This window comes from Nocardioides sp. (assembly GCF_030150155.1).
In the GTDB taxonomy this organism is placed as follows: domain Bacteria; phylum Actinomycetota; class Actinomycetes; order Propionibacteriales; family Nocardioidaceae; genus Nocardioides.
Genome location: NZ_JASLGR010000059.1, coordinates 56238 through 112682, shown reverse-complemented (window position 1 = coordinate 112682; position 56445 = coordinate 56238). Strand labels below are relative to the sequence as shown.

At 70.6% G+C, this 56445-nt stretch carries 55 protein-coding genes and 1 tRNA gene (2 of these 56 running past the window's edge); 35 read left to right on the top strand and 21 right to left on the bottom strand.

Translation table 11 applies throughout. From position 1 onward, the window contains the following. The 6 genes from der to Q1V88_RS17965 all read left to right on the top strand — a co-directional run. Nucleotides 1-428 carry the 3' portion of a ribosome biogenesis GTPase Der gene (gene der / locus Q1V88_RS17990; RefSeq protein ID WP_300682976.1) on the top strand. It extends 961 nt beyond the left edge of the window, so 428 of the gene's 1389 nt are visible here — the last part of the coding sequence; the start codon falls outside the window, past its left edge; the stop codon is at nt 426-428. Nucleotides 429-516: 88 nt separating this feature from the next. Further along, a tRNA-Pro gene (locus Q1V88_RS17985) sits at nt 517-590 on the top strand. A gap of 138 nt (nt 591-728) precedes the next feature. Continuing rightward, nucleotides 729-2657, top strand: a complete 1929-nt coding sequence (locus Q1V88_RS17980; RefSeq protein WP_300682974.1) for a methyl-accepting chemotaxis protein — start codon at nt 729-731, stop codon at nt 2655-2657. A 93-nt stretch (nt 2658-2750) separates the two neighbouring features. Then, on the top strand, nt 2751-3221 hold the full coding sequence (locus Q1V88_RS17975) for a SigE family RNA polymerase sigma factor (protein WP_300682972.1): 471 nt from the start codon (nt 2751-2753) through the stop codon (nt 3219-3221). Continuing rightward, on the top strand, nt 3211-3924 hold the full coding sequence (locus tag Q1V88_RS17970; protein ID WP_300682970.1) for a hypothetical protein: 714 nt from the start codon (nt 3211-3213) through the stop codon (nt 3922-3924). Before Q1V88_RS17975 ends, Q1V88_RS17970 begins: the two co-directional genes overlap by 11 nt. Before the next feature lie 56 nt (nt 3925-3980). Continuing rightward, nucleotides 3981-5252 carry an HNH endonuclease signature motif containing protein gene (locus Q1V88_RS17965; RefSeq protein WP_300682968.1) on the top strand — a complete coding sequence of 424 codons (1272 nt, stop codon included), beginning with the start codon at nt 3981-3983 and terminating at the stop codon, nt 5250-5252. A gap of 35 nt (nt 5253-5287) precedes the next feature. Here the strand turns inward: Q1V88_RS17965 and Q1V88_RS17960 are convergent, their stop codons facing one another. Continuing rightward, nucleotides 5288-6793: a hypothetical protein gene (locus Q1V88_RS17960; RefSeq protein ID WP_300682966.1), complete on the bottom strand. Its 1506-nt coding sequence runs from the start codon at nt 6791-6793 to the stop codon at nt 5288-5290. Nucleotides 6794-6861: 68 nt separating this feature from the next. Between Q1V88_RS17960 and Q1V88_RS17955 the strand changes: the two genes are divergently transcribed. Next, nucleotides 6862-7437 carry a GNAT family N-acetyltransferase gene (locus tag Q1V88_RS17955; RefSeq protein ID WP_300682964.1) on the top strand — a complete coding sequence of 192 codons (576 nt, stop codon included), beginning with the start codon at nt 6862-6864 and terminating at the stop codon, nt 7435-7437. Here the strand turns inward: Q1V88_RS17955 and Q1V88_RS17950 are convergent. Both Q1V88_RS17950 and Q1V88_RS17945 read right to left on the bottom strand, forming a co-directional pair. Beyond that, nucleotides 7434-8321 (bottom strand): MaoC family dehydratase N-terminal domain-containing protein, encoded by an 888-nt coding sequence (locus Q1V88_RS17950; RefSeq protein WP_300682963.1) that lies wholly within the window; start codon nt 8319-8321, stop codon nt 7434-7436. The two genes, Q1V88_RS17955 and Q1V88_RS17950, sit on opposite strands and share 4 nt — an antisense overlap. 48 nt (nt 8322-8369) lie before the next feature. Then, nucleotides 8370-9644 carry a hypothetical protein gene (locus Q1V88_RS17945; RefSeq protein WP_300682960.1) on the bottom strand — a complete coding sequence of 425 codons (1275 nt, stop codon included), beginning with the start codon at nt 9642-9644 and terminating at the stop codon, nt 8370-8372. A gap of 133 nt (nt 9645-9777) precedes the next feature. Here Q1V88_RS17945 and Q1V88_RS17940 point away from each other — a divergent pair, with 133 nt between their 5' ends. Further along, nucleotides 9778-11094 carry a nicotinate phosphoribosyltransferase gene (locus tag Q1V88_RS17940; RefSeq protein WP_300682958.1) on the top strand — a complete coding sequence of 439 codons (1317 nt, stop codon included), beginning with the start codon at nt 9778-9780 and terminating at the stop codon, nt 11092-11094. On the opposite strand, the gene Q1V88_RS17935 is transcribed toward Q1V88_RS17940, so the two are convergent. After that, nucleotides 11075-11776 carry a hypothetical protein gene (locus tag Q1V88_RS17935; RefSeq protein WP_300682955.1) on the bottom strand — a complete coding sequence of 234 codons (702 nt, stop codon included), beginning with the start codon at nt 11774-11776 and terminating at the stop codon, nt 11075-11077. The two genes, Q1V88_RS17940 and Q1V88_RS17935, sit on opposite strands and share 20 nt — an antisense overlap. Before the next feature lie 155 nt (nt 11777-11931). Between Q1V88_RS17935 and Q1V88_RS17930 the strand changes: the two genes are divergently transcribed. The 8 genes from Q1V88_RS17930 (at nt 11932) to Q1V88_RS17895 (ending at nt 18142) form a co-directional block, all read left to right on the top strand. Then, entirely contained in the window at nt 11932-12735 is an 804-nt protein-coding gene (locus Q1V88_RS17930) for an AIM24 family protein (protein WP_300682952.1), read from the top strand. Nucleotides 12736-12839: 104 nt separating this feature from the next. Beyond that, a complete protein-coding gene (locus tag Q1V88_RS17925; protein ID WP_300682949.1) occupies nt 12840-14111 on the top strand; it encodes a GAF domain-containing SpoIIE family protein phosphatase in 1272 nt (423 codons plus the stop codon). A 64-nt stretch (nt 14112-14175) separates the two neighbouring features. Then, nucleotides 14176-14571, top strand: coding sequence for an ATP-binding protein (locus tag Q1V88_RS17920; protein WP_300682946.1), 396 nt, complete (start codon nt 14176-14178; stop codon nt 14569-14571). After that, nucleotides 14562-14873 carry an STAS domain-containing protein gene (locus tag Q1V88_RS17915; protein WP_300682944.1) on the top strand — a complete coding sequence of 104 codons (312 nt, stop codon included), beginning with the start codon at nt 14562-14564 and terminating at the stop codon, nt 14871-14873. The genes Q1V88_RS17920 and Q1V88_RS17915 overlap by 10 nt, the downstream gene beginning before the upstream one ends. 47 nt (nt 14874-14920) lie before the next feature. Next, nucleotides 14921-15250: an STAS domain-containing protein gene (locus Q1V88_RS17910; protein WP_300682942.1), complete on the top strand. Its 330-nt coding sequence runs from the start codon at nt 14921-14923 to the stop codon at nt 15248-15250. Then, complete coding sequence (locus Q1V88_RS17905) at nt 15247-15666, top strand: hypothetical protein (RefSeq protein WP_300682939.1); 420 nt, start codon at nt 15247-15249, stop codon at nt 15664-15666. Before Q1V88_RS17910 ends, Q1V88_RS17905 begins: the two co-directional genes overlap by 4 nt. Nucleotides 15667-15673: 7 nt before the next feature. After that, a complete protein-coding gene (locus tag Q1V88_RS17900; protein ID WP_300682937.1) occupies nt 15674-16489 on the top strand; it encodes a sigma-70 family RNA polymerase sigma factor in 816 nt (271 codons plus the stop codon). 102 nt (nt 16490-16591) lie between these two features. After that, entirely contained in the window at nt 16592-18142 is a 1551-nt protein-coding gene (locus Q1V88_RS17895) for an FAD-binding protein (RefSeq protein ID WP_300682935.1), read from the top strand. Nucleotides 18143-18212: 70 nt separating this feature from the next. On the opposite strand, the gene Q1V88_RS17890 is transcribed toward Q1V88_RS17895, so the two are convergent. Both Q1V88_RS17890 and Q1V88_RS17885 read right to left on the bottom strand, forming a co-directional pair. Beyond that, the gene (locus Q1V88_RS17890) at nt 18213-19364 is read right to left on the bottom strand and encodes a Rieske 2Fe-2S domain-containing protein (protein ID WP_300682932.1); all 1152 of its coding nucleotides are present in this window, start codon (nt 19362-19364) and stop codon (nt 18213-18215) included. Between the two features lie 119 nt (nt 19365-19483). Beyond that, nucleotides 19484-20254, bottom strand: coding sequence for an IclR family transcriptional regulator (locus Q1V88_RS17885; RefSeq protein ID WP_300682929.1), 771 nt, complete (start codon nt 20252-20254; stop codon nt 19484-19486). A 146-nt stretch (nt 20255-20400) separates the two neighbouring features. Here Q1V88_RS17885 and Q1V88_RS17880 point away from each other — a divergent pair, with 146 nt between their 5' ends. Beyond that, entirely contained in the window at nt 20401-21162 is a 762-nt protein-coding gene (locus Q1V88_RS17880; RefSeq protein ID WP_300682926.1) for a CoA transferase subunit A, read from the top strand. Then, nucleotides 21159-21830: a 3-oxoacid CoA-transferase subunit B gene (locus Q1V88_RS17875; protein ID WP_300682924.1), complete on the top strand. Its 672-nt coding sequence runs from the start codon at nt 21159-21161 to the stop codon at nt 21828-21830. The genes Q1V88_RS17880 and Q1V88_RS17875 overlap by 4 nt, the downstream gene beginning before the upstream one ends. Here the strand turns inward: Q1V88_RS17875 and Q1V88_RS17870 are convergent. Next, complete coding sequence (locus Q1V88_RS17870; RefSeq protein ID WP_300682920.1) at nt 21792-23027, bottom strand: MFS transporter; 1236 nt, start codon at nt 23025-23027, stop codon at nt 21792-21794. The two genes, Q1V88_RS17875 and Q1V88_RS17870, sit on opposite strands and share 39 nt — an antisense overlap. 81 nt (nt 23028-23108) lie before the next feature. Here Q1V88_RS17870 and Q1V88_RS17865 point away from each other — a divergent pair, with 81 nt between their 5' ends. After that, complete coding sequence (locus tag Q1V88_RS17865; protein ID WP_300682918.1) at nt 23109-24029, top strand: LysR family transcriptional regulator; 921 nt, start codon at nt 23109-23111, stop codon at nt 24027-24029. On the opposite strand, the gene Q1V88_RS17860 is transcribed toward Q1V88_RS17865, so the two are convergent. Together Q1V88_RS17860 and Q1V88_RS17855 are read right to left on the bottom strand one after the other, a co-directional pair. Beyond that, the gene (locus Q1V88_RS17860; protein WP_300682915.1) at nt 24009-24794 is read right to left on the bottom strand and encodes a DNA-formamidopyrimidine glycosylase family protein; all 786 of its coding nucleotides are present in this window, start codon (nt 24792-24794) and stop codon (nt 24009-24011) included. The genes Q1V88_RS17865 and Q1V88_RS17860 overlap by 21 nt on opposite strands. Then, nucleotides 24787-29337 (bottom strand): DEAD/DEAH box helicase, encoded by a 4551-nt coding sequence (locus Q1V88_RS17855; RefSeq protein ID WP_300682913.1) that lies wholly within the window; start codon nt 29335-29337, stop codon nt 24787-24789. Before Q1V88_RS17855 ends, Q1V88_RS17860 begins: the two co-directional genes overlap by 8 nt. 70 nt (nt 29338-29407) lie before the next feature. On the opposite strand from Q1V88_RS17855, the gene Q1V88_RS17850 reads away from it, so the two are divergent. Then, nucleotides 29408-30223 (top strand): class I SAM-dependent methyltransferase, encoded by an 816-nt coding sequence (locus Q1V88_RS17850; RefSeq protein ID WP_300682911.1) that lies wholly within the window; start codon nt 29408-29410, stop codon nt 30221-30223. Between the two features lie 9 nt (nt 30224-30232). On the opposite strand, the gene Q1V88_RS17845 is transcribed toward Q1V88_RS17850, so the two are convergent. Next, nucleotides 30233-31756 carry an acetyl-CoA hydrolase/transferase family protein gene (locus Q1V88_RS17845; RefSeq protein ID WP_300682909.1) on the bottom strand — a complete coding sequence of 508 codons (1524 nt, stop codon included), beginning with the start codon at nt 31754-31756 and terminating at the stop codon, nt 30233-30235. A gap of 193 nt (nt 31757-31949) precedes the next feature. Between Q1V88_RS17845 and Q1V88_RS17840 the strand changes: the two genes are divergently transcribed. The 3 genes from Q1V88_RS17840 (at nt 31950) to Q1V88_RS17830 (ending at nt 33889) form a co-directional block, all read left to right on the top strand. Then, a complete protein-coding gene (locus Q1V88_RS17840) occupies nt 31950-32141 on the top strand; it encodes a CsbD family protein (protein WP_300682907.1) in 192 nt (63 codons plus the stop codon). 52 nt (nt 32142-32193) lie between these two features. Then, nucleotides 32194-32718 (top strand): GNAT family N-acetyltransferase, encoded by a 525-nt coding sequence (locus Q1V88_RS17835; RefSeq protein ID WP_300683037.1) that lies wholly within the window; start codon nt 32194-32196, stop codon nt 32716-32718. A gap of 520 nt (nt 32719-33238) precedes the next feature. Continuing rightward, nucleotides 33239-33889: a hypothetical protein gene (locus Q1V88_RS17830; protein WP_300682905.1), complete on the top strand. Its 651-nt coding sequence runs from the start codon at nt 33239-33241 to the stop codon at nt 33887-33889. Here Q1V88_RS17830 and Q1V88_RS17825 read toward each other — a convergent pair whose 3' ends face one another. Both Q1V88_RS17825 and Q1V88_RS17820 read right to left on the bottom strand, forming a co-directional pair. After that, nucleotides 33890-35122, bottom strand: a complete 1233-nt coding sequence (locus Q1V88_RS17825) for a divalent metal cation transporter (RefSeq protein ID WP_300682903.1) — start codon at nt 35120-35122, stop codon at nt 33890-33892. A gap of 2 nt (nt 35123-35124) precedes the next feature. Next, the gene (locus tag Q1V88_RS17820) at nt 35125-35598 is read right to left on the bottom strand and encodes a hypothetical protein (RefSeq protein WP_300682901.1); all 474 of its coding nucleotides are present in this window, start codon (nt 35596-35598) and stop codon (nt 35125-35127) included. Nucleotides 35599-35841: 243 nt separating this feature from the next. On the opposite strand from Q1V88_RS17820, the gene Q1V88_RS17815 reads away from it, so the two are divergent. Then, the gene (locus tag Q1V88_RS17815; protein ID WP_300682899.1) at nt 35842-36582 is read left to right on the top strand and encodes a sigma-70 family RNA polymerase sigma factor; all 741 of its coding nucleotides are present in this window, start codon (nt 35842-35844) and stop codon (nt 36580-36582) included. A gap of 4 nt (nt 36583-36586) precedes the next feature. On the opposite strand, the gene Q1V88_RS17810 is transcribed toward Q1V88_RS17815, so the two are convergent. From Q1V88_RS17810 to Q1V88_RS17790, 5 genes are all read right to left on the bottom strand, one after another. Next, nucleotides 36587-38044, bottom strand: coding sequence for a PP2C family protein-serine/threonine phosphatase (locus tag Q1V88_RS17810; protein ID WP_300682898.1), 1458 nt, complete (start codon nt 38042-38044; stop codon nt 36587-36589). Between the two features lie 51 nt (nt 38045-38095). Then, nucleotides 38096-38422: a plasmid stabilization protein gene (locus Q1V88_RS17805; protein WP_300682896.1), complete on the bottom strand. Its 327-nt coding sequence runs from the start codon at nt 38420-38422 to the stop codon at nt 38096-38098. A gap of 216 nt (nt 38423-38638) precedes the next feature. Next, nucleotides 38639-38800, bottom strand: a complete 162-nt coding sequence (locus tag Q1V88_RS17800) for a hypothetical protein (protein ID WP_300682894.1) — start codon at nt 38798-38800, stop codon at nt 38639-38641. A gap of 9 nt (nt 38801-38809) precedes the next feature. Beyond that, nucleotides 38810-39241, bottom strand: a complete 432-nt coding sequence (locus Q1V88_RS17795; protein ID WP_300682893.1) for a CBS domain-containing protein — start codon at nt 39239-39241, stop codon at nt 38810-38812. A gap of 41 nt (nt 39242-39282) precedes the next feature. Then, a complete protein-coding gene (locus Q1V88_RS17790; RefSeq protein WP_300682890.1) occupies nt 39283-41379 on the bottom strand; it encodes a catalase in 2097 nt (698 codons plus the stop codon). Nucleotides 41380-41493: 114 nt separating this feature from the next. On the opposite strand from Q1V88_RS17790, the gene Q1V88_RS17785 reads away from it, so the two are divergent. Together Q1V88_RS17785 and Q1V88_RS17780 are read left to right on the top strand one after the other, a co-directional pair. Next, nucleotides 41494-42678: a glycosyltransferase gene (locus Q1V88_RS17785; protein ID WP_300682887.1), complete on the top strand. Its 1185-nt coding sequence runs from the start codon at nt 41494-41496 to the stop codon at nt 42676-42678. A 71-nt stretch (nt 42679-42749) separates the two neighbouring features. Then, nucleotides 42750-43610 carry an SDR family oxidoreductase gene (locus tag Q1V88_RS17780; protein WP_300682883.1) on the top strand — a complete coding sequence of 287 codons (861 nt, stop codon included), beginning with the start codon at nt 42750-42752 and terminating at the stop codon, nt 43608-43610. Nucleotides 43611-43625: 15 nt separating this feature from the next. Here Q1V88_RS17780 and Q1V88_RS17775 read toward each other — a convergent pair whose 3' ends face one another. Continuing rightward, entirely contained in the window at nt 43626-44372 is a 747-nt protein-coding gene (locus Q1V88_RS17775; protein WP_300682882.1) for an SDR family oxidoreductase, read from the bottom strand. 136 nt (nt 44373-44508) lie between these two features. On the opposite strand from Q1V88_RS17775, the gene Q1V88_RS17770 reads away from it, so the two are divergent. The 3 genes from Q1V88_RS17770 (at nt 44509) to Q1V88_RS17760 (ending at nt 46545) form a co-directional block, all read left to right on the top strand. Then, a complete protein-coding gene (locus tag Q1V88_RS17770; protein ID WP_300682880.1) occupies nt 44509-45273 on the top strand; it encodes an SDR family oxidoreductase in 765 nt (254 codons plus the stop codon). A gap of 70 nt (nt 45274-45343) precedes the next feature. Continuing rightward, nucleotides 45344-45946 (top strand): phosphoribosylanthranilate isomerase, encoded by a 603-nt coding sequence (locus tag Q1V88_RS17765; protein ID WP_300682877.1) that lies wholly within the window; start codon nt 45344-45346, stop codon nt 45944-45946. An 89-nt stretch (nt 45947-46035) separates the two neighbouring features. Further along, nucleotides 46036-46545, top strand: coding sequence for a hypothetical protein (locus Q1V88_RS17760; RefSeq protein WP_300682874.1), 510 nt, complete (start codon nt 46036-46038; stop codon nt 46543-46545). A 108-nt stretch (nt 46546-46653) separates the two neighbouring features. On the opposite strand, the gene Q1V88_RS17755 is transcribed toward Q1V88_RS17760, so the two are convergent. The 3 genes from Q1V88_RS17755 to Q1V88_RS17745 form a co-directional block, all read right to left on the bottom strand. Then, nucleotides 46654-47694, bottom strand: a complete 1041-nt coding sequence (locus tag Q1V88_RS17755) for an SIS domain-containing protein (RefSeq protein WP_300682872.1) — start codon at nt 47692-47694, stop codon at nt 46654-46656. Nucleotides 47695-47756: 62 nt separating this feature from the next. Continuing rightward, nucleotides 47757-48734 (bottom strand): alpha/beta fold hydrolase, encoded by a 978-nt coding sequence (locus Q1V88_RS17750; protein ID WP_300682870.1) that lies wholly within the window; start codon nt 48732-48734, stop codon nt 47757-47759. A 3-nt stretch (nt 48735-48737) separates the two neighbouring features. Then, nucleotides 48738-49418, bottom strand: a complete 681-nt coding sequence (locus Q1V88_RS17745) for a FadR/GntR family transcriptional regulator (protein WP_300682869.1) — start codon at nt 49416-49418, stop codon at nt 48738-48740. 165 nt (nt 49419-49583) lie between these two features. Here Q1V88_RS17745 and Q1V88_RS17740 point away from each other — a divergent pair, with 165 nt between their 5' ends. The 6 genes from Q1V88_RS17740 to Q1V88_RS17715 form a co-directional block, all read left to right on the top strand. Then, complete coding sequence (locus Q1V88_RS17740; RefSeq protein ID WP_300682868.1) at nt 49584-51191, top strand: ABC transporter substrate-binding protein; 1608 nt, start codon at nt 49584-49586, stop codon at nt 51189-51191. Between the two features lie 157 nt (nt 51192-51348). Next, nucleotides 51349-52287, top strand: coding sequence for an ABC transporter permease (locus tag Q1V88_RS17735; protein WP_300682867.1), 939 nt, complete (start codon nt 51349-51351; stop codon nt 52285-52287). After that, a complete protein-coding gene (locus tag Q1V88_RS17730; RefSeq protein WP_300682863.1) occupies nt 52287-54260 on the top strand; it encodes a dipeptide/oligopeptide/nickel ABC transporter permease/ATP-binding protein in 1974 nt (657 codons plus the stop codon). Before Q1V88_RS17735 ends, Q1V88_RS17730 begins: the two co-directional genes overlap by 1 nt. After that, nucleotides 54257-55336, top strand: coding sequence for an ABC transporter ATP-binding protein (locus tag Q1V88_RS17725; RefSeq protein ID WP_300682861.1), 1080 nt, complete (start codon nt 54257-54259; stop codon nt 55334-55336). The genes Q1V88_RS17730 and Q1V88_RS17725 overlap by 4 nt, the downstream gene beginning before the upstream one ends. Next, entirely contained in the window at nt 55333-56262 is a 930-nt protein-coding gene (locus Q1V88_RS17720) for a dihydrodipicolinate synthase family protein (protein ID WP_300682859.1), read from the top strand. Before Q1V88_RS17725 ends, Q1V88_RS17720 begins: the two co-directional genes overlap by 4 nt. A 17-nt stretch (nt 56263-56279) precedes the next feature. Beyond that, on the top strand, nt 56280-56445 hold the 5' portion of the coding sequence (locus Q1V88_RS17715) for an ROK family protein (RefSeq protein ID WP_300682857.1). Its footprint extends 812 nt past the window's final position; the window shows 166 of its 978 coding nt (coding positions 1-166); it begins with the start codon at nt 56280-56282; the stop codon falls past the right edge of the window.

Sequence of the window (56445 nt, the reverse complement as noted above, 5' to 3'; positions counted from 1 at the left end):
AGTGGGACCTCGTCGACGACGAGCGTCGCTACTACCTCGAGCGTGAGATCGAGCGTGACCTGGTGCAGGTCCAGTGGGCACCGCGGATCAACATCACCGCGCGCACCGGCTGGCACATCGACCGTCTGGTCCCGGCCCTGGAGAAGGCGCTGGAGGGCTGGGAGACCCGGATCGGCACCGGCGCGCTCAACACGTTCCTGGGCCGCCTCGTCGCCGAGCACCCGCACCCGGTGCGCAGCGGCAAGCAGCCCAAGGTGCTCTTCGGCACCCAGGTCTCCACCGCTCCGCCGACGTTCGTGCTGTTCACGTCGGGCAAGCTGGATGCGTCGTACGAGCGCTACATCGAGCGTCGCCTGCGTGAGGACTTCGGCTTCGTCGGCACCCCGATCGTGCTCCAGCAGCGCATCCGGGAGAAGCGGAAGCGGTGACACCGCCGTGTGACACGCGAAAGGCCCCCGATTCCTCGGGAAACCGGCTCTTACGATAGTGTTCACACGTTCGCTTCGGCGGGCGGATCGGGCTGTAGCGCAGTTTGGTAGCGCACTTGACTGGGGGTCAAGGGGTCGCAGGTTCAAATCCTGTCAGCCCGACAGAAAACAGGCTCTGACCAGCGGAAACGCGGGTCAGAGCCTGTTGTCGTTGGTGCGCCTGGTGCTGTCGTGACGGTCCCGGGACGGTTGGGGATGGTTTTCCATCAGATCCGATCCGGGGCTGCCGTTGGAACCTGCGTGACTGCCCTCCCCGCCGAGATCTCCGCCGACATCCCCGCTCAGCGCACCGCCTCCGAGTCCGACATGACCGTCAGCGAGGGCGGTCTGGCCGCGCTCGACTTCGGTGCGTTGGACTACCTCAGCCATGCGGTGTACGTCGTCGATCCGGCGTACCGGATGCAGCACTTCAACCAGGCCGGCCTGGAGCGGGTGGCGTTCATGCTGGACCGGCGGGATCTGCGCCTGGAGGAGGCCCGCGGGTTCGACATGGCGCGGCTGTACCTGCACCCCGAGCACGGCCGGGATCTGCTGCGCGATGACTCGCTGCTGCCCTTCACGACGGAGTACGAGTTCCGTGGTGCGTGGCGTCAGCTCGAGATCGACCCGATCCACGAGCCGAGCACGGGCCGCTTCCTGGGCTCCGTGGTGGCGGTGCACGACATCACGGCGCAGAAGCGCTCGGAGGTGCTGGCGCGCCAGACCGCCCGCAACGCCGAGGCGATCAGCGCGCTGCTGCGTTCGCTGGCCGACGTCAAGCACGAGGACGAGGTCGTCGGGGCCGTGATCGGCAACGTCCTGGAGTACTTCGGCGCCGACCATGCTGTGGGGCACAAGATCTTCGGTGACGAGGCCCGCTTCTTCGGCCAGTCCAGCGAGGTCGGCGCGATGGCCGGCGCCGCTGCGCGCAGCTCCTACGGGCGTGGGGATCGAGTCGGCCTGATCGGTCGGGCCTGGAGCGCCGACACCCTGATCGAGGCCCCGGACCTGCGGGAGGTCGCCGACGACCAGCACCTGCGTCTGGCGTTGGAGGAGGGGTACGTCGCCGGGTTCGCGCTGCCCCTGGGGCCGCGTTCGGGGACCGCGGGCATGATCGAGTTCCTCGCCAAGGAGCCGCTCGACTTCGAGGCGATCCGCGCCACCCTGCGCGACATCATCACCGCCAGCCGGGAAGCGTTCACCCGTGCTCTCGAGGACGCTGCTCGCACTGAGGCCGCTGCCGAGAACGCCCGCCGGGTCGAGGTGTTGCTCAACGCCACCCGCCGGGTGCGCGAGGGCGACCTGACCGTCGAGGTCCTCGCCGACGGGGACGACAACATTGGGCAGATGGCGGCCGCACTCCAGGAGCTGGTGGCCTCTTTCCGGGTCTCGATGGCTCAGATCGGCGACTCTGCGACCGGCCTGCAAGCCGCCTCGACGCACCTCAACGGGCTGGCGACCGGCCTCGGTTCCGGCGCCGCCACGACCTCGGCGCGGGCCGAGTCGGCCTCGGCTGCCGCGGTCCAGACCTCGGTCGCCATCCAGACCGTCGCCTCCGCCGCCGAGGAGATGTCGGCCTCGATCCGCGAGATCGCCCAGAACGCCAGCGAGGCTGCCTCGGTAGCGGGCGAGGCGGTCGGGATGGCCGGGGGAGCGTCGACCACGATCGCCGCGCTCGGTGACGCCAGCAACGAGATCAGCCAGGTGATCAAGCTGATCACCTCGATCGCCCAGCAGACCAACCTGCTCGCCCTGAACGCCACCATCGAGGCTGCCCGCGCCGGTGAGCACGGCAAGGGCTTCGCCGTCGTAGCGAGCGAGGTCAAGGAGCTCGCCGGTCAGACCGCCAAGGCCACCACCGACATCGCCGACCGGATCAGCGCGATCCAGGCCCGCACCACGGAGGCGGTCGGTGCGATCGAGCGGATCGGCGACGTGATCGTCAGGATCAGCGACATCCAGACCACGATCGCTTCGGCCGTCGAGGAGCAGACCGCCACCACCAACGAGATCGCCCGCTCGGTCACCGAGGCTGCGCGTGGCGCCGACGGCATCGCCGCCGACGTCAGCGAGGTCGCCACCGCAGCGGTCGATGCCAGTACGTCGGCCGCGCAGACCCTCCAGGCCTCCGTCGACGTCGACACCACCGCCGCACAGCTGCGGGAGCTGGTCAGCCAGTTCTCGCTCTGAGCGGAGCATCCGACCGTAGGGTGCCACGGCAGGGAACCGATCTGACGGTTCGCCAGTCTGAGAGGGAGAGGGCACCCACGGAAGGCAGGGCCGATGGACTACAGCGAGTACGTCGCCACGCGGCGCACCGCGTTGGTGCGGACCGTGGTCCTGCTGGGATGCCCGGTGCGCGACGCGGAGGACGTCGTCCAGACGGCCCTGCTGCGCTGCTACCGCCAGTGGCGGAAGGTGCAACGCGCCGAGCGGCCCGACGCCTATGTGCACACCATCGTGGTGAACACCTGGCGCGATGCGGTCGGGCGTCGCTGGAACGGGGAGGTCCCGACCGACGTACTGCCCGACACGGCTCAGCACGCCGACGAGACCACCGGGATCGCCGTTCGGCGCGCGTTGGCACGCCTCGACCCGCCCCAACGTGAGGTGCTGGTGCTGCGCTACTACGCGGGCATGTCGGAACGAGAGATCGCCGCGGCCCTCGGCATCGCGCCGGGCACCGTGAAGAGCCGAGCCGCCCGCGGGATCACGGGACTGGCCGCCGACCTGAGGAGTCCCGATGTCTTCTGACGCACCTCCCCTCACCCCGGACCAGGAGGACGAGGTCAGGGCCTTGTTGGCCGCCGCGGCGGCGACCATCGACGTTCCGAGCGGTGGTCGCGAGACGCGGCGGCTTCTCGGCCCGAAGGCGCGTGTCATGCTGCTGGCCGCAGTCGTCGTCGCCCTCTGTGCGCTCGGCATCCCGCTCCTGCGCTGGGGGCTCGCCCCGGCGACACCGGACGTGCCGGCCGTGACCTCGCCGACGCCGTCTCCGAGTGGGGTGGACACGGGGAGCGCAGTGCCGTGGAGCGACCGCACCGACGCCGTCCCGTGGGTCGCACCGTCGGTGCCCGAGCCGGGGTACGTGGATCCGCCCGCGCGCTGGCCGGGACTTCAGGCGACCCTGACACTGCCGTCGAGTGTCAGTCTCGGTTCGACGATCGAGTACGTCGTCACCCTCACCAATCACAGCGACGCCGCCGTCGACCTCGCCCCGTGTCCGGCCTTCGTCCAACAGTGGTGGTCCGAGAATCCCAATGCGCGGTCCCCGGGACGCATGACCGGGCGCCTGAACTGCGACGGTCTCGCCCCGATCCCGGTCGGCGGCAGCACCCGGTTCGTGATGCGGTTCGCCGTACCGGCGAAGGCGGTGGGGCAGGAGCTGCTGCTGATGTGGGAGCTGGTCGATGGCCACGACCAGGGACAGCAGGAGTGGATCAGGATCGCGCGCTGACCGGGTGGCGATCTGGGCGTCAGGTTTTGTCGGTGGCTTCCCATACTGTGATGGGTATGAGGCCGAAGGGCGGAGCGGGAGTGACCAGCAGTGCGGAGGCGCTGTTGGAGGGCTGGCGTGTCGACCAGGCCAAGGCCCGTCGTCGTGAGGTGAAGGCCTTGGACAAGGCAATCCGCTGGCTGAGTCTGGTGGCCGACACGGAGCCTGTGGAGCAGCGGTACGGCCTGGAGATGCCCGTCGGTGGTGACGGCTGTCCTCCCATCGGGGAGGAAGCAGTCGCGGAGTTCGCTGCGTTCGCTCAGATGAGCCCCCACGCTGCACTGGCCTACCTCGCTGACGCGTGGGACCTGGCGTGGCGGTTCCCCGAGACTCTGGCTGCCGTCCGAGAAGGCAGGGTTGAGGTGTGGCGGGCCCGTCAGGTCGCCGCGACGCTGCGCGGTGTCCCGGCCGAGGGTGCGCGGTACGTCGACGAGGCCATCGCCCCGATCGCCCACCGGGTCGGGATGGCACGCCTCCGCCGCATGGTCGTCCTGGCCGAGATCCTGAGCGACCCTGATGCGGCTGTGGCCCGAGCAAGGGCGGCAGCCGAGGGCCGGGCGATCAGTGTCTCCGGGGCCGGGCAGCCCGACGGCCTCGCGGACGTGTTCGGCCGCCTGGATGCCGCTGACGCTGCTGACTTCGAGGCAGCGATCCAGGAGGTCGCCGCCGAACTCGCCACCCTCGACGCATCCAGCCCGGACTCTGAGCCCGAACCTCTGGACGTCCGCCGCGCGAAGGCAGTCGGGGTGATCGCACGCCGCCAGTTGGCGGGATCAGCCGAGGAGACTCCCGATGCCGTGACGCGGGTGGTGCACACCTACGTCCACCTCACCCCCGACTCACCCATCGCCCACATCGAAGCCGGCAACACTCTCGCCCCGGTCGAACGGGTAGCCGAGTGGTGCCGCACCGCCGGCACGAAGGTGATCATCCGTCCCGTCCTCGACCTCGCCGAATCTCACACGCGTGATGGGTATGTCCCGTCCGAGACCATGCGGGAACAAGCGATCCTGATCAACCGGACCTGCGTCCACCCCTGGTGCGACCGACCAGCCCGGGCTTCCGACCTGGACCACATCACCCCCTATGAGAACCAAGGCCCACCCGGCCAGACCACCAGCACCAACCTCGCACCCCTGTGCCGCCACCACCACCGCCTCAAGACCCACAGCGGTTGGCAATACCAGCACCTCGAACCCGGCATCTACCTCTGGACCAGCCCGGCCGGCCGGTCCTACCTCCGCACCCAGACCGGCTCGACTTCGCTGCCTACCATCGGCGGTCCGTGACACGACGTTCGATCGTGCACCGGCACTGACCTGGTTCAGTCGTGCCGCCGGCCCAGGGCGCCGACCATGCCACGCGCAGCGTCGGCGTCGAAGGTCAGGCCCGCCTCAGCGGCGTACGCGCCAGCCTGCGTCACCACCGACGCGGGATCGAGCGGCAGCCGGTTCAGATCCAGGCGTGCCAGCACCTTCTTCGTCACCGGCCGCTTGGAGTCCCAGAAGACCAGGGAGTCGATCAGGTCCAGGCACGGCCTGCTGGTGAGCACCGCGGTGGCCACCGCCGCCTCTGTCGGATCGCTGAACGGCGCGAAGTAGCAGGTGTCGTCGAGCACCACCGGCTGGTCCCGGAGCGGCCCCAGCAGACGGAACCGCGGCTCCTTGTGCAGCCCGGAGACGGCGACCTTGTACGGCGCATAGGTGTACTCGCCGTGGCCGAACACCGAGAACCGCGGCCGGTTGCGATAGATCGAGGACCGGCGCGCGTCGAGCACCGCCGCATGCTCGTTCAGGTAGCGCCACAACCGGGGCGCGGTGCGGGCCAGCGTCGTGGTCTCGGCCCCGAAGGTGCGCTGCGGAACGATCACCCACCGCCCCAGCTCGCGATGCCGTCCCCGGAATAGGTCGGTCGACTTGAGCAGCGGCAGCACGTACTCGGACTCCAGATCGACCGGTACGCCGGCCTGCGTGGCGGGCTCGGGCAGGGCGGCGAGCTCGAAGACGCGCGCTGCATCGTGCTTGAGCCCCGAGCGCCACTCGTACGGCGACCGGCCGTCGGCCTCACGGACGGCCGTGTACCGCGCCACGTCGGAGACCACCAGGCCGTCCACCACCCCGAACCGCCGTCCCTCGACGTCGGGCGTCGTGGCGAACAGGTCGTCGTGGATCAGGCAGGTGTGATCGGTCGGTCGGCCCGCGTCGAGGCGGACCGTGAACCAGCAGGCGTCCACCCCGGCGTCGAACCAGGTCCGGGCGTCGATCCGGTACAGGTGTGCCTCGGCCACCGGCCACCCCTGCGCGGCGGCGTGGCCGAGTACGTTGCGGGCGACCTGGGTCTTGCAGAGCATCCCCAGCACGACCGGCTGGTCGCGGTGCGCCTCCAGGGCCCGGGCGATGATGTACTCCGCCACGTCGAAGTTGCTCGACCCGAGCATCGCGTCCAGGCCCCGGGCACCCTTCAGGTTCTCCTTGACCGGGAGGTTGGACGACTCCATCCGGCGCAGATCGGCCGAGGTCACCCAGGGCGGGTTGCCGACGACGTACAGCGGCCCGTCGCTGCGCCAGGTCAGGTCTCGGCGCAGGTCGGTGGTGAAGATGTTCGCCACCCGGACGTCGGCCCAACGGCGTGCCTCGGCGGCGTACGCGGGCTGGAGCTCGATGCCGATCCGCTCGGTGTCCGGGCTCAGCGTGGCGGCCGCCTCCAGGAACGCGCCGCGGCCACAGGTCGGCTCCAGCACCCGGGCGTGCGCGGGCACTCCGAGCACCGTCAGACAGCGCAACGCCAGCGCGCTCGGCGTCTGGAAGTCACCGAGCTCGTTGTTAGGCACGCCGATCCTGTCGCCGCTGGTTCACGCAGGTCACCGTAGCGGTGGGCGGCGCCGGTTACGTTGGCGAGGTGAGCCCCACGCAGCCCCCTTCCGACGCGACCGTGCGCCTCCGGCCGGCCGAACCACGGGACGAGTCCGCGATCCTCGACCTGATCGACCGCCACCGGGGCGTCGGGCTCTCGGCGCGCGAACGTGCCGAACGCGGCTTCGTGCAGGGCGAGTGGACGCCGGCGACCCTCGCCGCGCTGGCCGACGGGCCGGGGATCTGGGTCGCCGAGGAGGCCGGCACCCTGGCCGGAGTGGCGATCAGCTCCGCACCGGGAACGGTCGGCACCGGGCCGGCCGGGGAGACCAACCGGGTCGCCGCCGAGGTGTTCGGCCCGGGCCGCTACTTCCTCTACGGCCCGGTCGTGGTGGACGAGGCCTTCCGGGGACGCGGGATCCTGCGCGGGCTGCTCACCCGGCTGCTGGAGGCCAACGTGACGACGTACGCCGTCGCGGTGGCGTTCATCGAGAGCACCAACACCCTCTCCCAGACCGTCCACGCCCGGCTCGGCTGGCGTCGCATCGGCGGGTTCGCCCTGGGGGAGCGCAGCTTCGACGTGCTGGGGCTGCCGACGGACCCCGACGGGACCCTCTCCTAGTCCTCGACCAGCACCGTGGCGGTGCCCGCGAAGAGGACCGTCCCGGACTGGTTGCGGGTGGTGACGGCCAGGTCGACGACCCGGCCCTCGGGGGTCGGTGTCTCAGCGGTGATCCGGGTGGTTGCGACCAGCCGGTCGCCGGGCCAGGCCTGACCGGTCATCCGCCCGCCGAAGGCACGCACCGCGGCATGGCCGAACCGATCGGTGACGCCACGTCCGCTCATCCCCATCGTCAGCATCCCGTGGGCGAAGACGCCCGGGTAGCCACGTTCACGGGCATAGAGCTCGTCGGTGTGCAGCGGCGCGAAGTCCCCCGAGGCCCCGGCGTACATCACCAGCTGGGCGCGGGTGAGCTCGGTGGTGAGCACCGTCTCCCACCCCTCGCCCGGCAGCGGGGTGCCCCTCTCGGTGACGGCCGGCGCGCTCGCCTCGGCGGGGCGCTGCTGCACGTGGGCCTGCACCCACCGGGCCGTGGCGACCAGGTCGCCTGCCGGGGTCCGGTAGTCGGTCAGGGTCTCGGCGAACCGCATCGTCCCGACCCGGCGCCCTGACTTCTCCCAGGCCGCTCCCGGTCGTGCCTCGGCGACCAGGACCTGGCCGGCGCGGACGGGCTGGTGGAAGGTGAAGTGCTGCTCCATGTGGAACCCGATCGGCGGGTTCGGTCGCGGGTCGTGGGTGCCGAGCCACGGTTGTCCCGGACGGGGGCGCCGGGGGAAGTCGGGATCGAAGTGGTCGGCGGCCATCAGGAACGTCGGCGGGGCGACCAGGGCGTCGACGGTGCCGTCGGCGCACAGCCGGCCGATCTCGTCGTACGCCGGCGTCTGGTCGCCGATCGCGCGGGCGAACTGCATCAGGTGGGTGCCGTGGACCACCAGTGTGAACATGTCGACTCCTGGAATCGGTTGCACCCGGGCGGGTGCGGAGCCGACACGCTAGCGACGGGCGTGGGCGCGGCGAGCCCAGGTTCCGCTGGATGGAGCGACGCTGAGCCGGTAGGCCCCGACCGACCCGTAGGCCGAGTAGGTGTCGTAGAGCCCCGAGGAGTTCTGCCGTCGGGTGCTCTGGTTGCCGCTCGGCGCGACGTCGACGGTGTAGCGGTGGCCCGCCTCGACGGTGAGGGTGAGGCCGGCGCCCAGGCCGGTGACCCACTGGCCGAGGGCGTCGGAGCCGTTGCGCGGTGCCGCGGTGCCGACCACCCGCCCGGTGTCGTCGGTCACCCTCATCCGCAGGTCGAGGTCGGGGGCCAGGCCGGTCGGTGCGGCGGTGATCCGGACCGTCCGGGTGCGCCGGCTCGGCGCGAGCGTATAGGTGTCGACCTGGCTGGCACCGGTGACCATGCCGTACGTCGTGGCGCCGACGCTCAGCGTCGACGGCCCGCGCCGGGCCGTGCGGGTGGGGCCCAGCACGGAGCGCAGGATCGCCATGTCGTCCTGGCCATGGTGCCCACCGGCGTACCGGCCATCGCTCCACTGCGTCATCGGAGCGAACGACGAGGCTCCCATGATCGGCGCCCACAGGCCCTGGCGCTCGTAGTACTCCGAGGAGCCCAGGCCCTGGTGGACCAGGCCGAAGGTATGCCCGGCCTCGTGGCTGATCGCGTTGCCGATGCCCAGGCCGGTCAGGCTGGCCGGGTCCTGCGCGGAGAGCCCGAGGTCGCCGGTGATCACCCAGGCCGGGGTGCCCGGCGTGCTGACCCGGTCCGCGGAGCCCAGCCAGGCGTTGCCGCCGCAGCCGCACCCGGTCATGGTCGGGACCTGGTCGGTGATCATCACCCGGGTGCCCCAGGTGTCGTCGGCGGCCGAGGAGCGGGAGATCGCGTCCGCGGGGGCCGGGGCTGTGGTGACGTTGATGTCGAAGGGGGAGTAATCCTGGGCCACGGTCGCCCAGGCGGCCTGGATCGCGCCGAGCTCCAGGCGGGAGAAGTGCGCGGTGTAGGCGTCGAGGCTGAACGGCGCCACGGTGATGGCGGCCGCCTGAGCGGTGGTGTTCCAGTACGTCCCGGTGACGGTGCCGCCGAGGAAGTCCAAATAGAGGGTGTGCTTCGATCCCGGCGCCGAGCTGAGCGCGAACGTCCTGTCCCACGCCGCGACCGGGGCGGCCGTGGACGGTGAGGCCGTCCCGACAGCACCGAGCGAGCCGGCGAGGAGCGCTGCGCCGACGCTCAGCGCGACGACGGCACGGTGGTGACGCGCGCGGCGAGTGGTCATGGTTCGACGCTCAGGCCGCCCGCGGCCCCGGGACGCGGCGGTGCGACGGGTTACCCAGCTTGGGCGAGAGCGGGTTTACCGCATCTGGGGGATGACGCTGGTGTGCGGGGGAGCAGGCACTAGGTTGAGGCGCGTGGGAACCACGAGACGGGCCGTGACGCCGGCGATGATGACCGACCGCTACGAGCTCACCCAGCTGGAGGCGGCGCTGCTGGACGGCACCGCCGACCAGCCCGCGGTCTTCGAGCTCTTCACCCGCTCCCTCAAGCCCGGACGCGGCTACGGCGTGCTGGCCGGACTCGACCGCTTCCTCGACGCCCTGGACGGGTTCAGCTACACCGAGGAGGAGCTGGCCTTCCTGGAGGAGGTCGGAGCGATCGGCCCGGCCGCCCGGGCTTACCTCACCGGGTGGCGCTTCACCGGTGACATCAGCGGCTACCGCGAGGGCGACCTCTTCTTCGCGCACTCACCGGTGCTGACCGTGGAGTGCTCCTTCGGCGACGGCCTGCTGCTGGAGACCCTGGTGCTGTCGATCTTCAACCACGACTCCGCGGTCGCCTCGGCCGCGGCCCGGATGGCCACTGCCGCCGCCGGGCGGCCGATGATCGAGATGGGCTCGCGTCGTACCGAGGAGAGTGCCGCGATCTCGGCGGCGCGGGCGGCCTACCTGGTCGGGTTCGAGTCGACCTCGAACCTCGCCGCCGGCTTCCTGCACGGCATCCCGACCAGCGGCACCGCGGCGCACGCCTTCACCCTCGCGCACGACACCGAGGCGGCCGCGTTCGACTCCCAGTTGGCCGCCCTCGGACTGGGCACCACGCTGCTGGTCGACACCTACGACATCGAGGCCGGGATCGTCCATGCCGTCGAGGCGGCCCGTCGGCTCGGCGCCGTCGGCCCCGGCGCGATCCGGATCGACTCCGGCGACCTCGACGTCGTCGTGCACGCCGCTCGACGCCAGCTCGACGCCCTGGGCGCCTGGGAGACGAAGATCGTCGTCACTAGCGACCTCGACGAGTTCAGTATCGAGGAGCTGAGCGCCGCCCCGGTCGACGTGTACGGCGTGGGCACCTCGGTCGCCACCGGCTCGGGCCATCCCACCGTCGGGTTCGTCTACAAGCTGGTCTCGGTCGCCAGCGAGGGCACCACCGACCAGCACCCGGTGGCCAAGCGCTCCAGCGGGAAGGCCTCGGTCGGCGGCCTCAAGTCGGCCTGGCGCGAGTACGACGCCCACGGCACGATCAGCGCCGAGCGGTTCGTCGTCACCGACGAGCTCGATCACGACCGCCCCGGAGCGCTCCAGGTCCGGCTGGTGGTCGACGGCCGGCGGGTGGCGCACAGCAGCATCGACGCGATCCGTGCCCATCACCAGCACGCCAAGGCCGGCCTCGACGAGGTCGACCTCGGACTGAAGGTGAGCGAGCCGCGGATCAGCGCGGCCCCGGCCTGAGCCACTCCCGCAGCACCCATTCGGCCTGGGTGAGCTGAGCGGTCGGGACGAACTCGCCGGCAGTGCGGGCCACGGTCGGGTCGCCGGGTCCGAAGGTCACCGTCGGGAGGCCTTCGGGGGCCGGCGGCGTCGGAGCGGTCACCAGGGGAGCCTCGCTCAGCGCCGCCAGCCGCTGGACCGCCGGGTGGGAGGCGGCCTCGGGCGAGGCCTGCACGGTGAGGTCGGTCGGGGCGAGCAGTAGCGCCAGGTCGCCCTGGAGCAGCGCCGGGGGTACGTCGGCGAGGGTGTCGCCGGGGTGGAGCACCAGGGTCACGTCCGGACCGGCGCTGCGCGCCCCCAGGGCGATGGCGGTCTTGAGCAGTGCTGCCAGTCCGCCCTTGACGTCGCAGCCACCGACGCCGAAGAGCCGGCCCATCTCGACGAACGCCTGTTCGTTGTCCAGTGGTGCGCTGGTGCCGAGGTGGCCGGCGATCACCAGGCGCTCGCGATGACCGGTCGCGGTCCTAGCCACGACCGTGTCGCCGGTCCGGGTGACGTTGAGGTGGGGCAGGGTGCTCAGTGCCTGCTCGACCGAGTCTGCCAGCCCGCCCTCGTCGCCGCTGACCGACCCGATGGTGATCAAGCCCATCGTCAGCGACACCACGTCGAGTGGGAGTGGCAGTGGCATCACGAAGTCGTTCACACCGGCCACTGTCGCAGTCAGCCTGGCTCCGAGGCGGCCCGGCGCGGCCACGTTCACCGAACGTACGTCCACTCGACGTGTCCACGGCGCCTGGGGGTCGCTGTGCGGGTGGGTGAGGCGGCGGAGCGTCCCGGGGTGCATGTCAGAATCGGCGGGTGACGCTCAACGTGCAACTCGTCGGATCGACCACCCAGATGGCGATCGTGACCCTGCAGCCCGGCCAGGTGGTCTACAGCGAGGCCGGGAAGTTCCTGTTCTCCTCGGCCGACGTCGAGATGGAGACCAAGCTCTCGGCACCCGGGGAGGAGAGCGGCGGCGGGATGGGGGGTCTGCTCCGTGGCGCCGTCTCGGCCGGACGCCGGATGATGACCGGCGAGAGCTTCGCCGTGACCCACTTCCACAGCAAGGGCGGCGACGGACTGCTCGCCTTCGCCGGTGTCATCCCGGGGGAGATGCGGGCGATCGAACTCGACGGCAAGCAGACCTGGTACGCCGAGAAGGACGCCTTCATCGCTGCCGAGGCCGGCGTGCACCAGGGCATCGAGTTCTCCGGCTTCGCCCGTGGCCTGATGGGCGGCGAGGGTTTCCTGCTGCAGAAGTTCACCGGTGTCGGCACCCTGCTGGTGGGCAGCTCGGGCGACTTCATCGACATCAACCCGGCCGACTACGGCGGTGAGCTGAAGGTCGACACCGGCTGTGTCGTGGCCTGGGACGACAACATCACCTACGGCGTCACCAAGGTCGGGCGCCTCAACCGCCAGGGCGCGATGAACGCCCTCTTCGGCGGCGAGGGCTTCACCCTGGCCACGCTGCGCGGCAACGGCCGCGTGATCCTGCAGTCGACCACCCTGGCGGGCCTGGCCACCGCCCTGGCCAAGAGCGCCCGACTGTCGGGAAGCACCCAGAACGGCAACACCGGCTTCGGTGCCATCACAGGCATCTTCGGAGGCAACGAGTAGTCACGGGGTCGTGAAACGGCCGCGGAGTCGAGTAGGGTCCACGTCACAGGCGGAGTCGGCTCCGCCGGGCGACAGCACGGGACGAGGTGCGGATGAGACCACCGGTGGCACCGCAGGTGGCCGGCAACGTTCCGGTCCCGACACCGGGCGAGCCGGTCACGCCCCCGGCGTTCGCCATCGCGGCGACCAAGGACACCCCGGAGCTGCGCCGCCTGCTCGCGGGCATCCGTGACCAGCTCGGCGCCGACACCCTGACGCTGCTCCTGCTCGACCACCAGCGCACCGTCCTGGAGCCGGCCGCGACGATCGGCCTCGACCCGACCCTGCGTGGCGCCCGGCCGGTGCCGCTCGGCTTCGGCTTCGCCGGGCGGGTCGCCCAGAGCCGCCAGGTGGTGCTGCTCGCCGAGGTCACCGCGGACCAGGTGATCAACCCGGTCCTGGTCGCGCACGGGCTGCGCACCCTGCTCGGCGCCCCGGTGATGGACGGCAGCGAGCTCGTCGGCGTGGTCCACGTCGGCTACCTCGACCCGCGCCAGGTCTGCGACGAGGACCGTCGCACCCTGGCCGGGCTGGCGACCACGCTCGGCGACCTGCTCCGGCAAGGGAGCCAGAGCTCGGACAACACCGCGGCTCTGGTGCTGCAACGCAGCCTGCTGCCGGCCGCACCGGTCAGTCCGCCGGGGATCGAGCTCGCCGCCCGCTACGTCCCTGCCGACGGCGACCTCGGTGGCGACTGGTACGACGCCTTCGAGCTGCCCGGCCAGCGGCTCTGCCTGGTGATGGGCGACGTCGTCGGTCACGGCCTCCAGGCGGCCATCGTGATGGGGCGGCTGCGCAGCGCCCTGCGTGCCTACGCCCTCGACCACGACACCCCCGACGAGGTGCTCACCCGGCTCGACCGCAAGATCTGCCACTTCGAGCCCGACGTGCAGGCCACCGTCCTGGTGGGCATGGCCGAGGCGCCGTACGACGTGTGGCAGTTCAGTGCCGCCGGTCACTTCGCGCCCTTCCTGGCGACCCCCGACGGTCCGGGCGAGGCGGTGCCGGTGCCGCACGACGCGCTGCTCGGGGTGATGCCCGACGTCCGGCGTCGTGCCACCGTCGTCTCCGTGCCCGAGGGTGGACGGCTCTGCCTCTTCACCGACGGCCTGGTCGAGCGCCGCCCGACCTCCGACCAGTCTGCCGAGGAGCTGCTCGACCAGGGCTTCGCCCGGCTCTCGGCCGCCCTGGCCGCGCCCGGGGACGCCGAGATGAGCTGCATCAGGGTGCTCACCGGTGTGGTCGGCGACGCGGTCGCCGAGGACGACATCGCCGTCCTGATCGCCCAGCGCCAGCAGGCTCCTGACGCCGGTGGCGACCTGCCCGAAGTTGTTTGATCCCACCGCGGTCCGGGGACAGCACTGCGGGCCGGCCGGTCCCACGGACAGCGAGGAGGTGCACATGACGGCGCTGGGAACCTCCGCCGTGCTGGAGCACCATCCGCGGTCGGTGGGCCTGGCGCGCGGGCTCGTCGCCGACCTGGTCGCGGACCTGCCGGTCGACACCGCTGCCGACGCCGTGCTGCTCACCTCCGAGCTGGTCACCAACGCCGTCTGCCACGGCGGCCCCACCATCGAGCTGTCGGCAAGCCTGAGCGAGGACGGCGTCACGGTGGCCGTCTACGACGACGGGGCCGACCTGCCGATCATGTCTGAGGCCCGGCCCTCCCTGGAGGCGGTCTCGGGGCGCGGCCTCCAGATGGTGCAGCAGGTCGCCCGGGAGTGGGGCGTACGCTTCGATCGCTCTCGTGCGGGCAAGACGGTGTGGTTCGAGCTGGGGAGGGCCCGATGGAGCTGATCATTGAGCGGCGCGGCGTCGCCGAGGGTCCCGACGGGGTCCGCCTGGAGCTGATCGGAGCCCTCGACCTCGTCACCCGCGACACCTTGGTGGAGGCAGGGCGGGACCTGCTCGCAGGCGGCAGTGATCTGACTCTGGACATGGCGCATGTGACCTTCATCGACTCCACCGGGATCGGCGCCCTGATCGCCTTGCACAAGAGCGCGCGAACCGGCGGCGGTACGCTGCGGATCGTGCGACCCTCGACGTGCGTCACCCGGATCCTGGAGGTGACCGGCCTGGCCGGCACCTGGTCCACCTAGCCTTGAGCAGCACCGCCCGCTTTCGCCCTCACCCTCAAGGAACAGCAGTGCCCTTCTTCGAAGCCCGCTCCCAGGCCGACGCCACCGACGGTGTCCGGCTGGTGGTCACCGGTGACCTGGACCTGGCGACCGCGCCGCGCCTGACCGAGGTGGCCCGTGCGGCAGTGTCCAGTCCCGGCGACATCGTCACCCTGGACCTGTCGGGGGTCACGTTCCTGGACTCCACCGGCCTCGGTGCCCTGCTCGACCTGCGCAAGAAGGTGGTCGGTGCCGGCGGACGCGTCCAGGTCGCGGCCCAGTCACCGGCCGTCGCCCGGGTGCTCGACCTGGCCGGCCTCACCGAGCTCTTCGGCGTCGCTGCCCAGGACGACGCGTGAGCACCACCGCGGACCAGAACGCCGAGGAGGGCTGGCCGGCCGCGTTCAGCACGCTGACGGTGCCTGCCCACCGCGACTTCGTCGCCACCGTGCGTGGCCTGGCACGCTCCTCGGCCGTGACGGCAGACCTCAGCCTCGACGACGTCGAGGAGCTCCAGATCGCCGTGGACGAGGCCGCCACCCTGCTGCTGCCGCTGGTCGACCCGCAGGCGCGCTGGCTCCGCGCCCGGTTCGACGTCGCCCCCGGCCTGCTCCGTACGACGCTGTCGCTGGGCTGCCGCGCCGGGGCACGGATCGACCGCGAGAGCCTGGCGTGGGTGATGCTGACGGCGATCGACCCCGGCGTGGTGGTGCACGAGGACGACGGTCACGTCAGCATCGAGATCGTCGGCGGGCACCCGGACAGCGTCGGGTGAGCGTGCTGTGAGCGCCTCCGGCGAGCGGTCGTCCGAGCGGCGCGACCGCACCGACCAGCTGTTCGCCGAGCTCGTTGTGCTGCACGCCGACGACCCCGCCCGGGAGCGGGTCCGGGCCGAGCTGGCCGACCTCAACCTGCCCCTGGTCCGCCACCTGGCCGGACGGTTCGCGTCGTGGAGCTTCGCCCTGGAGGACGCAGTGCAGATCGGCTCGGTGGGGCTGGTCAAGGCGATCGACTCCTTCGAGCCGGCCCGGGGCCATGCGTTCTCGGCGTACGCCGTGCCCAAGATCGTGGGGGAGATCCGACGCTACCTGCGCGACTCCCACCGGATGGTGCGGGTCCCACGCCGTACCCACGAGCTGCAGAGCGCCGTCGTGGAGGCCCGGGAGGCGCTGACCCAGGAGCTCGGCCGGTTGCCGGCGATCTCCGAGATCGCCGAGCGGATCGGTGCCGAGCCCGACGAGGTCGTCGAGGTGGTGGAGAGCTTCAGGGTCCGCGAGACCCGCTCCCTCGATGCCGGCGCCGGGCCCGACCGGAGCATGGTGGACCCCGAGCTGGTCGCGGCCCTGGCGTACGAGGAGCGCGGCTTCGCGACCTCGGAGTGGCTGCTGGACCTGCGCGAGGCGCTGGCCGACCTCAGCGACCAGGAGCGCCTGATCCTGTCGCGGCGCTTCGGTGCCGAGCTGAGCCAGAGCGAGATCGCCGCCGAGATCGGGGTCTCGCAGATGCAGGTGTCGCGGCTGCTGCGCCGCACCCTGGACCGGCTTCGTCGGCGACTCCTCGCCGACGACCCCGAGGCCGGCCGGCGCTCGGGAACCTGAGGAATCCCAGAACCTGTTCCAGTCGGTGGGACCTCGGCCCGCGACCAGCCCGCCGCGCTGGTTCGCTGAGGCGGAACGGAACGTCCCGATGGAGGAGAAGACGTGAGCACCGAGATTCACCACGACCTTGACTGCGACATGCTCGTGGTCGGCAGCGGCGGAGGTGCCCTCACCGGCGCCCTGATCGCCGCCTCCCGCGGCCTGCGGGTCATCGTCGCCGAGGCGAGCGAGTACTTCGGTGGCACCACCGCGTACTCCGGCGGCGGCATGTGGCTGCCGCTCAACGCGGTGCTGCGCCGTGACGGCAACGTCGACTCGGCCGAGGCGGTGGCGGAGTACTTCCACTCGATCGTCGGCGACCGCACCCCGCGCGACCTCCAGGACGCCTTCCTCGACAACGGTGCTCCGCTGGTCGACGAGCTGGAGAAGCTGGAGCCGATGGCCTTCCAGCAGCTGCCCTGGCCCGACTACTTCGGTGCCGCCCCGAGCGCCAGCGCGCACGGGCGCCACATCATCCCGCAGCCGCTGACGCCCGAGGAGCTCGGCGCTCTGCGCGACGTGCTGCGTCCGCCGCTCGGTGTCGAGCGCGCCGGCCAGGAGCTCCCGCCGCACGTCGGCGGCGGCCAGGCCCTGATCGGTCGTCTGCTGCTCGCCCTGGACCGCTTCGACAACGTCACCCTGCTGGCGAACGCCACCTGCGACGAGCTCCTCGTCGACGGGGGTCGGGTCGCGGGCGCCGTCGTGGAGACCGCGGAGGGCCGGGTGCGGATCAACGCCGCCAAGGGTGTCCTCATTGCCGCGGGCGGCTTCGAGCGCAACCAGGAGCTGCGTGAGCAGTACGGCGTCCCCGGCAACGAACGCGACAGCATGGGCGCCCCGGCCAACGTCGGCAAGGCGCTCACCGCGGCGCTGGCCGTCGGTGCCGACACCGACCTGATGGACCAGGCCTGGTGGTCGCCGGGGATCACCCACCCCGACGGCACCTCCAGCTTCTCGCTGTGGCTGACCGGTGGCATCTTCGTCGACGGCCAGGGTCGCCGCTTCGTCAACGAGTCGTGGCCCTACGACCGTCTCGGCCGCGCCATCATCGACCTGATGGACGCCGGCGAGATGAGTCTGCCGTTCTGGTTCGTGTACGACGACCGCGACGGCGTCACGCCGCCGGTGCGGGCCACCAGCGTCCCGGTCGGCGACGCTGCCGACTACCAGGCGGCCGGCCTGTGGCACTCGGCCGACACCCTCGAGGAGCTCGCCGCCACGATCGGCGTACCGGCGCAGACGCTGGTCGAGACGGTGGCACGGTTCAACGAGCTGGCCGCTGCGGAGAAGGACGACGACTTCGGCCGTGGCGACGAGCCCTACGACCGGGCGTTCAGTGGCGGCAAGTCGCCGCTGGTGCCGGTGGAGAAGGGGCCGTTCCACGCGGCTGCCTTCGGCATCTCCGACCTCGGCACCAAGGGTGGCCTGCGCACCGACGCCGCGGCCCGAGTGCTCGACGCGCAGGGCCAGGTGATCGAGGGTCTCTACGCCGCGGGCAACTCGCAGGCCGCGGTCAGTGGCTACGTGTACCCCGGCGGTGGCAACCCGATCGGTGCCTGCATGGTGTTCAGCTACCTCGCCGCCCTCGACATGGCCGGGGAGTCGGGTCGCTGACCTGATCTCCTCCACGACGTCCCAGGGGCGCTGAACCGATGTCGGTTCAGCGCCCCTGGTGTCGTGCGGGTCAGGCGTCCTGGGTACGGGCGATGTTCTCGGCGACCTCGCGCCGCCAGGCCTCGTTGGGCCGGGAGGTGTCGATCTCGAACTCGAAGCGCTCGACCATCTCGGGGGTGACGTCGGCGACGTCGACGTAGAACTGCTCGTACCAGCGGCGCAGCTGGTAGACGGGACCGTCCTCCTCGCACAGCAGCGGGTTGTCGATCCGGGTCTTGGTCTTCCAGATCGCGACGTCCTGCTCGAAGCCGAGCCGGATGAAGTCGCCCTGGCGCTGGGCCATCGCCAGGGCGGTGGCGTCGTCGACGCCCTTCTCCTTCTTCACCATGACGCCGTACTGCAGGACGAAGGAGTCGTTGTCGATCGGGTAGTGGCAGTTGATCAGGACGCTGGGCACGTCCTCGCCATCGGAGTAGTGGTACGTGAGCTCGTCGATCATGAACGAGGGGCCGTAGTAGGCAGCGGTCGACGAGTTGCCGATCGTGACCCGGGCACCCCCGGAGTCGCGCTTGCCGCGGATGTCCTCGCGGCCCTCGCCCTTCATGAACTGGGCCGACACGTGGCCCTCGAAGACGTTCTTGAAGTACGTCGGGAAGGAGTAGTGCACGTAGAAGAAGTGCGCCATGTCGACGTTGTTGTCGATCAGCTCACGGCAGTTCGCGCCCTCGATGACGGTGGAGTACCAGACCCAGTCGCTCCACTCCTGTGTGCCGTAGCCCTCGATCCGGGGGATGTACTGCGCCGGGTCCGGGGCATTGCCCTCCGGGTCGTTCCAGACGAACAGCATGCCGTCCTGGACCATCGTCTCCCAGGCGGCGGTCCGGGCCCGCAACGGCACTCGGCGGGCGTACGGGATCGCCTTGCACCGACCGTCGCCGCCCCACCGCCAGTCGTGGAACGGACAGGCCAGCTCGTTGCCCTTCACGGTGCCCTGCGACAGGTCGGCGCCCATGTGACGGCAGTAGCCGTCGAGCACGTTGACGTGGCCGTCCTCGCCGGCGAAGACGACGAGCTTCTGGCCGAACGCGTTGATCTGGTGCGGGGTGCCGTCGGCGAAGTCCTTCTCCAGACCCAGGCAGTGCCAGCCGCGGGCGAACCGGGTCGGTGCGGCTCCGGTGTCGATCGTGCGAACCTCGGTGTCGTTGTCTCCTGTGACGCTCATCTGCTTCTCCATCTCTGCCAGCGGGACTCATCGAGTGTGGGTCGGCGCAGATGTCGGCTACGTCACACGATCCCACTCACTGGAAGTGGTGCTCCGCAACTGCGACAGGCTCCGGAGGGCTACCTCCAGATAGCGCGAGGCTCGCGCAGGGCCAGCGAGAGCTCATGGGCCGCCGACATCAGCAGCCGGCCCAGGTCGGGCTGCCGGTCGGGGGAGAAGCGCTGCTCGACGCCGGTCACGCTGAGCGCGCCGACCGGCCGGTCCCGTTCGTCCACCACGGCCGCCGCCATCCCCCAGGAGCCCTCGACGATCAGGCCGGGGTTCACCGCGTAGCCCTGGCGGCGGGTCTGGTCGATCCGGGCACGCAGCGCATCGACGCCGTGCTCGGGGCCGAAGGCGCTCAGGTCGGCCTGGGTCAGATAGGTCTCGATCTCCGTCTCGGGCAGGAAGGAGAGCACCGCCAGCCCGGCCGAGGCGACTCCGAGGGGGAAGCGGATCCCCTCGCGCAGGACGTGGCTGCGCAGCGGATAGGTGCCCTCCTCCTGGACCAGGCAGACCGACTCGTTGCTGCGCCAGACCGAGTAGAACGCGCTCTCCGAGGTCTGCGCCGCGAGCCGGCGTACGAAGGGCAGGGCGGTCTGGGTGACGTCGTAGCGGTGGCCCGCCGAGAGCCCCATGAAGAAGAGCGCCGGGCCCAGCAGCCAGCGGGCCGAGGGCTCGTCGCGGTCGACCAGACCCTCGCCGTGCAGGTCGCTGAGCAGCCGGTGCGCCGTGGACCGGTTGAGGTCCGCGCGGCGCGCCAGCTCGGACGTGGTGGCCCCCTCCGGCTCGCAGGCAGCGATCGCGCGGAGCAGGAGGGCGGTCTTCGCGACGACGTTGAGGGCGGCCATGCCGCTCACCCTAGCGTTCGTTCAGCGAACGGTAGGGGCCGTGTGATCTCGCTCTGTGCGCGGTTCGGCGGCGGTGGGCGTTCGTTCCTTGACCGTGGCCGGTCGACGCGGTGGTATCGGAGGAGCACTCGCTGCGAGGAGGAACGATGGACAAGGTAGTGGCCTCGGCGGCCGAGGCGCTCGCCGACATCACCGACGGTGCGCGGCTCGCCGTCGGTGGCTTCGGGCTGTGCGGCATCCCGTCGGTGCTGATCGGGGAGGTGCTGCGCTCGGGCGTCCGGGACCTGGAGACGGTGTCGAACAACGCCGGTGTGGATGACTGGGGCCTGGGCCAGCTGCTCTCGGCCGGTCGGCTGCGCCGGGTGGTGGCGTCGTACGTCGGGGAGAACAAGGAGTTCGCGCGGCAGTACCTCGCCGGGGAGCTTGAGGTCGAGCTCACCCCGCAGGGCACGCTCGCCGAGCGGATGCGGGCCGGCGGCTCGGGGATCGCGGCGTTCTACACCCGCACCGGCGTCGGCACCCAGGTCGCCGAGGGCGGGATGCCCTGGAAGTACGCCGCCGACGGCTCGGGAGACGTCGAGATCGCGTCCCCGGCCAAGCCGACGGAGGTCTTCGACGGCCTGGAGTTCGTCCGTGAGCGGGCGATCGTCGCCGACGTCGGCCTGGTCCGGGCCTGGAAGGGCGACCGGCACGGCAACCTCGTCTTCCGCGAGGCGGCACGCAACTTCAACCCGCTGGCAGCGATGTGCGGGGAGGTCACCGTCGCCGAGGTCGAGCACCTGGTGGAGCCCGGCGACCTCGACCCCGATCAGATCCACCTGCCGGGGGTCTACGTGCATCGGGTGGTCGAGCTGACCCCGGAGCAGGCAGCGGAGAAGCGGATCGAGAAGAGGACGGTGCGGGCATGAGCTGGACACGCGACGAGATGGCGGCCCGCGCGGCCGCCGAGCTCGCCGACGGGGACTACGTCAACCTCGGGATCGGGCTGCCGACCCTGGTGCCGAACTTCGTCCCCGACGACGTCGAGCTGGTGCTCCAGTCCGAGAACGGCATTCTGGGCACCGGCGCCTATCCCGCCGAGGACGAAGTCGACCCGGACCTGATCAACGCCGGCAAGGAGACGGTCACGGTCCGGCGGGGCGCGTCGTTCTTCGACTCCGCGCTCTCCTTCGGGATGATCCGCGGCGGCAAGATCGACGCCGCGATCCTGGGGGCGATGCAGGTCTCGGCCGCGGGCGACATCGCCAACTGGATGATCCCCGGGAAGATGGTTAAGGGGATGGGCGGTGCGATGGACCTGGTCCACGGCGCCCGCAAGGTGATCGTGCTGATGGAGCACGTGGCCAAGGACGGGTCGCACAAGATCGTCGAGAAGTGCACCCTGCCGCTGACCGGCAAGCAGGTGGTGCAGCGGATCATCACCGACCTGGCCGTCATTGACATCACCGCGGACGGCCTGGTGCTCAGCGAGCTGGGCCCCGGGGTCAGCGTCGACGAGGTCCGCGCGGCCACCGGACCGGCCCTGAGCCTGGCGCCGTCAGTGGGCGGGCAGGACCAGGGGACGGGTGTGGCGTAGCGCCATCGTGAGGCCGGCCGCGATCAGGAGCAGTACGACGACCAGCGTGGCCGGCCCCGCCCATCCGGCCTGCGCCCAGGCGGCGCTGCCCAGGTTGCCGAAGACGGCGGCCCCGACGTAGTAGGTGAACAGGTAGAGCGAGGCGGCCTGGCCGGTGCTCGCGCCCAGGGCGTGCGAGCGGGCGACCACCCAGCCGCTGGCCAGGCCGTGGAGGCTGAAGAACCCGACGGTGAGCAGCGCGATGCCGACGATGATGGTGGGCAGCGACGAGGTCAGGGTCAGGGCGATCCCGACCAGGCCGAGCAGACAGCCGACCGGGGCGACGGCGCGCTGGCCGAAGCGGTCGGCGGCACGCCCGGTCATCGCCGAGCTGGTCGCCCCGAACGCGTAGAGCAGGTAGATCAGGCTGAAGCCGCCCTCGGTGAGGTGGAACGGCGCCGAGGTGAGCCGGAAGCCGAGGGAGTTGAAGGTCGCGCTCAGCACGCCCATCCCGCACGCCCCGATGCCGTAGAGCGCCAGCAGGGCCGGGTCGGCCAGCGCCCGTCGGGTCTGGGCCAGCAGGTCGGGTGCGGTGGTGGGACGAGGGACGAAGTTCCGCGAGCGCGGCAGGGTGAACGCGACGGCGACCGCACCGGCCAGGGCCAGCACGGCGGCGGCCCCCATCGCCCAGCGCCACCCGCCGAGGTCGTCCATCGGGGCGGTCACCAGCCGACCCGCCATCCCGCCGATGGCGTTGCCTCCGATGTAGAGACCCGCGGCCCGGGCCTGCACCGAGGGGTGCAGCTCCTCGCGCAGGTACGCCGTCGCTACCGCCGGCAGGCCCGCCAGGGTGATCCCCTGGAGGAGTCGGAGCACGACCAGCACATGCCAGGACGGTGCGAACGCGCAGGCCACGGCGATCAGCGCCGAGGTCCACAGCGAGAGGTGGATCATCCGGGTGCGACCGATCGCCTCGGACAGGGGACCGGCGACCAGCAGGGCGACCGCGAGGCCGGCGGTGGTGACCGAGAGGCTCATCGCGCTCTGGGCGGGGGTGATCGCGAACGCGTCGACGAAGGCGGGGAGCAGTGCCTGGGTCGACCAGATCAGGACGAAGGTCGCGACGCCGGCGGCGAAGAGGGCGATCAGGACCCGTCGGTACTCGGTGCTGCCGGGGAGGTAGCCCTCGAAGGGCTCGGTGGTGCTGGACGGTGTCACCCATCCACTGTGAACCTGGTCGGGCGATACGTCGAATGGTGAATCCGTTGCGATCCCATGCGTCGGACGTATGGTGAGTCCATGCTGATCCGGGACTTCGAGTGGCTGATCGCCCTAGCCGACCACGGTCAGGTGACCGACGCCGCCGCCGTGCTGCGCGTGAGCCAGCCGACCCTGTCCCGGGCCCTGGCCCGGATGGAGGAAGAGCTGGGCACCCGCCTCTTCGAGCGCGTCCCCGCCGGACTGGTGCCGACCCCGGACGGGGTGGCGGCCGTGGCCGCGGGGCGTGCGGTGGTGGGGCGCTACGGGCAGCTGGTCAGCGAGCTCGGGGCGCGGCGTGATCCTGACGGTGGCGTCGTACGGCTGGCGTTCCTGGACTCCACGGCCACCGCGTTGGTGCCGCGCCTGCTGGGTGGGTTCCATGCCGAGGCCCCGCGCATCCGGGTCGTCTTGACCCAGGGGCCCGGCCACGAGCTGCTCCACGCTCTGGAGGCGGGGGCGGCCGAGCTGGCGATCACCTCGACGCGTCCCGTCGGTGATTACGGCTGGCACGTCATCGAGCGCGAGCGGCTGGTGGTGATCGTCGGCCCCAGCCACCGGCTGAGCCGACGCAAGCGGGTGCACCTGAGCGAGGTGGTCGGCGAGGACCTGATCACCACGCCGACCGGGTTCGCCTACCGGTCCACCGTCGACGACCTGCTCGCTGCGGCAGGCGTGGCGCTGCGGATCAGCTTCGAGAGCGGCGACCTGCTCGCCGTCGAGGGGCTGGTCGCGGCCGGGCTCGGCATCGCGATCGTGCCCGAGCAGATCGCCGGCCGCACCGGCAGCGTGCCGCTGACCTTCGCCTCGCCTCCGGCCCGCCGCACCATCGGGGTGACCTGGCGGACCGACCGGCCGTTGGTAGCGCCGGCGGCGCGGCTGCTGGAGTTCATCAGGTCCGTGGGGAACCCGGATCTCGGCGGTGGTGAACCCGGAAGTCGGCTAGGGGAGGGGCTGACATGAGGGACAGAAGTCGACGATCCGCTCCTGCCCCGCGACGCCGTGATGGGTGCGCTCGATCGGGGTGCCGCAGCGGCGGCACTGCTGGTGGAGGCGACCGTAGACCCAGGTCTGCTCCCCGGTGCGGCGGTTGCCGGTGGTGGTGCGCGGCGGTCGCTCCTTGTTCAGCTCCAGCATCTGGTGGGCGCGGCGGACCAGCCGCGGCAGTCGCGGCACCGCACCGATCGGGGTGGCCGGGTGGACGCCGCTGGTGAAGCACAGCTCGGCGCCGTAGATGTTGCCGATCCCGGCCAGGTTGCGCTGATCCAGCAGTGCCTCCATCACCGGCCGGTCCGGGGCGGTGAGGAGACGGCGTACGGCCTCGTCGGGGTCCCAGTCGGGACCGAGCAGGTCCGGGCCGAGGTGCCCGACGACCCGGTCCTCCTCGGCGGTGGGGAGCAGCTCGACGATGCCGAGGGTGAAGCCGACCGCCACGGTCCGTTCGGTGGAGAGCACCACCCGGGCCTGATCGGCCAGCCGCCGCCACCGCTGGCCCGCCGCGTAGACGTGCCAGGCGCCCTCCATCTTGAGGTGCGTGTGCAGGGTGATCCCGGCGTCGGTGCGGGTGAGCAGGTGCTTGCCCCGGCTGATCGTGCCGGTCACCGTCTGCCCCGCCAGGTCCGCGGTGGCGTGCTGCGGCACCCGCAGGTCCGACCGGGTCAGACGCTGGCCGCTCAGCGAGCGCTCCAACAGCCGCGCGGTCTGGAAGACGGTGTCGCCCTCAGGCACGCGCGCTCCCGCCGTAGCGCCGCAGACCCTGAGGAGTCACGGTGAACCCTGCCGCGTTGAGGGCCTCGCGCAGCGGCGTGAGCGGCCCCCCGAGCAGGTCGACGCCGTCGGCGCGGGAGATCACGACCTTGCCGAGCGCGTCGCGGTCGATCCACACGCTCAGCGCCCGCACCGCCAGGGTCAGGACCGCGACGTCGGCGGACCACGACAGCAGCGTCTTCGCGCCCCGCTCGACGTAGAGCACCAGCCGGCCGTCGACCAGCACCACCACCGCGCCGGCCTTGCGCCCGGGGCGGTGGCCGCTGCCCTCGGGCCAGGCCAAGGCGGCGCCGTACGGGTTGGCCGGGTCGGTCGCCGCGAGCACGACCACCTGCGGCGAGGCCGAGGTGCCGAGTACCGGCTCGGCGAAGGTGCGCAGCCGGTCGACCCCGCCGACGGTGCTGAACTGCGCGGCCCCGAGCCCCTCGACGAAGTAGCCGCGCCGGGCCCGGCCAGTTTCCTCGAACGCTCCCAGGACCTTGTACGCCGCCGCGAAGCCGCCCGGCACCCGCTCGCTCTGCACCGCACCACGGGTGAGCACGCCATGACGCTCCACCAAGTGCTCGGCCATCGCGTGGGCGCGTCGGGTCGGATCGGTCTCGACCGAGGGCAGCAGCGTCCAGCGCCCCGCCGTCTCGGGCAGCCCGGCCCGCATCGGCATCCGGCCCGGGCGCGGTGCGATCCGGGCCCGGGAGGGTCCACGCCGCCGCGGTGCGGCCCGCCCGAGGGTCCGGGTCCCCGCCCGGGTGATCGCCCGCAGCGGCGCCAGGGTGTCGTTGCTGAGCGTCCCCGCCCAGACCAGGGACCAGAGCGTGGCCGACAGGTCGGCTTCGCTGTGCGACCCGGTCAGGTCGGCGACGCCGTCGAGCACCTGGCGGAAGAAGAAGCCGCCCCCGCCGGCCAGCACCTGGATCACGGCGTCGGCGCGCGCCGTGCCCTCGTCGGTCTCGCTGAGGGCGGTGGGCACCGGCAGGGTCAACGACGCCTCCTCGGCCAGGTGCAGGCTGATCCAGCCGTCGCCGCCGGGCAGGGTGCCGTGTCCGGCCCACAGCACCTCGCCGCCGGCCATCAGCTCGTCGAGGAAGGCGGGTTCGTAGTCCCGCACCCGGGCGGGGAGCACGAACGACTCCAGGGCGCTGGCCGGGACGGCGTACCCGGCCAGCTGGGTGACCACGTCGAGCACCGCGTCGATGCCGTGCAGTCCCCGCGACCCACCCGAGCCACGGCCGTCGGGATGGGCGTCGGCGACGGACTGCCACGGCGGCAGGAAGCGGCCCAGGGCGTCGGGCGGGACCGGCTCGACCTCGTGCCGCAACCGCGCCAGCGACCGGCGCCGCAACGTCCGCAGCACCTCGGCGTCGCACCATTCGGCCCCGGAGCCGGCCGGCCTGAACTCGCCTTCGAGGACCCGGCCCGCGGCAGCCAGGCGACCCAGCGTGTGCCGTACGACGGCCACGCCCAGGCCCAGCCGGCCCGCGACGTCCTCGGTGGTGAACGGCCCGTGGGTCCGCGCGAAGCGGCTCACCAGATCGGCGAGCGGATCGGCCACCGGGTCGGTGAAGGCGCTCGGGGTGCCCGGTGGCACCGGCACGCCGAGTCCGTCGCGCAGCCGGGCGACGTCCTCGATCACGGCCCAGGCGTCCACGCCGCCGACCCGGACCTCGACGACCCGCCGGGCCTCGGTCAGGTCGTGCAGCCAGGCGGCGACGGCGCCGCCGTCCTCACAGCGGGCGGTGACCTCGGCGGTGGTGAGCGGGCCGAGCAGTCGGAGCAGGTCCACGACGCCCTCGAGGCCGCGGGCACGGCGCCCGGGTGCCAGCCGTTGCAGCTCGGCCTCGACCTCGGCCAGCACCTCAGGATCGAGCAGCTCGCGCAGCTCGGCCCGGCCCAGCAGCTCGGCCAGCAGGCCCTGGTCCAGGGTCAGGGCGGCCGCCCGGCGCTCGGCGATCGGGGCGTCGCCCTCGTACATGAACTGGGCGACGTAGCCGAACAGCAGGCTCCGCGCGTACGGCGACGGCGCCGCGCTCTCGACGTCGGTGAGGGTGAGCTCACGGCGCTCGATGCGCCGCATCAGGCCCAGCAGCGCGGGCAGGTCGTAGACGTCGTGCAGGCACTCGCGGACCGCCTCCAGCACGATCGGGAAGGTCGGGTAGCGGGCGGCGACCTCCAGCAGTGCTGCGGCACGCTGTCGCTGCTGCCACAGCGGCGAGCGACGGCCGGGATCACGCCGCGGCAGCAGCAGCGCCCGTGCCGCGCACTCGCGGAACCGCGATGCGAACAGTGCCGAGCCACCGACCTCGGCGGTTACCAGGGCGGCCAGCTCATCGGGGTCGAAGACGACGATCTCGGCTGAGGGCGGCTCGGCATCGGTGTCGGGGAAGCGGATCACGATGCCGTCGTCGGCAGCGACGGCCGGGGCCTCGATCCCGTAGCGCTCGCGCAGCCGGGCGCTGATCGCCAGCGCCCACGGGGCGTGCACCGGCATCCCGTAGGGCGAGTGCAGCACCAGCCGCCAGTCACCGAGCTCGTCGCGGAAGCGCTCCAGCACGATCTGGGTGTCGCTGGGCAGCACCCGGGTCGCCTCGGCCTGCTCGTGCAGGTAGGCGAGCAGGTTGTCGGCGGCCCAGGCGTCCAGGCCGTCGTCACGGGCACGGCTGAGGGCCTCGGCCTCGGGCAGGGCGACCAGGTCGCGGGTGAATGCACCGATCGCCTCACCGAGTTCGACCGGACGCCCCAGGCTGTCGCCCTTCCAGAACGGCAGCCGTCCGGGGACTCCGGGGGCCGGCGTGACCAGCACCCGGTCGGCGGTGATCTCCTGGATCCGCCAGCTGGTCGCACCGAGGGCGAAGATGTCGCCGACCCGGGACTCGTAGACCATCTCCTCGTCCAGCTCGCCGACCCGGCGACCCTGCCCCTCGCCGACCAGGAAGACACCGAACATGCCGCGGTCGGGGATGGTGCCGCCACTGGTGACGGCCAGGCGCTGAGCGCCGGGCCGCCCGGTCAGGGTGCCGGTGACCCGGTCGTAGACCAGCCGCGGTCGCAGCTCGGCGAACTCGTCGGAGGGGTAGAGCCCACTGAGGAGGTCGAGGGTGGCGTCGTACGCCGAGCGCGGCAGGTTCGAGAACGGTGCCGAGCGCCGCACCAGGTCGTAGAGCTCCTCGACCTCCCAGGTCTCCAGGGCGGTGATCGCCACGATCTGCTGGGCCAGCACGTCGAGCGGGTTGGCCGGCACCGCGAGTGACTCGATCGCCCCTGTGCGCATCCGGGCCACCACGACAGCGGTCTGGGCCAGGTCGCCGCGGTGCTTGGGGAACAGCACGCCGTGGGAGACCTCGCCGACCTGGTGGCCCGCACGCCCGACGCGTTGCAGTGCGCTGGCCACGCTCGGCGGGGACTCGATCTGGACGACCAGGTCGACGGCGCCCATGTCGATGCCGAGCTCTAGGCTGCTGGTCGCGACCACGGCGGGGAGCCGGCCGCGCTTGAGGTCGTCCTCGATCTGGGTGCGCTGCTCTTTGGAGACCGAGCCGTGGTGGGCACGGGCGATCACGACCTCGTCCTCGACCGCTGCGCGTTCGGTGGCGATCTCGTTGAGGCGGGCGGTCAGCCGCTCGGCCAGTCGCCGGGAGTTGGCGAAGACGATCGTGGAGGTGTGGGTCTGGATCAGGTCGACGACGCGTTCCTCGACGTGCGGCCAGATCGAGGCCGTGCGGACCGGGTCGTGACCGGGGGCGTCGGGATCCTCGGCCTCCAGGCCGCCGGGCGCGGTCATGTCCTCGACCGGGACGACCACGTCGAGCTCCCAGGTCTTGGCCGCCGGGGGAGCGACGATCTCGACCGGGGCGGCCCCGCCGAGGAAGCGGGCCACCTCCTCGGTGGGGCGCACCGTCGCCGAGAGCCCGATCCGCTGGGCGGGTTGGGGCAGCAGTGCGTCGAGGCGTTCTAGGCTGAGGGCCAGGTGGGCGCCGCGCTTGGATCCTGCCACTGCGTGCACCTCGTCGAGGATCACCGTCTCCACGCCGCGCAACGCCTCCCGGGCCTGGGAGGTCAGCATCAGGAAGAGGGACTCGGGGGTGGTGATCAGGATGTCGGGCGGATGGGCGGTCAGGGCGCGCCGGTCACCGGCAGGGGTGTCACCCGAGCGCACCCCGACGCGTACGTCGGCCACCGCGGTGCCCTCGCGCTCGGCGGTGTGCCGGATCCCGGCCAACGGTGCCCGCAGGTTGCGCTCAACGTCGACGGCGAGGGCCTTGAGCGGGGAGATGTAGAGCACCCGGCAGCGCAGCCGCTCCTCCTCGGGTGGGGCGGTGGTGAGCAGCCGGTCCAGGCTCCACAGGAACGCGCTGAGGGTCTTGCCGGAGCCGGTCGGTGCGACCACCAGGGCGTGCCGGCCCGCCCCGATCGCCTCCCAGGCGCCGACCTGGGCCGGGGTGGGGGCAGCGAAGGAGGCCTCGAACCACGCCCGCGTCGGGGCGCTGAAGGAGGCGAGCACATCGGGCACCGGGGGCACAGTGGCCAGTCTGGCCCATTACGCCAGCGGCGACATGGGGACCGGTGCGTATCGTGGACGAATGGCACTCTCGGAGCCCCACGACCACCAGTTCGCCGGATCGATCCCAGCGCTGTACGAACGGCTGCTGGTGCCGATGATCTTCGCCGAGCCCGCCCGTCGGATGGCGCACGAGGTCGCCGACGCCCAACCCGCGGCGGTGCTGGAGACCGCAGCCGGCACCGGCGTGCTGACCCGGGCGCTGCGGGGGATGTGCCGGGGAGCCGACATCACCGCCACCGACATCAGCCAGGCGATGCTGGACGAGGCGGCCCGCCGTCAGGGCCGCGCCGACGGGGTGCGCTGGCGGCGCGCCGACGCCCTGGACCTGCCGTTCCCCGACGCCGAGTTCGATGCGGTGGTCTGCCAGTTCGGGGCGATGTTCTTCCCCGACCGGGTGCGCGGCTTCGCCGAGGCCGCCCGGGTGCTGCGGCCGGGGCGCTCGTTCTTCTTCGGGGTGTGGGACAGCATCGAGCGCAACGACCTGGCCGCCGCTGTGACCGCGACCCTGCGCGAGCTCTCACCCGGGGGCGCGTTCGACTTCCTGGAACGGACACCGCACGGCTACAGCGACCCCGACCGGATCAGGATGGACCTGGAGCGGGCCGGCCTGCCGATCGTCTCCATCACCACCGTCTCGGGGACCTGCACCACGACGGCGAGCGATGCGGCGACGGCGTACTGCCAGGGAACGCCGCTGCGTCAGCAGATCGAGGCCGACGCGCACCTCGACCTGGACCAGGCCACCGCGGCGGTGGCCGACGCGCTCAGTGCCCGGTTCGGTACGGGCACCTTCACCTCGGCGACCAGCTGGCTCGACGTCCGTGCCCGGCACTGAGCGCCGACGTCACATCTGGCCGTCGTTGAGGTAGTTCAGGTGCCAGCTGAACGCCTCGCCCAGCAGGTGCGGGGTGTGACGGGCGTTCGGGTACGTCGCCTCGGCGCGCGCCACGTAGTCGTGCAGCCGCTCCCGGAAGTCGGGGTGCGCGCAGTTGTCGATGATCCGGGCGGCGCGGGCCCGCGGCGAGAGACCGCGCAGGTCGGCCAGGCCCTGCTCGGTGATCAGCACCTGGACGTCGTGCTCGGTGTGGTCGATGTGGCTGGCGAACGGCACGATCGAGGAGATCGCGCCGTTCTTCGCCGTCGAGGGTGAGACGAAGAAGTTCAGGTAGGCGTTGCGGGCGAAGTCGCCGGAGCCGCCGATGCCGTTCATGATCGCCGAGCCGGAGACGTGGGTGGAGTTCACGTTGCCGTAGATGTCGGCCTCGATCATCCCGTTGATCGCGATGATGCCGAGTCGGCGTACGACCTCGGGATGGTTCGAGATCTCCTGGCTGCGCAGCAGGATCCTGCCCTTGTACGACGTCACGTTGTCGTTGAACCGCTGCGCGCCCTCGGCGGTCAGCCCGAAGGAGGTCGCCGAGACCCCGATCAGCTTGCCGGCGTCGAGCAGGTCGAGCAGTCCGTCCTGGATCGTCTCGGTGTACGCCGTCAGGTGCTCGAACTCGCTGTCGAGCAGCCCCGCCATCACGGCGTTGGGCACGTTGCCGACCCCTGACTGGATCGGCAGCAGCTCGGCGGGCAGCCGGTCGTGGCGGACCTCGTGGCGCAGGAAGTCGACCAGCAGGTCGGCCATCGCGATCGAGTTGTCGTCCAGCGGGGACAGCGGGCTGTTGCGGTCCGGGGCGCGGGTCTCCACGATCGCGACCACCTTGGCCGGGTCGACCCGCAGGTAGGGGTCGCCGATGCGCTGCAGCGGTGAGGTCAGCTGGATCGGCGCGCGGTGCGGGGGCAGCCGGGTGCCGTAGTAGACGTCGTGGAACCCCTCCAGCTCGCGGGGCTGCCAGGTGTTGAGCTCGAGGATGACCCGGTCGGCCTCCTCTAGCCAGGTCTTGTTGTTGCCCACCGAGCTGCCCGGCACCAGCAGGCCGTTGGGCAGGATCGCGGCGACCTCGACCACGGCGACGTCGAGCTTGCCGTAGAAGCCCGCCCAGACCTGCTGGGCGGCGTGGCTGAGGTGGACGTCGACGTACTCGATCTCGCCGGAGTTGATCCCGGCCCGCAGGGCGGGGTCGGACTGGAACGGCATCCGCTTGCTCATCGCGTGCGCCTTCGCCAGGACGCCGTCCATCTCGGGTGCGGTGGAGGCACCGGTCCAGACCTGGACCCGGAACTCCTCGCCGCGGGCGTGGGCCGCCTCGGCCCGTTCGGCCAGCGCGGTGGGGATCGCCTTCGGGTAGCCAGCGCCGGTGAACCCACTCATCCCGAGCGCGTCCCCGTGACGAATGTGGGTCACGGCCTCGGCCGCAGTCATGAGACGTCCGGCCAGCTCAGGGTCGACAATCCGGTCCGAGAGGTGCTCGCGGCTCATAGGGGAATCATGCCCGATCTCACAGTGTGGGCGGAGAGCAGGGTCACCTGGCCTCCCTGACAGTCGCCTGAACATTCGTCAACAGAACGACTGCAGGCCCGTGACGCCCTTGACCTGTGGTGCCGGCCGGGTTGTGCTGGAGGGGTTCATTCGAAACTGCGGAGGGACCTCCGCCGACGGAAGGGAGCTCACCATGGGCGCCGATGACAAGCTCGAGAACAAGGGACAGGACCTCAAGGGTCGCGCCAAGGAGGCGCTCGGAGCGGCCACCGACAACGACCGGCTGAAGAACGAGGGCAAGGCCGACCAGGCGAAGGCCTCGCTCAAGGACAAGGCCGAGTCGGTCAAGGACAAGGTCACCGAGGGGATCGACAAGCTCCTCTGACCGGGCCCGCTCGACCTCGGGCGAGGCCCGCTACGGTGGCGTCGTGCTGGTGATGCGTGATGCTGTCGAGGACGACGTTCCTGCTCTGGTGGCCCTGGTCACCTCGGCCTACCGGGGTGACAGCAGCCGTGCCGGATGGACCACCGAGGCGGACCTGCTCGACGGCAGCCGGGTCGACGCCGACCTGATCCGGGCCGACCTCGAGGCCGAGCGCAGCCTGATCCTGCTCGCCGAGCGCGAGGGGCGCCTGGTCGGCTGCGTCCACCTCCAGGCCGTCGCGGGCGCGCCCGGTCGCGCCTACCTCGGCATGTTCGCCGTCGCGCCGACCGAGCAGGGCAGCGGCCTGGGCAAGCAGATCATGGCCGCAGCCGAGCGACGGGTGGCCCAGGAGTGGGACAGCACCGAGATCGAGATGACCGTGATCGACGTACGGGCTGAGCTGATCGCGTTCTACGAGCGGCGCGGCTACCGTCGCACCGGCGAGACGGCACCCTTCCCGTACGGCGACGAGCGGTTCGGCACGCCGAAGCGTGACGACCTGCAGATGGCCGTGCTGCGCAAGCCGCTGGGCGCCTAGTCCCGCGAGGCGCGGAAGGCGACCATCGCGGCGAGCGCTCCGACCAGCATCGTCAGCGCCAGCGGTACGGCGGTGTGCTCACCGCCCACGCCGACGGTCGCCGACACCACGCCGACGCACTGCCGCCGCGCCCCGGTGCGGCGTCCAGGGCCAGGGCGGTGGCGTTGCCGAGGTCATCGGGTCACGACGAGCAGACGGCGCAGCTGGGGGCGCTCGTCCAGCGGGCCCGGATGATCTCGCGCCACGCCCACCTCGCCGCCCTGTCGGACCCCGAGATCGTGCCGCTGCGCAACAACGACGGCCTGGTCCTGCAGTACGTCGACTCCGCACCCGGCAGCTCGACCACCCAGATCAGCGAACGTCTCGGCCCTCGTCGACAAGGGCCTGGTCCGACGCGAGGTCGACCCCGCCGACAAGCGGGTCACCACGGTCTGAGGGCTCAGGCCAAGGACCGGTGCATAGGACCGGGTCGAGAGGGTACTCCGCAGCGGTGAAACCACGTCCGCGGCGCCTGGACGCCATGCTGCACCTACTCGATCGTCAGGTGGTCGACCGCGACGGACTCCTTGTCTGCAAGGTCGACGACCTCGAAGTGATGCGGACGGCCGACGATGGCTGGGAGGTCACTGGCATTCTTGTCGGTCCCGCCGCGCTCCTGCCGCGCTACGCCGGTCGGGGCGGTCGGCGGATCCTCGCGGTGTGGCACCAATTGGGCATCCAGCAGGAAGGGCGAGACCGCCCGTGGCGGATCGGTTTCGATCTCGTCACGTCCGTTGGCAGCGCCGTGCACCTGCGGGTCTCGCGGGAGGCGGTGCTGAAGGACGAGGGGCCAGACGGTAGTGCTCCGGGGCGTCATCGGCTGGCCGAGCTGATCGGCGCTGAGGTGCGGTGGCGCGGCGAGTCCTGCGGCAAGGTCCTCGATGTCCGTCTCCGCCCGACCACGCTGAACGCTCTGGAGGTGACCGGCCTGCTGATCGGTAGGGCACGGCCGGGTGCCTTCCTCGGGTACGAGCGGCGTGAGTCGATGGGGCCGGCCTGGCTCCGTGGATCGGTGCGGTGGCTGATGCGTCATTCGGGTGAACTGCCGATCCAGGCCGTCTGCGCCGTGGACTGGGGCGCCCGGCGGATCATCGCCGATGACCCTCCGGGTCCCGTCACTCCGCTCGGCTGATCAGGCGGTGCCCATGCCGGTCAGGATCATCAGCGGGATCGCGGCGAGGGCCGCGACCATCACCAGGGCGAGGTAGACCGAGCCGATTCCATTCGCCAGCCGCCCATTGACGTGCGGCCCCATGTAGTCGGGGTCGTTGGCGATGACGAGGATCGGGAAGTAGGTCAGCGGTAGCGCGACAGCAGAGAAGACCACCGAGATCTCCGTCACCATCACGGGATCGATGCCGGTGACGAGCACGCCGACGGCGACGAGCGTGGCGAGGATGATGACCAGATGGAACTGCGCTGCTCGCTCCACCCGGACGTACTTTCCCCACTGCCAGCCGAAGTACTGGGCGATCGAGTAGCCGGCTGACAGACCGGTCTCGCAGGCAGCGCCGAACGTTGCAGCAACGAACCCGACGATGGCCAGCGCCAAGCCGATCTTGCCCAGGGCGACCACGATCGGCAGAGCGACCTGGCCGAGGTTGGTGACGGTGATCTGCGCCGGCCCCAGTGCTAGCCAGGCCGTGGCGGCGATCGAGAGCGAGATCATGCCCCCGAGCGGAAAGCCGATGAATACGTTGGCACGCATCACTCCGATGTCCTTCGCGCTCCAGCCGTCTTCCACTCCGCCGGAGGAGAAGAAGAAGACCTCGTAGGGCGTCATCGCGGCCCCGAACAGGGCGACGGCGTAGTACGTCCAGGTCACCCAGGACTCGTCGGCGGGCTTGCCGACCGACGCCGCCTGATGGAGGAGGGAACCCCAATCGGGACCAAGCGCCCACAACGCCACGGTGAAAACCAGCAGGGCCAGCCCCAGCAGGCCCAGGACGTTCTCCAAGATCGAGAAGCGTGCGCGCCACAGCACCGCCCAGACCAGGAGGCCGATGAACGGAACGACGAGCATTTCGTGTACGGACGTGACGAGCTCGAGAGAGAGGGCCACCCCTCCGATCTCCGCGATGAAGGTCAGGAGCGTCACCCCCATCGAGCCGATCAGGTTGACCAGTGCGACCCGCGGCCCGAGGCGCTCGCGGATGATGTCGAACGAAGCGCGACCACTGACAGCCGCAACCCGCCCCGACATCTCGGCAAAAACGCAGATCCCGAGGACGCCGATGACGACCACCCAGCTCAAGGACATCCCGAAACGACTGCCGACCTGGGCGTTGGTGACCAGGTCGCCGATGTCGACGAAACCACCGATGGCGGTGAGGATGCCGAGCGCTACGGCGAAGTACTTCGGCACGGTCACTCCCTTTTCAGTGTCGATGCGAGTCGGGAGAGGCGGTCGTGCCTGGTCTCCAGGTCCGCGATCAACGGAGCAAAGATGGTGGTGCGCCCCTGGACGAGTGCCATCCTGGCGCGGCTGACGGCACCCACGGCAGAGGTCAGGTCCTGCACGACACGGAGGTGGCGTGCGGTTTCTGCCGGAGGGGGTTGGAGAGCAGCGAAGGAGGTGGCTGCTGCGCTGGCGGCGGCCTCAGACTGGCCCACCATCACCCCCGCGGTACGTCCAAAGAACCGGTGTTTCGCGTCTTGTTCCAGCACGAGAACGACGACGGCCACTTCGCTCGCCACATCTGCGGCGGCCGCGGAGGCCTTCATCTGCCACGAGTGGTTCGCTGGTTGCTCAGGCGAGGTGACGGAGCATGCGGCCGCGAGGATCCCCACGGCCGCCGCACAGAGAGAACGTCGGGGGAGGGCCAGGACAACCGAGGTCATGCACGATCTCCGTTCCGTCGCGGATGCCGTGGCCTTGTACCCATCCCGAGAGGAAATACACCGGTTCTCTTCAACGCGATCGAGTGGCAGGGTGGGAGTCGGACCGAGATGCGGTTCGTCTGCCTCACATGAGCGCAACGCACGCCCGAACCAAAGCCGACCAGTCGATGGCGAGGTACACCTGTGGCCACGGAACACGATCTGCCTGACGACCCCGCCACTCGCGAGGGGCGGATGGCCCGCGTGGCCGCCCTCCTGGCCGAGCGTGACGGACTCGACGACGCGGACCGTCGAGACGCGCTCACCACCGAGATCATTCTGCTCAACAGAGGTGTCGCAGAGTCAGTCGCCGGCCGCTTCACGGGGAGGGGCATCGGATCCGAGGACCTTCGACAGGTGGCCTACGAGGCATTGATCAAGGCGGTCCACCGGTTCGATGCGAGTCGCGACCGCGATCTGCTGAGCTTCGCCATCCCCACGATCCGAGGCGAGATCCGGCGCTACTTCCGTGACCACGGGTGGATGGTCCGACCCCCACGGCGCCTGCAGGAGCTCCAGCAGCGGATCGGCCATTCCCGGCAGGATCTGGCCCACCAGCTCGGCCGGGAACCCACAACGGAGGAACTGGCAGCGGTGATGGGGATCTCCGCGACGGAGTGTCTCCAAGCGATGCAGGCGTACGGCTGTTTCCAGGTCCCGTCGCTCGATCAACCGTTGGAGCCGGGTGGCCATGGAAGCATTGCCGACACGGTGATCGCCGAGGATCGGTCGACCGAGGTAGCCGATACGATGTTGACGCTGGGTCCGGTGGTCCGCACGCTCCCGGACCGAGACCGGCGGATCCTCTATCTGCGGTTCTATGAAGAGCGCACCCAGGCGGAGATCGGGCGAGAGCTCGGCGTGACGCAGATGCAGGTCTCACGGTTGTTGAGCGGCATCTTCACCAAGGTCCGCGAACAGCTCGGTGACGTCCCGGTCCGGTGAGGGCTCACTCCCACCGGTGGGGAAGAGCCGCCCGGGTCAGGACTTGGTCGGCCGCTGAGCCGCGGGCTGCCACCACCGTGAGATTCGCGTCGCAGGCGCGGGTGCGCTCGGCGTACTGGAAGAGGAGACGTACCGCAGGACCGCACAGCCGGTCGACGCGGGTGAGATCCACGACTGCGGAGCGGGTCCCGGCGCAGGTCGTCTCATGGACCAGGTCGTGGAAGACGGCCTCCTCGTCCGGCCCGAGGCTGCCACTGAGGCGAACGCCCCCCGTGATCTCATCGGCGCGCATCGGTTCGGACGGTGGGCGACGGGCGACAGCGACGCCGGTGCGCCGGTCGGCGGAGCCGGACTGCAGGAGCGGCACCGTCCGCCCCACCGGCTGACGCAGAATCACCTGGGTGGTCTGGTCGCGGTGGCGCAGGGTCAACGACGTCACCAACCCTCCCGCCACGACGAGCGCGCGGCGTTGCAGGTCGCTCTCGGGCTGCCACCGGCGGTCGACCTCCAGGGTGACCTCCACCTGTGCGTCGTCGGTGAGCTCGGCGCTGACAGTCACCGAGCTCATGAGCGAGAGGACCCCGATCATCTCCGCCGTTGCGCCGCTGAGTGAGACGTGGTCCAGCAGGCTGACTCCGAACCCATCGAGCCAGGCAGCGAAGAGTGCGACCGCCTGCGTGGAGGGTGCGCCGGCGGCGACAGAACTCACCTTCAGCGGCTGGGGATTGGGCACGCGTTGAACGACGAGCAGTGCGACGTCGTCACGGTAGCCGTGCGGCCGCTGCATGGCGGCGAGGACCCCCTCACACAGCGCATCGCCGAACGCCGGCCCGGTGGCACCGCCTAGCCCGAGCCCCGCAATCACCTCGCGCAGCGCGAGCGCCCCGTCGAGGACGGACCCGTTCTGTGCCGTGACCAGGCCGTCAGTGTGCAACATGACGGCGTCGCCACAGGCCAAGGTGAGCGTGCCTCGTGAGGCAGTACCGCCGAGCCCGAGGGGACGACTGGGGCCGAGCGCGAGGGGGTGGGAACCGCCGCCCGAAGAGAGGTGGAGGGGGAGGGCATGACCGGCGGAGGCGACCTCGACCGAACCGTCGCCGGGGGAGAGGATCACAGCCGCCATCGTGGCGCCGGAGCTGAAGGGGGATCGCTCGGCGTAGCGGTCGACGGCTGCCACTGCGGCGTCCAGACTCGCACCGCTCTCAAGGTGGCCGCGGAGCACCGCCAGGAGCCGGGCGGTCGCGATCGCGGCCGCAGCGCCGCGAGATCCTGCGTCGGCCACGGCCGCGGCGACGCGCCCGTCTGGTAGAGCCACCGCCTTCAGGCCATGGCCGGCGTACTCATCACTGTGGCCAGGAGCATCGTTCTCGCGCTGGCTGAGGACGTAGCGGCCAGTCAGACACAGATGCGGGAAGACCCCGATCGCCGGCGGAAGCACGGCGTCCAGCGTGTCCAGACTCATCGCTGTTCCCCCCGTCGTGTGCTGCACGACCTGCCACGCCGACACTATCGCCTACCGCCCGACGGCACGCTCCAATTCCGCCTTGTTCATCGAGCTACGGCCTTTGATGCCCTTCTTCTTCGCCTCTTCATACAGCTGGTCCCGCGTGCGACCGCCTGCGCCGCTGTGGCTGCGCAGCCCGCCTCGCCGGGCCGAGGAGAGGTCATCGATCGAGGTGCGGCTCGCCTCGCGGGACTCGCCCTGGCGAGCTCGGTCCTTGTTGACGGTGCGGGCGGCGATCTCTTCGGCCTCGTCTTCGGACCGGCCTCGCGCGGTCAGGCCGTCCTTGATGTGTTCGTACTGGCGCTCACGCTTCTTGCTCCAAGACTGTTGCGGCATGGTGGTTCCTTCCCTTGGTTACATCCACTTCCTGCGGAGCGTCTCGATCGCTGCTCCGATCATCACGATCGCCAGCCCCGCCAGGACGAGGCGCAGAGGTCGGAGGGGGTGTCGTCTGCGTACGCGCTCTGGGTGAGCGGCTACGAGCGGTGCGGGGTGTTGAGGTGCGGCTGTCATGGTGATGACGTACCCCCTCTGGCGGCGCGGAAACGACATTCATCCGCGCCGCCAAGGCGGACGTCGGCGCCGCTGCCATCGGGTGGCGTCCTGCGCCACGGAGTCGGCGTGGCGCGAGTCCAGCCACCAGATCACACCCCAGAGCGCAACGAAGGCGAGGACCAGGACGATCGCGAGTGTCCAGTAGGCGACTGTGCTCATGACAGCGCCTCAGTTGTTCGCAGGCGCGGTCGAGATCAGCGCGAGCAGTTCCGAGGTCTCGCCGTCGGTGGCGTTGCGAGCGACGTCGGCCTGGGTCACCATGCCGACCAACTCCTGTCCGTCGATGACCGGCAGCCGCCGGACATTGATCTCTGTCATCAGCCTGACGACCTCGGTGATCGGATCCTCAGCTGCGATCGTCACCGGCTTGTCGAGGTGAAGCGAGGCGACGGTCGTGGAGCGTGGGTCCTTGCCCTCGGCGACGCAGCGCACCGTGATGTCGCGGTCGGTCACGATGGCATGGAGGAGGTGATCATCGCCGGTGACGGGCAGGGCGCCGATGGCGAGGTCACGCATCGTTCGGGCCACCTCATCGAGGGTCTGATCAAGGTGGGCGCAGGTCGCGCCTGGCGTCATGATGTCGCTTGCGGTGAGTGTCATGATGATGCTCCTTCGGGGTGGTGGTGAGTGGAATCTCCGGGTCAGCCCATGAGCCGGTCCCAGGCGCGGTGGACGGTCAGCAGTTCGCTGAGGTCATCGGCCACCTCGGGACCAGTGCCGAGAGCCACGCCTGCTGCAGCAGGATCGATTCCTGCTGCCCGTAGCGGGAGGCTGCCGTCGTCCCAGGTCGCGATGACCTTTCCATGTCGGAAGCACTCCGCCAGGAGGGTGGCGAGCAAGGGATCAGCGGCGAGTGCCGCCGTACCTGGTGCGATCACGAGGGCGTCGAGTTCGACGGATCTGAGCGTGTCGAGGCGACGCATGACAGCGGTGCCATCGGGTAGTGGGACACCAGTGGGTCCGATCAGAAGCGGGATCATCGAACGCTCCTGCAGCGCCGTGCAGAGTTCATCGATGCCCGGGGCTGGATCGGACTGGTCGACAACGACGCCGACCACCCGGCCGTCCACCGGCCAGGTCCGCCCCAGCATGGACAACGCCGGGCTCGGTTCCACCTCGTCCACCGGCGGCGTGGCGTCGGGGGTGTCAACGCCGAGCCGCGTCGCGACCTGCGCACACAGGACCGAGTCGATCTGGGCGAGGCACGCCACCTGACGCTCCACGACCTCCGGCACAGTGCACTTGCCTAGCTCGAAGGCGTACGCCGCCACCACGTGGTCCTGTTCAAGTGGGCTCAGCGACAACCAGAACAGCCGTGCCTGGCTGAAGTGATCGTCGAAGGAGACCGAGGCGGCCCGGACCTTCGGCGCGCTCGGGAGGTTGCGGGCGACATCGACGAAGGCACCCGCCGGCGCCGCTCCGGGCGCCGCGAACGGGCAGCCACCACCTACCGAGTTGGGCAGGTACGGTGCGATGCCGGTGTGGACGCCGCTCTGGTGCATGCCGTCGCGCAGCAGGTCGTTGACCGGGGCATGCGGCCGGTTGATCGGGATCTGCTCGAAGTTGGGTCCTCCTAGTCGAGTGAGCTGCGTGTCCACGTAGGAGAAGAGGCGAGCTTGCATCAGGGCGTCGTCGGTGACGTCGATGCCGGGCACGAGGTGTCCGACGTGGAAGGCGACCTGCTCGGTCTCGGCGAAATAGTTCGCCGGGTTGCGGTCCAGCACCATGCGTCCGAGCGGCTGGACCGGGGCGAGCTCCTCGGGGACCAGCTTGGTGGGATCGAGCAGGTCGATGCCTTCGAAGGTCTGATCCGCGCTGTCAGGAAAGACCTGGACGCCCAGCTCCCACTCAGGGAAGGTCCCAGCGTCGATCGCCGCGGCCAAGTCGCGGCGATGGAAGTCGGGGTCGAAGCCGGCCAGGAGTTGGGCTTCCTCCCAGAGCAGTCCGTGCACGCCCAGACGCGGCTTCCAATGGAACTTGGCCAGCGTGGTGGCACCGTCGGCATCGACCAGCCGGAAGGTGTGCACCCCGAAGCCCTCCATCATCCGATACGAGCGGGGGAGTCCCCGGTCGGACATGTTCCATAGCGCATGATGTTGCGCCTCGGTGTGGAGGGAGACGAAGTCCCAGAAGGTGTCGTGTGCGCTCTGCGCCTGCGGAATCTCTCGGTCAGGCTGCGGCTTGGCTGCGTGGATGATGTCGGGGAACTTGATGCCGTCCTGGATGAAGAAGACGGGCATGTTGTTGCCCACCAGGTCGAAGGTGCCCTGGGCGGTGTAGAACTTCGTGGCGAACCCTCGAGTGTCACGGACAGTGTCCGCCGAGCCCCGGGATCCGAGGACCGTCGAGAAACGCACGAAGACGGGCGTGACCACGTCCTTGCCGAGGAACTCTGCACAGGTCAGTGACGATGCCGTGCCGTAGCCGACGAAGTGACCATGTGCGGCGGCGCCGCGCGCGTGCACGACCCGCTCGGGGATGCGCTCGTGATCGAAGTGGGTGATCTTCTCGCGCAGGTGGTGGTCCTGGAGCAGGCTCGGCCCACGCTCGCCCGCCTTCAGCGAATGGTCGGTGTCACGGAGGCGAACTCCACCAGCGGTGGTGAGAGCCTCCTCGGTCTGGAGGTGCAGCTCGGTGGGCGGCACAGTCTCCTCGCTCATCTGACGTCCTCTCGCAGAGATGTCGTCGCTCGTCGCGGCGCGGTCTTTACCGGCAGTAACCGGGTTGGCGAACCCCAAACGGGTCGACTGTCTCGATCGATGTGGGCTGGGTACGGGGGAGTGGACGCGGGCAGCCGGGTGATGCGCTGCCGTCATCGTGACGGCGTGCACGAGGATGAAGGAGCGGGGCGGATGAAGATCGCAATGGTGTCGGAGAACGCAGACCCGAGCAGAGCGGTGGGGCTGGGGGCGCCGGGGTCCCAGCACGTCCATGTCGATGCTCTGGCGACTGGCTTGATCCGATTGGGCCACACAGTGACCGTCGTCACCAGCGAGGCTGCCGCCGCGGCACCCGGCTCGGCCCCGCAGCGGGACTATGCCGTCGTCAGACTGCGCGGTTCGTCCTTCGGCGAGACGAATGCCGGCGCGGCCGGGGATGCCTCACCTGAGTTTGCCGCGCAACTCGGGCAGTTGCTCTCGCGTGGTGGATATGACGTCGTGCACGCCCACTTCTGGCGCAGTGCCTGGGCAACCCGACGCGCGGCCCGGGCGGTAGGGCTGCCGTGGGCGGTCACCTTCCACGAGTTGGGATCGATCGAGCGTCGCCGACTCGGAGTGGACGACCCCAACCCGGCTTGTCGAGTTGCGGTGGAGGCGACCTTGGCCGACGACGCCGACCTGGTGATCGCGGTCTGCGCCGACCACGTCCGCGAGCTTGCAGCGCTCGGCGTCGACGGTCCTCACATCTGTGTGGTTCCCGGAGGTGTCGACCTCCAGCGGTTCACTCCGCGTCCGCCGCCTGTCGGCCCGGCTCATGTGCTGGCTTTCGGGCTGGACGGTGAGCAGGAGGGGCTGGCAGATCTGGTCATCGCCATCGCCCAGCTTCCCGGGGTGTTCCTCACGGTTGTCGGCGGTCCTGAGCGCGCTGAGCTCGGACGCAGTGTCGAGGCGCGCCGGCTTGGCCGGCTCGCCGAAGGACTGGGGTGCGCCGAGCGGATCCGCCTCACCGGTCATGCCACGCTCGCAGCTCTTCCCGAGCTCCTGGAGTCAGCAGATGTGGTCGCGATCACCCCACGGTCGGTTCCCGTCCCCGCCGGCGCCGTCGAAGCGATGGCGTGTGCTCGACCGCTCGTCGCGACCGGAGTCGGCGCGTTGACCGACCTCGTCGATGTCGGCGTGACAGGAGACATCGTTCCGCCTGGCCGGCCCGATGCTCTGGCCGCGGCCCTCGATGCGCTGCTCCGTGACACGGAACGCGCGCGGCGTTACGGGGCGCAGGGGGCGGCTGTGGCGCGAGCCGGGCTGGGATGGGAGGCGACGTGTCGTCGTACGGCCGCGGCGCTCGCGACGCTGTGTCCAAGCGGAGCCGGTGTCTGAGCACTCAGTGCGTGGGTACTGCGTGACCAGATCGCCCGGACCGACCGGGTTGCCCAGATGAGGAGGTCTCGATGACTGACCAGCCACGTTTCCCAGCTCAGCAGCAGGAGCCTCCGGGGCGTACTGACGCGATGCTGCCGGTGCCGGACCACGGCGAGGATTCGTACGTCGGCGCCGGACGGCTACGCGGACGGCGGGCGCTGATCACCGGAGGCGACTCGGGGATCGGCCGTGCCGTGGCGCTCGCGTTTGCACGCGAGGGGTCTGCGGTGGCCTTCACCCACCTTCCCGAGGAGCGCGACGACGCGGAGGTCACCGTCAGACTGGTCGAGTCGGCGGGCATGCTCGCGGTGCCGATCGAGGCGGACCTGCGTGATCGCTCGACCTGCGACAGGGTGATCGAGACGACACTCTCCGCGCTCGGCGGTCTCGACCTCCTGGTGAACAACGCCGGGTTCCAGACCGCGCGCGATCCTGGCCTGGAGGACATGAGTGACGACCGGTTGGAGCGCACCTTCAGAACCAATGTCTTCGCGTTGCTCTGGCTCACCCGTGCCGCCGTACCGCACCTGGATCCCGGCTCGGCCATCATCAACAACTCCTCGATCCAGGCCTTCCAGCCCTCCACCAGTCTGTTGGACTACGCGGCCACGAAGGCCGCGATCAACAACCTCACGGTCAACCTTGCCGCCGAGCTGGGACCGCAGGGCATCCGGGTCAACGCGGTCGCCCCCGGTCCGATCTGGACGCCGCTGCAGCCTGCCACTCAGCCTGTGGAGAAGATCGAGTCGTTCGGTGCGAACACGCCACTCGGTCGCGCGGGGCAGCCAGCAGAGGTCGCCCCCGCGTTCGTCTTCCTGGCTTCGCAGGCTGATGCCAGCTATGTCTCCGGGACGGTGCTCGGGGTGACCGGGGGGCAGCCCGTCTTCTAGGCCCCGGCGGCCGCCTCAGGCCCAGATCGGGCCGGGCGTCCCGCCGTCGACCGTGATCACGGCGCCGTTCATGATCGCCGCGTGCGGGGAGGCAAGGAACGTGATCACTCGCGCGACCTCCTCGGCCTCGACCGGACGCCCCAGGGCGTTGTGCGAGGCGGCCTCGGCGTAGTCGGCGTCACCGGCGACCCGCTCGGTCACCGTCAGGCCCGGGTGCACGCAGGTCACCGTGACGCCGCTGGGGCCGAGCTCGTCGGCCAGGCTCTTGGAGATCGCCACCACGGCGATGTTGCGCACGCTGCCGGCGATCGCGCCGGTGGTGCGGGCATTGGTCCCCGACACGTTCACCACCCGGCCGCCACCGTCGCGCAGGTACGGCGCCGCGGCCCGCACCACCCGGGCGTAGCCCAACGCCTTGGTGTCGACCTGGGTCAGGAAGTCGTGGTCGTCCAACCCCGCCAGGCCGGGCGCGACCGGGGTGGTGGCACGCGGTGCAGCGGCATTGACCACCACGTCCAGGCCACCGAGCCGGCCGGCGGCCTCGTCCACTGCTCGGCGTACGGCGTCGTCGTCGGTGGTGTCGGCGCTGACCGTAGAGGCACCCTGACCGATCGCCGCCGCAGCCGCCTCGAGTGCGCCGAGGTCGCGGCCCAGCAGCACGACCGAGGCCCCCTCGGCGGCCAACGCCGTCGCCGTGGCCAGGCCGATGCCGCGGTTGCCGCCGGTGATCAGGGCCCGGGCGCCGGACAGTCGAAGATCCACGCTCGGACTCTAACGACGCCGCGGTGTGATGTGGGCCCGGTCACTGGGATCGTCCACGCCTCGGTCCCCGGGCACCGCCCACGATGGCTGACGCGACACTGACCGCGCCGTACGGCGCACGAGAAAGGGTGAAGGCATGCAGCAGCGGATGGCAGGGCGGGTGGCACTGATCACCGGCGCCGGACAGGGCGTGGGACAGGGCATCGCCTTGGCGTTGGCGACCGAGGGCGTCTCGATCGCCGTCGTCGGCCGCACCGCCGCCAAGCTGGAGGAGACCTGCCGCCTGGTCCGCGAGCGTGGCGTCGAGGCGGAGGCGTTCGAGATCGACGTCGCCGACACCGCGTCCCTGCCCGGCCTCGTCGAGGCCGTCGTGGAGCGCTTCGGTCGCCTCGACATCCTGGTCAACAACGCCTACGCGGGCGCCTACGGGACCCTGCTCGACCTCAGCGACCGCGCCTTCCAGAAGGGCTTCCTCACCGGCCCGTTCGCCGCGTTCTCCCTGATGAAGGCCGCCCACCCGCACCTCAAGGCCACCGGTGACGGCTCCATCGTCAACCTCGTCACCTCGGCGATGGTGCGCTGGGACCCGACCACCTATGGCGCGTACGCCGCCGCCAAGCAGGCCCTGCGCTCGCTCTCGCGCACCGCCGCCGCCGAATGGGCGGTCGACGGCATCCGGGTCAACTCGATCGCGCCGCACGCGCTCTCGCCCGGCCTCAAGGGCTGGACCGAGGCGAACCCCGAGGAGGCCGAGGAGTTCGTGGCCGCCATCCCGATGCGCCGGATCGGCGACTGCGAGGACGACATCGGCCGTGCCGTGGTCGCCCTGGTCAGCCCCGACCTGCGTTATCTCACCGGCGCCACCATCCCGCTCGACGGCGGCCAGGCGTTCTTCGGCTGACCTGCTCCGCGGCGTTCCACCCGCATAACCCGCGCGACACGGCGACCAGTCGACTGAGAGACTGGTCGCCGTGTACGTGAAGATCTGTGGCCTGCGCACCGCCGAGCACACCCAGGTGGCGATCGACGCCGGTGCCGATGCCGTCGGCGTCGTGATGAACGCGACCAGCGCCCGTCGGGCGTCCGAGGCCGAGGCCTCGGCCGTGATCGCGACGGCCGCAGGTCGGGTCGACACCGTGCTGGTGGTCAACGACATGGCGGCCGCCGACGCCGCCACGATCGTGAAGCGGCTCGGGTTCGACGTACTGCAGTTGCACGGCAAGGCCTACGCCGAAGCCGACTTCGAGGCGGCCCGGGCGATCCTGCCGCGGGTGTGGCGGGCGACCTCCCTGGCCGCCCAGCCGCCCCTGGAGATCGGGGTCTGGGGGGAGGAGGCGCTGCTCCTGGACGCGCCGAAGGCCGGCTCGGGGGAGCGCTGGGACCTCTCACCGCTCGCCGACCTCGACCTGGACGGGCACTGGATGGTCGCCGGTGGCCTCTCGCCCGACAACGTCGCCGAGGTGATCGCCGCCGTCGCGCCGTGGGGTGTCGACGTCTCCAGCGGTGTCGAGTCGGCGCCAGGGGAGAAGTCCTCGGACCTGATCCGCGCGTTCGTCGCCCACGCCCGAGCGTGACCACCTCCACATCCCGCGAGTGCGGGGTGTGGGCCGGCGGTGCGGAATACTTGGGTCGGAGCCGGTGGTCGGCTCGAGGAGGACGTTCGATGGCGAAGTACGCCGAATGTGTCCACGGCCGTAACTCGGCCTTCTGCGTGATGGGATGCGACCCGATCCCGATCCCAGAGAAGTCCAAGCCGGCGAAGAAGGCCTCCCTGGCCCGGCCGCGCAAGGCCGCCGAGGTCGTCGCGGCCGTCACCGCCGCCGAGGGCCTCGCCGTCGCGGAGAAGCCCGCTCCGGCCCCGAAGCCGGTGCGGACCCACGTCCCCGAGCCGGAGACCGAGCAGATGGTGCTCAACGACATCTGCGACGTGCTCGGCACGCCGCGTCGCCCGCTCAAGGCCGGCGTACCGGTGCAGGTGCTCCAGGTCGCCTCGGGCCGCCTCGGCCTGGGCTACAAGGTCACCACCGAGACCAGCGAGAAGATCGTGCGCAAGGCCGGTCTGACCTGGGACCCCGCCTTCCTGTACGTCGACGAGCTGGCCGGCACCGCGCCGGTGCTGACGATCGACGGTGCTCGCGCCCTGCGCTCGGCGCTGGCGACCCTGCTCGGTTGACGTCACCCTGACCCACGCCGGCCTGGCGAAATGGGGAACGCCACCGCCCTGGGTGGTGACGGTGGCGTTCCCAACCCCATGCGCCTGGGGTCAGTGGCTCGGAAGGGATCAGAGGGTGCTGGTCACCTTCGCGAGGCCACGCGGAGCATCCGGGTTCAGATGCCGCGCGATCGAGAGCGCGTGGGCCAGACGCTGGACCGGGATGATCTCGAGGATCGGGGAAAGCTCCTCGGGGATCTCGGTCGGCAGCGGCACCACGGCGCTGGGGGAGGCGACACCGGAGGCGTCGCCGATGATGGTGAGCTCGGCCTGGGCGCCGACCAGACGCTCCAGGGTCTGGCCCATCGCCGCACCGCCGGCACCGGGGCCGACGATCGCGAGGACGGGCTGGTCGGCGTCGACCACGGCGAGCGGGCCGTGCAGCAGGTCGGCACCGGAGAAGGCCTGCGCCGGGAAGTACGACGTCTCCATCAGCTTCAGGGCCGCCTCGCAGGCGGTCGGGTAGGAGTAGCCGCGACCGGTGCAGATCAGGCTGGTCGCGAACCGGTTGCGGTTGGCGATCTCCTCGATGCCGCCGACCTCGAGCAGGCCCTGGGCCAGCTCGGGCAGCACCGCGGCGGCCGAGCCGTCGCCACCGCGCCAGAAGTCGACCAGCAGCCACAGTGCCAGCAGCTGGCTGGTGTAGGTCTTGGTCGCCGCCACCGCCAGCTCAGGGCCGGCCAGGATGTCGATGCCGAGCTCGGCGGCCTCGGCCAGCGGCGAGGCCGGGTTGTTGGTCACCGAGATGGTCAGCGCGCCACGCTCACGGGCGACGGCGGTGGACTGCACCAGGTCGGGCGAGCCGCCGGACTGGCTGACGGCGATCCACACCACGTCGGCCATCTCGGGCTGGGCGCCGTAGACGGTGAGCGTGGAGGGGGAGACCAGGCCGACCGGCAGACCGAGGGAGACCTCGATCAGGTACTTGGCGTACAGCGCCGCGTTGTCGCTGGTGCCGCGCGCGGCGAGCAGGACGAAGCGGGGGTTGGCGTCCTTGATCTTCTGGGCGATCTCGGCGATCGCGGTGGTGTCGGCCAGGAGCCGTGCCAGGGCGGCGGGCTGCTCGGCGATCTCGGCGGCCATCTGGGCGCCGACGGGCTGGGTCGTCATGGGGGTTCGTCCTCCGAGTGGGGGTGGGGTCGGATGAGGCTGGGCGGGAGCGGGGAGTGCGCTCAGGCCAGCTGGTCGCGCAGCCAGGTGATGGTCAGCTCGTCCTGAGCCAGGCCGCCACCTTCGTGCTTGTTGAACGGGTAGACCTCGATCTCCTTCGCCGCGGTGTACGCGTTGAAGGCGGCGAAGACCGTCGACGGCGGGCAGACGTCGTCCATCAGGGCGACGGAGAAGAGCGCCGGTGCGGTGGCACGGGCGGCGAAGTTCACGCCGTCGAAGTAGTCGAGGGTGGCCAGGGCCTGGTCGGCCTGGGCGCGGTGGTTGCCCAGGAACCAGGTCAGCTCGCGGTACGGCGCCGAGTCGGTGATCGACGCGGCCCGGCTGTAGTGGCACAGGAACGGCACGTTGGTCACGACCGCCTTGACGCCGGGCGCGAGCGCTCCGGCGGCCAGGGCGATGCCACCGCCCTGGGAGGTGCCGAGCACGGCGATCCGGTCGGCGTCGAGGCCCTCGATCGTGGCTGCGGCGGCGACCGCCCGGACGGCGTCGGTGAAGACGCGCCGGTAGTAGTAGTCCTCGCGGTCGAGCACGCCCTTGGTCAGGAAGCCCTCGACGTGGGCGGAGTTCGAGCCGCCCTCGTCACCGGTGTGACCGGCGCGCCGGGCGCGGGCACCCTGGCCGCGGGTGTCCATCACCAGGGTGGCGAAGCCGGCGGCGGGCAGCGCCAGCCAGTCCAGCGGGGAGCCGGTGCCGTCGCCGTAGCCGAGGTACTGGACCACGACCGGCACCGGGTCGGGGGCGACCTCGGTGGCGGGACGGAGCAGGAATCCGTTGATCCGCTGCCCTCCGAAGCCCGTGAAGGAGACGTCGTACGCCGTGATGGCCGTCAGGCCCAACGGGTGCGGCGTGAGGGTGACGTCGAGCGGGACCGACGAGAGCTCGCCGAGGGTGGAGGCCCAGAAGTCGTCGAAGTCCGCCGGTGCGGTGCGCTCGGAGCGGTACTCGCGCAGGGTCTCCAGCGGGAGGTCGAACTGCGGCACTGATCAGTCCTTCGTGGGGGAGGAGATCTCCGAGGAGATCGTGGAGCGGATGGGTTGGTAGTGCGCGGCGATCGCCTCGCGCAGCCCGGTGGCGTCGCCGACGGCGACCCGCTCGGCGATGTTCTGGTGCAGCCGGGCGGTGAGCAGCAGGTTGTCGGCGCGGGTCGGCAGTCCGGGGGCCACGATGGCGTGCACGTCCCAGAAGGCGCCGGTGAGCTGAAGGAGCAGGCTGTTGGCCAGCGGCTCCATCAGCGCGAGGTGGAAGGCGCGGTCGATCTCGATGAACTCCTCGCCGCGCTGGGCCTTGGCCAGCATCCCGCCGGCGAGCTCCTGGAGGCGGGTGCTCTGCGCGCTCGAGGGGCTGGCGACCAGGGCATCGGCGAAGCCCTGCTCCAGGGTGGAGCGGACGTCGACGAGCTCGGAGATGATGTTGTAGTCGCTCTTGCGGCTGAGGAAGCCGCGGAAGGCGAGGCTCTCCACGAGCGCCGCCATCGACATCTTCCCGACGTAGGTACCGTGGCCGTGGCGGACCTCCACGATGTCGAGGGCGGCGAGCACCTTCACCGCCTCGCGCACGCTGGAGCGACTGGCACCCAGCTCGTCGCACAGCTCGGCTTCGGTGGGGAGCGGATCGCCGGGGCGGAGCTCATTACGGATGATGAACTGCTTGATCTGATCGGCCATGTGCTCGCGCATGGACGTGCCACGCGGGCGCGGCGAACCACTGAGTGCATCTTGAGTGACGATTTTCACCATGGTGCTTGACCCTTCGGTTGGAGCCGTGTCAGGCTCACCCTAAGGCATAAGACATCAGACGTCATAGGTCTGATGCCAAAAGTGGAGGTACATGTGAGCACCACCCTCAAGACCGCCAAGCGCGGTTTTCGTCCTGTGGGCAAGGCCGTCGTGGCCGGAGCCGCAGGATTGGCTTTGACGCTGGGCCTTGCTGCGTGTGGCAGCCAGTCCACCAGCACCTCCGGTGGGTCCAAGGACACCACCAGCATCCAGGCGACCCTGGCGTTCTCGCTCTCGAGCGGGTTCGACCCGGCCAACGCCTCGAGCGCGGTTGCCACCGACGTCAACCAGCACATCTTCGAGGGTCTTCTCGACCTCGATCCCGTCACTCGCCAGCCCTACCTCGCTCTGGCCAAGGCCGAGCCCGTCGCCAGCAAGGACGGCCTGTCCTACACCGTCCAGCTGCGTGACGGCGCGAAGTTCTCCGACGGCACCGCCGTCACCGCGGACGACGTGGCCTACTCCTTCGAGCGCATCCTGAAGCCGGCCGACCCGGCCGCTCCGCCGCTGATGCAGGGCTTCATCACCTTCATCAAGAAGGTCGAGGCCGTCGACGCCACCACGGTGAAGTTCACCCTCAACGAGAAGTTCCCTCTCTTCTCGTCGCGGATCTCCGTGGTCAAGATCGTCCCCAAGACGCAGGTCGACACCGCTGACAAGGCGACCGCCTTCGACACCAAGCCGGTCGGCTCGGGTCCGTTCCAGCTGGTCAGCTCCTCGGAGTCCGAGATCAAGCTGAAGAAGAACCCGAACTACAACGGCTCGAAGACCGCCAAGGTCGAGACCATGACCTGGAACACCAACACCGACGGCTCGGCGCGCATCGCCGACCTGCAGGCCGGTCGCGTCCAGGCCATCGAGGCTGTCCCGTACCTCAACGTCGACTCGCTCAAGGGCAAGTACACGATCGCGGACAAGCAGGCCTTCAACCAGGCCTTCCTGATGTTCAACAACTCCGCTGCGCCGTTCAACGACAAGCGGGTCCGCCAGGCCCTCTACTACGCCCTCGACACCGACTCGATCATCAAGACGGCGCTCAACGGCTACGGCACCGCCGCCACCTCGTACCTCGACGAGGGCAACGCGGGCTACCAGAAGGCCAGCACGGTCTACACCTACGACACCACGAAGGCCAAGCAGCTCCTGGCCGACGCCGGTGTCACGAACCTGAGCTTCGAGCTCGACACCACCGACAACTCGATCATCAAGGACATCGCTCCGCTCCTGATCGAGCAGTGGAAGGCGATCGGCGTCAACGCCACGCTCAACACGCAGCCGTCCTCGGCCATCTACGGTGAGGTCGTCCCGTCCTCGAAGTTCCGCGTCCTGCTGGGCTCGGGTGACCCAAGCGTCTTCGGCACCGACACCGACCTGCTGATGCGCTGGTTCTACTACGGCCAGACCTGGCCCAAGGACCGGATGCGCTGGACCGACCCCGACGCGACGAAGGTCTCCACCCTGCTCGACAAGGCTGCCTCCACCGAGGACGCCACCGCGCAGAAGGCCCTGTGGAAGCAGGCCCTGGACATCGTCGCCGAGGACGTTCCGCTGTACCCGATCCTGCACACCAAGGTCGTCACGGCGTACGACTCCTCGAAGCTGTCCGGCTTCGACGGTGTCTCCACCACCGGCCTGTACTTCCTGGACACGTCCCGGAAGTGACCCCCTAGGTACGCGGTGCCTGCCCTGAGCAGTCGAGGGCAGGCACCGCGTCCTTGGTTGTCGCCCGTGACACGGTGAGAACCACACCCCCACACCCCCATCCGTTTCGCCTCACCGGCCCGGAACCACGAGGAGAACCGTGCTTACGGTCCTAAACATGGTCGCTCGGCGACTACTCACCCTGATCCCGTTGGCCCTGGGCATCACGCTGTTCGTCTTCATCGTCTTGCAGTTCTCGCCCTATGACCCGGCCCTGTCGGCTCTCGGGGATCAAGCCTCCGCAGCTCAGATCCACGCCTTCAAGGACGCCCACGGTCTCAACGACCCGCTTCCGCTGCGCTACGTGCACTTCGTCAACGACCTGCTGCACGGCAACCTCGGCTCCACCTTCCCGCCGGCCGTGCCCGTGATCGACAAGATCGGCACCGCCCTGCCGCTGACGCTCCAGCTGACCGCCTTCGGCATCATCGGCGCCCTGGTCATCGGTCTCGTGCTCGGCATCGTGGCCGCGCTCTACCGCGACCGCTGGCCCGACCAGATCATCCGCTTCATCTCGATGGCCGGTATCGCGATGCCGTCCTTCTGGCTGGCACTGCTGCTCATCCAGTACCTCGCCGTCGAGCATCAGATCTTCCCCAACGGCGGCTACGTCAACCCGTCGGACTCCTTCAGCGGCTGGATCGAGAGCCTGACCCTGCCCGCGATCGCGCTGGCGATCCCGGTCGGCTGCTCCCTGGCCCGCATCGTCCGTACGTCGATGGTCGAGGAGCTCGACCGTGACTACGTCAGGACCGCCACCGGTGCCGGTCTTCCGCCGATGGTCGTCGTAGGCCGCAACGTGCTGCGCAACGCCCTGGTCAACCCGCTCACCGTGCTCGGTGTCCGGATCGGCTACCTGATCGGCGGCACGGTCATCATCGAGGCGATCTTCTCCCTGCCCGGGATGGGCAGCCTGATCATGACGGCGGTGCGCAACAACGACACCGCCCTGGCCCAGGGCGCGGTGCTGACCATCGCGCTCGGCTTCGTCGTGGTCAACCTGATCGTCGACATCCTCTACTACTTCGCGAACCCCCGACTGCGTGGAGGCCACTGATGCGAACTCTGCAACCCCGTGCCCTCGCCGACGCACTGGCGCGTCCCGGCATCGCCCTGCGACGACTCAACGTCGCCTCCCGGATCGCCCTGGCCTTCATCGGCCTGATCGTCCTGGTGGCGATCTTCAACCCGCTGCTCCAGACCCACGACCCGGGCGCCACCGGCCTGGCCTCGCCGACGCAGGGCCCCTCGGGTGACTTCCTGTTCGGTGTCGACAAGCTCGGTCGCGACATCTTCTCCCGCCTCGTCGCGGGTACGTCGCGCTCGCTGGTGGTCGGCTTCGGTGCGGCCGCCATCGCCCTGATCTTCGGCTCCATCCTGGGCGCCATCGCCGGTACCTCGAAGACCATCGTCGACGAGATCGTGATGCGCCTGCTCGACATCGTGATGGCCTTCCCGGCGATCGTGCTGGCCGCGCTGCTGATCATCTCCTTCGGCAAGAACAGCCTCTTCGTGCTGATCGCCGCGATCGGCTTCGTTTTCATCCCGCCGGTGGCCCGGATCGTGCGTGCCAACGTGCTCGCCCAGTACGGCGAGGACTACGTCGCCGCCGAGCAGATCATCGGTGCCCGTCGCCCGCACATCCTGTGGCGCCACGTGCTGCGCAACTGCGCCGCGCCGATCCTGGTCTACATCACCGTCATGGTCGCCGACGCGATCGTGTTCGAGGCCTCGCTGTCCTTCATCGGTGGCGGCCTCCAGCCGCAGGAGGCGAAGTCCTCGTGGGGCTCCGTGATCGCCTTCGGCAAGGAGATGATCCAGTTCGGTGGCTGGTGGGCGACGCTGTTCCCGGGTCTGCTGATCCTGCTCACCGTGCTCGCGCTCAACATCCTGTCCGAGGGCATCTCCGACGCCTGGGCCGCTCCGGCCTCGCGCCGCGGCTCGGCCGCGACCGAGATCGAGGACGACTTCGAGAAGGCCACCCCCGGCACCGGTGAGGTGATCGAGCTGCCCGGCCTGGCCGAGGCCGCCCAGCGCCTGGCCGCCCGGTCGCGTCCGGTGCCCGAGGGCGAGCCCGTCCTCGAGGTCGACCACGTCTCGATCTCCTTCGCCAAGGCGCACAGCGGTGTCGACGTCGTCTCGGGGATGTCGTTCGACGTCCGCCCCGGCGAGGTCCTCGGCCTGGTCGGCGAGTCCGGCTCGGGCAAGTCGCTGACCACCCTGGCCGTGATGGGCCTGCTGCCCAAGGGTGCCCAGGTGCGTGGCTCGATCCGGTTCGCCGGACGCGAGATCGCCGACCTGTCCCCGGCCAAGCGACGCCCGCTGCTGGGCCGCGAGATCGCGATGGTCTACCAGGACGCGCTGTCGGCCCTGAACCCGTCGCTCAAGATCGGCACGCAGCTCAACCAGCTCGTCCGTCGTGGCGGCCGTCGCTCGGCCACCGAGCTGATGACCCTGGTCGGCCTGGACCCCGAGCGCACCCTGGCTGCGTACCCGCACGAGCTCTCCGGCGGTCAGCGTCAGCGTGTCGTGATCGCGATGGCGCTCTCGCGCGACCCGCGTCTGGTGATCGCCGACGAGCCCACCACGGCCCTCGACGTCACCGTCCAGGCCCAGGTGATGGAGCTGCTGCTGCGGCTCCAGGACGAGCTCAAGTTCGCCCTCGTGCTGGTCAGCCACGACCTCGCCCTGGTCGCCTCCGTGGCCCACCGCGTCGTCGTGATGTACGGCGGCCAGGTCACCGAGACGGGCCAGGCGACCGAGGTGATCGGTGCCCCCGCGCACCACTACGCCCGCGGTCTGCTGGGCTCGGTGCTCAGCCTGGAGACCGGTGCCGAGCGCCTCACCCAGATCCCGGGTGTGGTGCCCTCCCCGGCCGACTTCCCGAAGGGCTGCCGGTTCAGCGACCGCTGCCCGATGGCGACCGACATCTGTCGCACCGACCAGCCGGCGATGGAGGGCACCGCGGACCACGCGTTCGCCTGCCACCACCCGGTCCTGCCCCTGATCGCTACGGAGGTGGCGCGATGACCGAGATCGTCGCAGAGCTCAAGGACGTCCACGTCGTCCACCGGATCAGTGGCGGCAAGCTGTTCGAGAAGCAGCAGGTCTTCGCCCTCACCGGCGCCGACCTGTCGATCGCGAAGGGCGAGACCGTCGGCATCGTCGGTGAGTCCGGCTGTGGCAAGTCCACCCTGGCCAAGGTCCTGGTCGGGCTGCAGAAGCCGACCGCGGGCCAGGTGCTGGTCGCCGGGCACGACGTCTGGACGATGTCCGCCGCCGAACGTCGCCAGCACATCGGTGCCGGCGTCGGGATGGTCTTCCAGGACCCGTCGACCTCCCTGAACCGGCGGATGCCGGTGCGCCAGATCCTGCGCGACCCGCTCGACGTGCACAAGCGCGGCACTCCCGCGCAGCGTGACGCCCGGGTCCGCGAGCTGATGGCGCTGGTCGGTCTGCCGGCCTCGGTGGCCGACGCGCTGCCCAGCCAGCTCTCCGGGGGTCAGCGTCAGCGGGTCTCCATCGCCCGTGCGCTGGCGCTGGAGCCGGGCCTGCTGATCGCCGACGAGCCCACCAGTGCGCTCGACGTGTCGGTGCGTGCCCAGATCCTCAACCTGCTGATGGACCTGCAGCAGCGCCTGGACCTGGCGATGGTGCTGGTCTCGCACGACATCCAGACCGTCAAGCGGGTCAGCGACCGGGTCGTGACGATGTACCTGGGCCGGATCGTCGAGAAGACGCCGTCTTCGGTCGGCTCGGCCGGTGCGGTGCACCCGTACACCCGGGCGCTCTTCTCCGCGACCCCCGGTCTGCTCTCGCCGCTGGACCCGATCCCGCTGGTCGGGCCGGTGCCGTCGGCGACGAAGCCGCCGTCGGGCTGCCCGTTCCGCACCCGGTGCTGGCGCGCCGACGACGTCTGCGCCCAGTCCATGCCGGAGGTGGAGCTCGCCGTCGGCGAGGCCGCCACCGGTGCCCCTGATGACTCTCTCCACACCTTCCGGTGCCACCACCCGGTGGCACCGGGAACGGGTGACGCCGAGCTCGTCGAGCTCGCCCGCAGCGCCACCCACACTTCCACCCCTTTGCATGCTGAGGAGCACGCGTGAGCAGTTCTACCGCCAAGTACACCGGTGTCATCCCGCCGGTCGTCACCCCGCTGACCGCTGAGGGGGAGGTGGACGTCGCCTCCCTGGAGCGCCTGGTCCAGCACCTGCTCGACGCCGGCTGCAACGGTCTCTTCGCCCTCGGTTCCTCCGGCGAGACGGTGTACCTCACCGACGCTCAGCGCGACCTGGCCCTCGAGACCATCGTCAAGGCCACCGACGGCCGCGTCCCGGTGATGGCCGGCTGCATCGAGCCGACCACCCGCCGCGCCATCGACCGTGTCGCCGCGGCTGAGCGGATCGGCGTCGACGCCGTCGTCGTCACCGCGCCGTTCTACACGCTGGTGGGTCCGTACGAGGTCGACCGTCACTTCCGCGCGATCGCCGCTGCGACCGACCTTGACGTGATCGCCTACGACATCCCGGTCTGCGTGCACGTCAAGCTCGGTGTCGAGCAGCAGCTCGCCTGGGCCGCCGACGGCGTCCTGGCCGGTGTCAAGGACTCCAGCGGCGATGACGTCTCCTTCCGCCAGCTCACCGTCGGCCTGGCCGAGCGGGGCCTGGAATACGCCCAGCTGACCGGCCACGAGCTGGTCGTCGACGGGATGCTGCTCGGCGGTGCCGACGGCTCGGTGCCCGGCCTGGGCAACGTCGACCCGGCCGGCTACGTGCGTCTGCACGAGGCCGCCGCGATCGGCGACTGGGTGACGGCGAAGGCCGAGCAGGACCGCCTGGTCAAGCTCTTCCGCATCGTCGACGCCGGTGACGAGACCACGCAGGGCAGCACCCGGGGCGTGGGCGGCTTCAAGACCGCCCTCCAGCTCCTCGGTGTGATCGAGACCAACGCGGTCTCGCTGCCGATGCGCCCGCTCGCGGGTGCCGAGGTCGAGCGCGTGCGCGAGGCCCTCCAGGTCGCCGGCCTGCTCTGAGGACCATGACCAACGTGATGAGTCAGACCCTCTCCGACGGCACCGCCACCCCCATCGGTGCCGTCGGAGCGGTGGACATCGGCGGCACCAAGATCGCCGTCGCGGTGATCGACAGGGCCGGTGACGTCCTCGCCCGGGCCTCGGCGCCCACCCCTGCCACCGAGGGGGCCGAGGCGATCCTCG

Coding starts and splice junctions, on each gene's coding strand:
- Q1V88_RS17820 (WP_300682901.1), bottom strand. CDS start 35,598: ATGACCTCGGTTGTCCTGGCCCTCCCCCGACGTTCTCTCTGTGCGGCG.
- Q1V88_RS17760 (WP_300682874.1), top strand. CDS start 46,036: ATGGCGAAGTACGCCGAATGTGTCCACGGCCGTAACTCGGCCTTCTGC.
- Q1V88_RS17780 (WP_300682883.1), top strand. CDS start 42,750: ATGACTGACCAGCCACGTTTCCCAGCTCAGCAGCAGGAGCCTCCGGGG.
- Q1V88_RS17840 (WP_300682907.1), top strand. CDS start 31,950: ATGGGCGCCGATGACAAGCTCGAGAACAAGGGACAGGACCTCAAGGGT.
- Q1V88_RS17850 (WP_300682911.1), top strand. CDS start 29,408: ATGGCACTCTCGGAGCCCCACGACCACCAGTTCGCCGGATCGATCCCA.
- Q1V88_RS17920 (WP_300682946.1), top strand. CDS start 14,176: ATGACGGCGCTGGGAACCTCCGCCGTGCTGGAGCACCATCCGCGGTCG.
- Q1V88_RS17730 (WP_300682863.1), top strand. CDS start 52,287: ATGCGAACTCTGCAACCCCGTGCCCTCGCCGACGCACTGGCGCGTCCC.
- Q1V88_RS17950 (WP_300682963.1), bottom strand. CDS start 8,321: ATGTTCACACTGGTGGTCCACGGCACCCACCTGATGCAGTTCGCCCGC.
- Q1V88_RS17965 (WP_300682968.1), top strand. CDS start 3,981: ATGAGGCCGAAGGGCGGAGCGGGAGTGACCAGCAGTGCGGAGGCGCTG.
- Q1V88_RS17810 (WP_300682898.1), bottom strand. CDS start 38,044: ATGAGTCTGGACACGCTGGACGCCGTGCTTCCGCCGGCGATCGGGGTC.
- Q1V88_RS17725 (WP_300682861.1), top strand. CDS start 54,257: ATGACCGAGATCGTCGCAGAGCTCAAGGACGTCCACGTCGTCCACCGG.
- Q1V88_RS17770 (WP_300682880.1), top strand. CDS start 44,509: ATGCAGCAGCGGATGGCAGGGCGGGTGGCACTGATCACCGGCGCCGGA.
- Q1V88_RS17785 (WP_300682887.1), top strand. CDS start 41,494: ATGAAGATCGCAATGGTGTCGGAGAACGCAGACCCGAGCAGAGCGGTG.
- Q1V88_RS17805 (WP_300682896.1), bottom strand. CDS start 38,422: ATGCCGCAACAGTCTTGGAGCAAGAAGCGTGAGCGCCAGTACGAACAC.
- Q1V88_RS17875 (WP_300682924.1), top strand. CDS start 21,159: ATGAGCTGGACACGCGACGAGATGGCGGCCCGCGCGGCCGCCGAGCTC.
- Q1V88_RS17830 (WP_300682905.1), top strand. CDS start 33,239: ATGCTGCACCTACTCGATCGTCAGGTGGTCGACCGCGACGGACTCCTT.
- Q1V88_RS17890 (WP_300682932.1), bottom strand. CDS start 19,364: ATGAGCGTCACAGGAGACAACGACACCGAGGTTCGCACGATCGACACC.
- Q1V88_RS17755 (WP_300682872.1), bottom strand. CDS start 47,694: ATGACGACCCAGCCCGTCGGCGCCCAGATGGCCGCCGAGATCGCCGAG.
- Q1V88_RS17865 (WP_300682918.1), top strand. CDS start 23,109: ATGCTGATCCGGGACTTCGAGTGGCTGATCGCCCTAGCCGACCACGGT.
- Q1V88_RS17885 (WP_300682929.1), bottom strand. CDS start 20,254: ATGGCCGCCCTCAACGTCGTCGCGAAGACCGCCCTCCTGCTCCGCGCG.
- Q1V88_RS17945 (WP_300682960.1), bottom strand. CDS start 9,644: ATGACCACTCGCCGCGCGCGTCACCACCGTGCCGTCGTCGCGCTGAGC.
- Q1V88_RS17845 (WP_300682909.1), bottom strand. CDS start 31,756: ATGAGCCGCGAGCACCTCTCGGACCGGATTGTCGACCCTGAGCTGGCC.
- Q1V88_RS17835 (WP_300683037.1), top strand. CDS start 32,194: ATGCGTGATGCTGTCGAGGACGACGTTCCTGCTCTGGTGGCCCTGGTC.
- Q1V88_RS17795 (WP_300682893.1), bottom strand. CDS start 39,241: ATGACACTCACCGCAAGCGACATCATGACGCCAGGCGCGACCTGCGCC.
- Q1V88_RS17800 (WP_300682894.1), bottom strand. CDS start 38,800: ATGAGCACAGTCGCCTACTGGACACTCGCGATCGTCCTGGTCCTCGCC.
- Q1V88_RS17970 (WP_300682970.1), top strand. CDS start 3,211: ATGTCTTCTGACGCACCTCCCCTCACCCCGGACCAGGAGGACGAGGTC.
- Q1V88_RS17880 (WP_300682926.1), top strand. CDS start 20,401: ATGGACAAGGTAGTGGCCTCGGCGGCCGAGGCGCTCGCCGACATCACC.
- Q1V88_RS17915 (WP_300682944.1), top strand. CDS start 14,562: ATGGAGCTGATCATTGAGCGGCGCGGCGTCGCCGAGGGTCCCGACGGG.
- Q1V88_RS17735 (WP_300682867.1), top strand. CDS start 51,349: ATGGTCGCTCGGCGACTACTCACCCTGATCCCGTTGGCCCTGGGCATC.
- Q1V88_RS17745 (WP_300682869.1), bottom strand. CDS start 49,418: ATGGCCGATCAGATCAAGCAGTTCATCATCCGTAATGAGCTCCGCCCC.
- Q1V88_RS17975 (WP_300682972.1), top strand. CDS start 2,751: ATGGACTACAGCGAGTACGTCGCCACGCGGCGCACCGCGTTGGTGCGG.